At 42.1% G+C, this 57,671-nt stretch carries 54 protein-coding genes and 1 pseudogene (2 of these 55 running past the window's edge); 37 read left to right on the top strand and 18 right to left on the bottom strand.

Annotation, left to right across the window (positions count from 1 at the left end; translation table 11 throughout):
- Both araG and I1A42_RS16035 read right to left on the bottom strand, forming a co-directional pair.
- A protein-coding gene (gene araG / locus I1A42_RS16040; RefSeq protein WP_196124043.1) for an L-arabinose ABC transporter ATP-binding protein AraG crosses the window boundary here: on the bottom strand, nt 1–888 show its 5' portion. 627 nt of this gene lie to the left of the window's left edge; 888 of the gene's 1,515 nt are visible here — the first part of the coding sequence; the start codon lies at nt 886–888; its stop codon lies off the left edge, out of view.
- Nucleotides 889–945: 57 nt separating this feature from the next.
- Entirely contained in the window at nt 946–1,953 is a 1,008-nt protein-coding gene (locus tag I1A42_RS16035; RefSeq protein ID WP_196124042.1) for an arabinose ABC transporter substrate-binding protein, read from the bottom strand.
- 366 nt (nt 1,954–2,319) lie between these two features.
- On the opposite strand from I1A42_RS16035, the gene I1A42_RS16030 reads away from it, so the two are divergent.
- From I1A42_RS16030 to araA, 3 genes are read left to right on the top strand one after another with little or no spacing between them, the layout of a single operon-like run.
- Nucleotides 2,320–4,023 carry a ribulokinase gene (locus I1A42_RS16030; protein ID WP_196124041.1) on the top strand — a complete coding sequence of 568 codons (1,704 nt, stop codon included), beginning with the start codon at nt 2,320–2,322 and terminating at the stop codon, nt 4,021–4,023.
- Nucleotides 4,016–4,768, top strand: coding sequence for an L-ribulose-5-phosphate 4-epimerase (araD, locus tag I1A42_RS16025; RefSeq protein WP_161153746.1), 753 nt, complete (start codon nt 4,016–4,018; stop codon nt 4,766–4,768). Before I1A42_RS16030 ends, araD begins: the two co-directional genes overlap by 8 nt.
- Before the next feature lie 13 nt (nt 4,769–4,781).
- Nucleotides 4,782–6,284 carry an L-arabinose isomerase gene (araA, locus tag I1A42_RS16020; RefSeq protein ID WP_196124040.1) on the top strand — a complete coding sequence of 501 codons (1,503 nt, stop codon included), beginning with the start codon at nt 4,782–4,784 and terminating at the stop codon, nt 6,282–6,284.
- 213 nt (nt 6,285–6,497) lie between these two features.
- On the opposite strand, the gene I1A42_RS16015 is transcribed toward araA, so the two are convergent.
- Nucleotides 6,498–6,821 (bottom strand): hypothetical protein, encoded by a 324-nt coding sequence (locus I1A42_RS16015; protein ID WP_196124039.1) that lies wholly within the window; start codon nt 6,819–6,821, stop codon nt 6,498–6,500.
- Nucleotides 6,822–6,907: 86 nt separating this feature from the next.
- Between I1A42_RS16015 and araC the strand changes: the two genes are divergently transcribed.
- Nucleotides 6,908–7,789, top strand: a complete 882-nt coding sequence (araC, locus tag I1A42_RS16010) for an arabinose operon transcriptional regulator AraC (protein WP_345789711.1) — start codon at nt 6,908–6,910, stop codon at nt 7,787–7,789.
- 156 nt (nt 7,790–7,945) lie between these two features.
- Here araC and I1A42_RS16005 read toward each other — a convergent pair whose 3' ends face one another.
- Nucleotides 7,946–8,854, bottom strand: a complete 909-nt coding sequence (locus I1A42_RS16005; RefSeq protein ID WP_196124038.1) for a DMT family transporter — start codon at nt 8,852–8,854, stop codon at nt 7,946–7,948.
- A 126-nt stretch (nt 8,855–8,980) separates the two neighbouring features.
- Here I1A42_RS16005 and rmuC point away from each other — a divergent pair, with 126 nt between their 5' ends.
- From rmuC to tatC, 7 genes are all read left to right on the top strand, one after another.
- Nucleotides 8,981–10,510, top strand: coding sequence for a DNA recombination protein RmuC (gene rmuC, locus I1A42_RS16000; RefSeq protein WP_196124037.1), 1,530 nt, complete (start codon nt 8,981–8,983; stop codon nt 10,508–10,510).
- A gap of 55 nt (nt 10,511–10,565) precedes the next feature.
- Complete coding sequence (gene ubiE / locus I1A42_RS15995; RefSeq protein WP_161153741.1) at nt 10,566–11,345, top strand: bifunctional demethylmenaquinone methyltransferase/2-methoxy-6-polyprenyl-1,4-benzoquinol methylase UbiE; 780 nt, start codon at nt 10,566–10,568, stop codon at nt 11,343–11,345.
- Nucleotides 11,346–11,354: 9 nt separating this feature from the next.
- Nucleotides 11,355–11,960 carry a ubiquinone biosynthesis accessory factor UbiJ gene (locus I1A42_RS15990; protein ID WP_161153740.1) on the top strand — a complete coding sequence of 202 codons (606 nt, stop codon included), beginning with the start codon at nt 11,355–11,357 and terminating at the stop codon, nt 11,958–11,960.
- Nucleotides 11,957–13,591 (top strand): ubiquinone biosynthesis regulatory protein kinase UbiB, encoded by a 1,635-nt coding sequence (ubiB, locus tag I1A42_RS15985; RefSeq protein WP_161153739.1) that lies wholly within the window; start codon nt 11,957–11,959, stop codon nt 13,589–13,591. The genes I1A42_RS15990 and ubiB overlap by 4 nt, the downstream gene beginning before the upstream one ends.
- Before the next feature lie 42 nt (nt 13,592–13,633).
- Nucleotides 13,634–13,882: a Sec-independent protein translocase subunit TatA gene (gene tatA / locus I1A42_RS15980; RefSeq protein WP_161153738.1), complete on the top strand. Its 249-nt coding sequence runs from the start codon at nt 13,634–13,636 to the stop codon at nt 13,880–13,882.
- Between the two features lie 3 nt (nt 13,883–13,885).
- Nucleotides 13,886–14,275 carry a Sec-independent protein translocase protein TatB gene (tatB, locus tag I1A42_RS15975; protein ID WP_161153737.1) on the top strand — a complete coding sequence of 130 codons (390 nt, stop codon included), beginning with the start codon at nt 13,886–13,888 and terminating at the stop codon, nt 14,273–14,275.
- A gap of 66 nt (nt 14,276–14,341) precedes the next feature.
- A complete protein-coding gene (gene tatC, locus I1A42_RS15970; RefSeq protein WP_196124036.1) occupies nt 14,342–15,106 on the top strand; it encodes a twin-arginine translocase subunit TatC in 765 nt (254 codons plus the stop codon).
- Between the two features lie 51 nt (nt 15,107–15,157).
- Here the strand turns inward: tatC and I1A42_RS15965 are convergent, their stop codons facing one another.
- Nucleotides 15,158–15,919 (bottom strand): TatD family hydrolase, encoded by a 762-nt coding sequence (locus tag I1A42_RS15965; RefSeq protein WP_196124035.1) that lies wholly within the window; start codon nt 15,917–15,919, stop codon nt 15,158–15,160.
- A gap of 193 nt (nt 15,920–16,112) precedes the next feature.
- Between I1A42_RS15965 and hemB the strand changes: the two genes are divergently transcribed.
- The 3 genes from hemB to I1A42_RS25435 all read left to right on the top strand — a co-directional run bounded on the left by hemB (nt 16,113) and on the right by I1A42_RS25435 (nt 21,030).
- The gene (gene hemB, locus I1A42_RS15960) at nt 16,113–17,156 is read left to right on the top strand and encodes a porphobilinogen synthase (protein WP_196124034.1); all 1,044 of its coding nucleotides are present in this window, start codon (nt 16,113–16,115) and stop codon (nt 17,154–17,156) included.
- Between the two features lie 821 nt (nt 17,157–17,977).
- The gene (gene polA / locus I1A42_RS15955) at nt 17,978–20,767 is read left to right on the top strand and encodes a DNA polymerase I (protein WP_196124033.1); all 2,790 of its coding nucleotides are present in this window, start codon (nt 17,978–17,980) and stop codon (nt 20,765–20,767) included.
- A gap of 215 nt (nt 20,768–20,982) precedes the next feature.
- Complete coding sequence (locus tag I1A42_RS25435) at nt 20,983–21,030, top strand: hypothetical protein (protein ID WP_438356636.1); 48 nt, start codon at nt 20,983–20,985, stop codon at nt 21,028–21,030.
- A gap of 680 nt (nt 21,031–21,710) precedes the next feature.
- Here I1A42_RS25435 and yihA read toward each other — a convergent pair.
- Entirely contained in the window at nt 21,711–22,382 is a 672-nt protein-coding gene (yihA, locus tag I1A42_RS15950; protein ID WP_161157000.1) for a ribosome biogenesis GTP-binding protein YihA/YsxC, read from the bottom strand.
- A gap of 626 nt (nt 22,383–23,008) precedes the next feature.
- Here yihA and I1A42_RS15945 point away from each other — a divergent pair.
- From I1A42_RS15945 to hemN, 5 genes are all read left to right on the top strand, one after another.
- Nucleotides 23,009–24,793, top strand: coding sequence for a family 43 glycosylhydrolase (locus tag I1A42_RS15945; RefSeq protein ID WP_196124032.1), 1,785 nt, complete (start codon nt 23,009–23,011; stop codon nt 24,791–24,793).
- Nucleotides 24,794–24,936: 143 nt separating this feature from the next.
- Nucleotides 24,937–25,575: a class I SAM-dependent methyltransferase gene (locus tag I1A42_RS15940; RefSeq protein ID WP_161156998.1), complete on the top strand. Its 639-nt coding sequence runs from the start codon at nt 24,937–24,939 to the stop codon at nt 25,573–25,575.
- A complete protein-coding gene (gene yihI / locus I1A42_RS15935; RefSeq protein WP_196124031.1) occupies nt 25,575–26,132 on the top strand; it encodes a Der GTPase-activating protein YihI in 558 nt (185 codons plus the stop codon). The genes I1A42_RS15940 and yihI overlap by 1 nt, the downstream gene beginning before the upstream one ends.
- 9 nt (nt 26,133–26,141) lie before the next feature.
- Nucleotides 26,142–26,633 carry a DUF2489 domain-containing protein gene (locus I1A42_RS15930; RefSeq protein ID WP_196124030.1) on the top strand — a complete coding sequence of 164 codons (492 nt, stop codon included), beginning with the start codon at nt 26,142–26,144 and terminating at the stop codon, nt 26,631–26,633.
- A 194-nt stretch (nt 26,634–26,827) separates the two neighbouring features.
- A complete protein-coding gene (gene hemN, locus I1A42_RS15925) occupies nt 26,828–28,216 on the top strand; it encodes an oxygen-independent coproporphyrinogen III oxidase (RefSeq protein ID WP_196124029.1) in 1,389 nt (462 codons plus the stop codon).
- A gap of 61 nt (nt 28,217–28,277) precedes the next feature.
- Here hemN and I1A42_RS15920 read toward each other — a convergent pair whose 3' ends face one another.
- Genes I1A42_RS15920 through hemC form a run of 4 tightly spaced genes read right to left on the bottom strand, consistent with a single transcriptional unit; the run spans nt 28,278 to nt 32,301 of the window.
- Nucleotides 28,278–29,456, bottom strand: a complete 1,179-nt coding sequence (locus I1A42_RS15920; protein ID WP_196124028.1) for a heme biosynthesis protein HemY — start codon at nt 29,454–29,456, stop codon at nt 28,278–28,280.
- On the bottom strand, nt 29,453–30,613 hold the full coding sequence (locus I1A42_RS15915; RefSeq protein ID WP_196124027.1) for a uroporphyrinogen-III C-methyltransferase: 1,161 nt from the start codon (nt 30,611–30,613) through the stop codon (nt 29,453–29,455). Before I1A42_RS15915 ends, I1A42_RS15920 begins: the two co-directional genes overlap by 4 nt.
- Nucleotides 30,614–30,630: 17 nt before the next feature.
- On the bottom strand, nt 30,631–31,362 hold the full coding sequence (locus I1A42_RS15910) for a uroporphyrinogen-III synthase (RefSeq protein ID WP_196124026.1): 732 nt from the start codon (nt 31,360–31,362) through the stop codon (nt 30,631–30,633).
- Complete coding sequence (hemC, locus tag I1A42_RS15905; RefSeq protein ID WP_196124025.1) at nt 31,363–32,301, bottom strand: hydroxymethylbilane synthase; 939 nt, start codon at nt 32,299–32,301, stop codon at nt 31,363–31,365.
- Between the two features lie 413 nt (nt 32,302–32,714).
- Between hemC and I1A42_RS15900 the strand changes: the two genes are divergently transcribed.
- Nucleotides 32,715–35,243, top strand: coding sequence for a class I adenylate cyclase (locus I1A42_RS15900; protein ID WP_196124024.1), 2,529 nt, complete (start codon nt 32,715–32,717; stop codon nt 35,241–35,243).
- A gap of 53 nt (nt 35,244–35,296) precedes the next feature.
- On the opposite strand, the gene cyaY is transcribed toward I1A42_RS15900, so the two are convergent.
- Complete coding sequence (cyaY, locus tag I1A42_RS15895) at nt 35,297–35,614, bottom strand: iron donor protein CyaY (protein ID WP_196124023.1); 318 nt, start codon at nt 35,612–35,614, stop codon at nt 35,297–35,299.
- A gap of 75 nt (nt 35,615–35,689) precedes the next feature.
- Here cyaY and lptM point away from each other — a divergent pair, with 75 nt between their 5' ends.
- Genes lptM through I1A42_RS15860 form a run of 7 tightly spaced genes read left to right on the top strand, consistent with a single transcriptional unit; the run spans nt 35,690 to nt 42,829 of the window.
- Complete coding sequence (lptM, locus tag I1A42_RS25345) at nt 35,690–35,806, top strand: LPS translocon maturation chaperone LptM (protein WP_408063536.1); 117 nt, start codon at nt 35,690–35,692, stop codon at nt 35,804–35,806.
- A gap of 29 nt (nt 35,807–35,835) precedes the next feature.
- On the top strand, nt 35,836–37,089 hold the full coding sequence (lysA, locus tag I1A42_RS15885; protein ID WP_196124021.1) for a diaminopimelate decarboxylase: 1,254 nt from the start codon (nt 35,836–35,838) through the stop codon (nt 37,087–37,089).
- Nucleotides 37,090–37,099: 10 nt separating this feature from the next.
- Nucleotides 37,100–37,930, top strand: a complete 831-nt coding sequence (dapF, locus tag I1A42_RS15880) for a diaminopimelate epimerase (RefSeq protein ID WP_196124020.1) — start codon at nt 37,100–37,102, stop codon at nt 37,928–37,930.
- Between the two features lie 12 nt (nt 37,931–37,942).
- Nucleotides 37,943–38,647, top strand: a complete 705-nt coding sequence (locus I1A42_RS15875; RefSeq protein WP_161156982.1) for a DUF484 family protein — start codon at nt 37,943–37,945, stop codon at nt 38,645–38,647.
- The gene (gene xerC / locus I1A42_RS15870; protein ID WP_196124019.1) at nt 38,616–39,554 is read left to right on the top strand and encodes a tyrosine recombinase XerC; all 939 of its coding nucleotides are present in this window, start codon (nt 38,616–38,618) and stop codon (nt 39,552–39,554) included. The genes I1A42_RS15875 and xerC overlap by 32 nt, the downstream gene beginning before the upstream one ends.
- Before the next feature lie 2 nt (nt 39,555–39,556).
- The gene (yigB, locus tag I1A42_RS15865; protein WP_196124018.1) at nt 39,557–40,276 is read left to right on the top strand and encodes a 5-amino-6-(5-phospho-D-ribitylamino)uracil phosphatase YigB; all 720 of its coding nucleotides are present in this window, start codon (nt 39,557–39,559) and stop codon (nt 40,274–40,276) included.
- A gap of 57 nt (nt 40,277–40,333) precedes the next feature.
- Entirely contained in the window at nt 40,334–42,829 is a 2,496-nt protein-coding gene (locus tag I1A42_RS15860) for a bifunctional diguanylate cyclase/phosphodiesterase (protein ID WP_196124017.1), read from the top strand.
- A gap of 5 nt (nt 42,830–42,834) precedes the next feature.
- On the opposite strand, the pseudogene I1A42_RS15855 reads toward I1A42_RS15860, so the two are convergent.
- Both I1A42_RS15855 and I1A42_RS15850 read right to left on the bottom strand, forming a co-directional pair.
- Nucleotides 42,835–43,438: pseudogene (locus tag I1A42_RS15855) on the bottom strand (tRNA-uridine aminocarboxypropyltransferase).
- Nucleotides 43,435–44,928, bottom strand: coding sequence for a hypothetical protein (locus tag I1A42_RS15850; RefSeq protein WP_196124016.1), 1,494 nt, complete (start codon nt 44,926–44,928; stop codon nt 43,435–43,437). The pseudogene I1A42_RS15855 and the gene I1A42_RS15850 overlap by 4 nt, the downstream one beginning before the upstream one ends.
- A 41-nt stretch (nt 44,929–44,969) precedes the next feature.
- Between I1A42_RS15850 and I1A42_RS15845 the strand changes: the two genes are divergently transcribed.
- Nucleotides 44,970–45,422 carry an EVE domain-containing protein gene (locus tag I1A42_RS15845; protein ID WP_196124015.1) on the top strand — a complete coding sequence of 151 codons (453 nt, stop codon included), beginning with the start codon at nt 44,970–44,972 and terminating at the stop codon, nt 45,420–45,422.
- Between the two features lie 48 nt (nt 45,423–45,470).
- On the opposite strand, the gene I1A42_RS15840 is transcribed toward I1A42_RS15845, so the two are convergent.
- Nucleotides 45,471–46,298, bottom strand: a complete 828-nt coding sequence (locus I1A42_RS15840; RefSeq protein WP_196124014.1) for a Cof-type HAD-IIB family hydrolase — start codon at nt 46,296–46,298, stop codon at nt 45,471–45,473.
- Nucleotides 46,299–46,418: 120 nt separating this feature from the next.
- The gene (locus I1A42_RS15835; RefSeq protein WP_196124013.1) at nt 46,419–47,414 is read right to left on the bottom strand and encodes an alpha/beta fold hydrolase; all 996 of its coding nucleotides are present in this window, start codon (nt 47,412–47,414) and stop codon (nt 46,419–46,421) included.
- A 273-nt stretch (nt 47,415–47,687) separates the two neighbouring features.
- Here I1A42_RS15835 and I1A42_RS15830 point away from each other — a divergent pair, with 273 nt between their 5' ends.
- The 4 genes from I1A42_RS15830 (at nt 47,688) to arsJ (ending at nt 51,709) form a co-directional block, all read left to right on the top strand.
- Nucleotides 47,688–48,914, top strand: a complete 1,227-nt coding sequence (locus I1A42_RS15830; protein ID WP_196124012.1) for an EAL and HDOD domain-containing protein — start codon at nt 47,688–47,690, stop codon at nt 48,912–48,914.
- A gap of 157 nt (nt 48,915–49,071) precedes the next feature.
- A complete protein-coding gene (locus tag I1A42_RS15825; RefSeq protein WP_196124011.1) occupies nt 49,072–49,407 on the top strand; it encodes a metalloregulator ArsR/SmtB family transcription factor in 336 nt (111 codons plus the stop codon).
- Between the two features lie 9 nt (nt 49,408–49,416).
- Complete coding sequence (locus I1A42_RS15820; RefSeq protein ID WP_196124010.1) at nt 49,417–50,421, top strand: ArsJ-associated glyceraldehyde-3-phosphate dehydrogenase; 1,005 nt, start codon at nt 49,417–49,419, stop codon at nt 50,419–50,421.
- Between the two features lie 58 nt (nt 50,422–50,479).
- Nucleotides 50,480–51,709 (top strand): organoarsenical effux MFS transporter ArsJ, encoded by a 1,230-nt coding sequence (arsJ, locus tag I1A42_RS15815; protein WP_196124009.1) that lies wholly within the window; start codon nt 50,480–50,482, stop codon nt 51,707–51,709.
- A 69-nt stretch (nt 51,710–51,778) separates the two neighbouring features.
- Here the strand turns inward: arsJ and I1A42_RS15810 are convergent, their stop codons facing one another.
- Nucleotides 51,779–52,249 carry a Dps family protein gene (locus I1A42_RS15810; protein WP_196124008.1) on the bottom strand — a complete coding sequence of 157 codons (471 nt, stop codon included), beginning with the start codon at nt 52,247–52,249 and terminating at the stop codon, nt 51,779–51,781.
- Between the two features lie 388 nt (nt 52,250–52,637).
- Here I1A42_RS15810 and I1A42_RS15805 point away from each other — a divergent pair, with 388 nt between their 5' ends.
- The 5 genes from I1A42_RS15805 to I1A42_RS15785 all read left to right on the top strand — a co-directional run bounded on the left by I1A42_RS15805 (nt 52,638) and on the right by I1A42_RS15785 (nt 56,770).
- Nucleotides 52,638–53,657 (top strand): acyltransferase, encoded by a 1,020-nt coding sequence (locus I1A42_RS15805; RefSeq protein WP_196124007.1) that lies wholly within the window; start codon nt 52,638–52,640, stop codon nt 53,655–53,657.
- 184 nt (nt 53,658–53,841) lie between these two features.
- Nucleotides 53,842–54,210 carry a DUF4145 domain-containing protein gene (locus I1A42_RS15800; RefSeq protein ID WP_196124006.1) on the top strand — a complete coding sequence of 123 codons (369 nt, stop codon included), beginning with the start codon at nt 53,842–53,844 and terminating at the stop codon, nt 54,208–54,210.
- Between the two features lie 900 nt (nt 54,211–55,110).
- A complete protein-coding gene (locus tag I1A42_RS15795) occupies nt 55,111–55,746 on the top strand; it encodes a lysoplasmalogenase (protein WP_196124005.1) in 636 nt (211 codons plus the stop codon).
- Between the two features lie 72 nt (nt 55,747–55,818).
- Nucleotides 55,819–56,055 (top strand): YecH family metal-binding protein, encoded by a 237-nt coding sequence (locus I1A42_RS15790; protein WP_161156950.1) that lies wholly within the window; start codon nt 55,819–55,821, stop codon nt 56,053–56,055.
- Between the two features lie 124 nt (nt 56,056–56,179).
- Nucleotides 56,180–56,770 (top strand): YhgN family NAAT transporter, encoded by a 591-nt coding sequence (locus I1A42_RS15785; protein WP_161156948.1) that lies wholly within the window; start codon nt 56,180–56,182, stop codon nt 56,768–56,770.
- A 62-nt stretch (nt 56,771–56,832) separates the two neighbouring features.
- Here the strand turns inward: I1A42_RS15785 and I1A42_RS15780 are convergent, their stop codons facing one another.
- Together I1A42_RS15780 and rsmD are read right to left on the bottom strand one after the other, a co-directional pair.
- Nucleotides 56,833–57,099, bottom strand: coding sequence for a DUF1145 domain-containing protein (locus I1A42_RS15780; protein WP_161156946.1), 267 nt, complete (start codon nt 57,097–57,099; stop codon nt 56,833–56,835).
- A protein-coding gene (gene rsmD, locus I1A42_RS15775) for a 16S rRNA (guanine(966)-N(2))-methyltransferase RsmD (protein ID WP_161156943.1) crosses the window boundary here: on the bottom strand, nt 57,096–57,671 show its 3' portion. The gene runs 24 nt beyond the window's last position; the window shows 576 of its 600 coding nt (coding positions 25–600); its start codon lies off the right edge, out of view; the stop codon is at nt 57,096–57,098. The genes I1A42_RS15780 and rsmD overlap by 4 nt, the downstream gene beginning before the upstream one ends.

The raw sequence follows: 57,671 nt of genomic DNA, 5'->3' as shown, positions 1-57,671 counted from the left end.
TGTGCGACCTGCTCCGACTAAACCAAATAAGCCTAAAATCTCACCTTGACGAATATCGAGTGAAACGGGAGAAGTAATTCCAGGTCCTTGAAATTCTTCGATTCGTAATCCGCTTTCACCTAAAGGTCGCGCACGATAGTTATAAATATCGTTAATTTCACGCCCTACCATGAGCTCGACTAAACGCTCATGTGTGAGGTGGGACATATCGTCGAATGTTTGCACAAGCGTGCCATCTTTAAAAATGGTGATCGCATCGCATAGAGTAAATATTTCTTCCATTCGATGCGACACATACAAAATGATCTTGCCTGCATCACGCAATTCTCTAATCACAGTGAAAAGGTTTTCAATTTCACGTTGTGACAAACTACTGGTGGGTTCATCAAAGGCAATAATCTGAGCATTACGACTCAGAGCTTTGGCTATTTCGACCATTTGCCACTGACCAATAGAAAACTCCTTCAACGGACGAGATGGATCAAAATGTTCACCAAGACGTTTTAGTTGTTCTTTAGCCATGGCATTTAACGTATCAAAATCAACACGTCCGCCTTTGGTTGGTAGTTGGCCTAAGTAGATATTTTCCGCCACGCTAAGCTCAGGAACTAGGTTGAGCTCCTGATAAATAATCGCGACACCATGGTCGAGAGCATCGTTGGCACTATGAAATACCAATTGTTGGCCATCGATATTCAAGTGGCCTTCTGTCGGTTGGTGCAAGCCACTTAATGTTTTTAGCAATGTGGATTTACCCGCACCATTTTCACCCATCAAAGCATGAATGCTGCCGCGATTGGCCCGAAAGTTAATATCAGTGAGTGCCTTCACGCCAGGGAAGTGTTTGGAAATATGACAAAATTCTAAAAATGAGGGGGAGTTGTTCATACCATCTCTCCTATGTGTGCAAACTTAGCATCAGCACGTTTGCTGATGCTAAGAGAGTTACAAGCCTTTTTTCGCAAGTTCTTGTTTGTAGTTATCACGAGTGATGAGCACCACGTCTGTGACCTCAACAAACTTCTTCGGCGCGATGCCGTCGTGAACCCATTTATAGAGAGATTCGATACTTTTATAACCGTGCACATCTGGACTTGGTAGCAGAGAACCATAAAAACCAGTTGGTTTAGATTTGGCTAATTCATTGACTGCATCGACACCATTAATACCAATTCCTATGACGTTATTGGCATTAAATCCTTGACCTTCAGTCGCACGAATACCGCCTAAAACGGTATTGTCATTCATGCCGACGACTAACCACTGTTTGACACTCGGATACTGGACAAGCAAAGAGTTGGCGGCGTCTAAAGCGCCTGGAATATCATTGGTTTTGGTTGGGACTCGGTGAATTTGATTCGCAGGAAAACCGGACTCTTGAATCGCTTTTATTGAACCATCGACACGGCGACGGGCTGTATCCAATTCATCAGCGGTAATCGCCATGACACCTGTTGAAGATTGATCCCAGCCGCGGTGTTTCATTTCTTTAATTAATTCTTCACCTTGACGATAACCAATTTGGCTAGCGGCCATCATCACTAAAGGCACGTTAGTCATCGGCTGGCCTTTTGCGTTTAAGAATTGGTCATCGACAGTGATCACTTTGAGATCGTAACTTTTGGCTTTGGCCATGATCGCAGGGCCGAGTTTTGGGTCTGGGGTGCAAATAACAAATCCTTTTGCACCACTGGCCGCTAAGGTATCTATCGCGTTTAGCGTTTTTTCACCATCAGGAATTGCCATTTTAACGACATCGAAGCCCATGTCTTTTCCGGCCTGTTCTGCAAATGACCATTCAGTTTGAAACCAAGGTTCTTCTGGTTGTTTGACCAAATAACCAAGTTTCATTGTGTCATCGTCAGAGCCAAATAGGGAAAAGGCACTGGCAGAAGCGCTGAGTAGGGTTAACCCTGACAACGCTGCAGTAGTAAGTAGGGTTTTTAGTTTCATTATTATTTATCCATTTTTAGGAATGTAGGGTGTTCCGTTGGTGATTATTTACACTGCTGTGGCACGTGGGTAGTGATAGAAATCACAGCAAAAAAATGTAGCGAATTTGTCCATTCATTTAGCTAGGACAGATATGAAGTGGATCTCGTTATAGTCATGTTCGTTCACGAACATGACATTTTGTCGCATATTAGCGTCATTTTTGTGTGATCTTGGTCAAATGGATATTTTTGGTGGTTTTTTTAAGCTAACGCACGGAATTTGTCTTGTGGCGTTTTTATCCATACTTGTAGCAGCTTGATTCATGGCTGAACGGGAGGGGCGCGGTTATAACAAATAGCAATTCCAACCATTGATGGAGCTGTCATGGACACTTTCACTACACATCAAGCTCATGTTATCGGTCTTGATTTTGGTTCAGATTCTGTACGTGCATTATTGGTTAATGCGACAAATGGCGAAGAAGTCGCCTCTGGAGTTACCTACTATCCGCGCTGGATGAAAGGTATGTACAGTAACCCTGAACAGTCTCAATTTCGTCATCACCCTCAAGACTACATTGAAGCGATGACCAGTGCAGTCAAGGATACGTTGGCACAAGTACCAGCCCAGATTGCACAATCTGTTGTCGGTATTGGTGTTGATACTACAGGTTCTACCCCTGCACCTATCGACAAGGATGGTAATGTTCTCGCGCTTCTTCCTGAATTTGAAAACAATCCTAATGCGATGTTTGTGTTGTGGAAAGATCATACTTCTGTTGAAAAAGCAGAACTCATCAATGAGTTAGCTCATGGCAACGATTTCCCTGATTACACCAAATATATCGGTGGTATTTATTCGTCTGAGTGGTTCTGGGCAAAAGCAGCTTGGATCAGTGAACAAGATGACTCAATCGCAAAAAATGCCTACAGCTGGGTAGAACTTGCTGACTGGATTCCTGCGCTGATCAGTGGTAACCAGCATCCTGATCGCTTCCGTCGTGGCATTTGTGCCGCAGGCCATAAAGCGATGTGGCATGAAAGCTGGGGTGGCCTACCTGATGAAAAATTCCTGACTGCAATATCTCCAACTTTAAGTGGGATGCGCGATCGTATGTTCGAACGCGTATATACCTCCGATGAAGAAGCTGGCCGTCTATCTGCTGAGTGGGCTGAGCGTTTTGGCTTGCCAGAAGGGATCGCTGTTGCAATTGGTGAGTTTGATTGTCACATGGGTGCTGTCGGTGCTGGTGCTGGTGCACACGATTTAGTCAAAGTTATTGGCACGTCTACTTGTGACATTTTGATGGTCGATCATGACCAAGTTGGTGACAAAACTATCCATGGTATTTGCGGCCAAGTGAAGGGGAGTGCGCTTCCTAAATTGACCGCGCTTGAAGCAGGTCAGTCTGCATTTGGTGATATTTACGCTTGGTATAAAAATCTTTTGATGTGGCCGTTGCAGCAGTGGGCCGTGCAAAATCCAGACCAAGCAGAAGCAGTGAAAGGCATCGAAGACCAATTAATTCCTCTGTTGGCAGATGCTGCACAAAATTACGAAGTCCAAGCCACCTCCCCATTAGCTATGGACTGGCACAATGGTCGTCGTACTCCGTACGCGAACCAGCGCCTTAAAGGTGCATTAACCGAGTTAAATCTTGGCTCTAGTGCACCCGCTCTTTTCTCGGCATTAGTTGAATCGACTGCTCACGGTGCAAAAGCAATTGTAGATTGCTTTGTGGACCAAGGCATGGACGTCAATCGTGTGATTGCCATTGGCGGTATTTCTCAAAAATCACCGTTTGTGATGCAGATGTGTGCTGATGTTATTGGGCGTGAAATAGCGATTGTTCGCTCTGAACAATGTTGTGCTTTGGGGGCGGCTATATTTGCGGCGGTCGTTGCGGGTGTGCACCCAGATAGCGAAACCGCACAAAAAGTGATGGCAAGTCCTATTTGTCAAACTTATCAACCTAACTCAGCAACTCAAGAGCGCCGCGAGCAACGTTATGGTGCCTATCGTGAGTTAGGCCGTCATATCGAACAAATCGAAGAATTCCACTTATCTCAGGAGCGTAGCAATGGCTGAACATGCAGTGCTAAATAACCCCCGTAGCGCTCATTTTGAGCGTATACGTCAACTTCGCCATCAGGTTTGGCAAGCCAATATGGATCTTGAACGCCACCATTTAGTGACGTTTACGTGGGGCAATGTCTCTGCGATTGATCGAGAGTCAGGTTTGGTTGTCATTAAACCGAGTGGTGTTGCGTATAGCGAGCTCTCAGCAGAAAACATGGTGGTGGTTGATCTTGAAGGTAACGTGGTAGAAGGCTCCTTGAAACCCTCTTCAGATACCGCAACCCACCTTGTGCTATATCGCGCTTACCCTGAGATAGGTGGTGTTGTTCATACTCACTCATCACACGCGACATCATGGGCTCAAGCTGGCAAACCTATTCCTGCTCTTGGTACCACACATGCGGATTATTTCTATGGTGATATTCCGTGTACTCGTGCGTTGAGTAATGAAGAAATTAAAGATGATTACGAATACAACACCGGTAAAGTCATTGTTGAAACTATTGGTGATAATGAGGCTACCGCTATTCCTGGAATCATCGTTAAAGAGCACGGTCCATTCAGTTGGGGTAAAGACGCAGCACAAGCGGTTCACAATGCTGTTGTGATGGAAGTTGTCGCAGACATGGCTCTGCAAACCCTACAGATAAATTCCAACGTTGATCATATCAATCAAGCCCTACTGGATAAGCATTACTTACGTAAACACGGCGCTAATGCTTATTACGGACAGTCCTCATCCAATAAAAAATAATTAAGGGAAAGTTATGAAAGTATTTAATGATAAACAAGTCTGGTTTGTGACCGGTTCTCAACATCTTTATGGTCCTGAAGTATTACAACAAGTAGCTAAAGATAGCGGTGCTATTGTCAATGGTTTGAATTCTGCTGAATCTATTTCAGTGCCTATTGTAGAAAAAGGCATTGTAAAAACACCGGATGAAATTTTAGGTGTGTGTCGTGCGGCGAACAATGACCCAGACTGTCTTGGTTTAGTACTTTGGATGCACACTTTCTCTCCAGCAAAAATGTGGATTGCCGGTCTATCTGAACTGAACAAACCTTTCTTACACTTGCACACTCAATTCAATGCAGCTCTCCCTTGGGATACCATTGATATGGATTTCATGAACCTGAACCAAAGTGCTCACGGTGACCGTGAATTTGGCTTCATTGGTACTCGTTTAGGTTTAGATCGCAAAGTGGTTGTTGGCCACTGGGAAGATCCTGAAGTTCACCATCAAATTGATAACTGGTGTCGTGCCGCCGTAGGTAAACAAGCAGGTCGCGACCTAAAAGTGGCTCGTTTTGGTGACAACATGCGTCAAGTAGCGGTTACTGAGGGTAATAAAGTTTCAGCACAAATTGCATTCGGTTATGAAGTGAATGCTTACGGTTTAGGTGAGCTTTCTGAAGCGGTGAATTCTATCTCTGACGCTGATGTTTCTCGTCTTTTAGATGAATACGCATCAACTTATGTTATGGATCCAAAATTACTGCACGACAGTGATTTGCTGAAAATCATGCAAAAAGAAGCACGCTTAGAAGCAGGTATGGAAGCTTTTCTGACTTCTGTTGGTGCGAAAGCCTTTACCAATACATTTGAAAACTTAACCGGTATTGATAGCTTACCTGGCCTTGCAACCCAACGCTTGATGTCAAAAGGTTATGGTTACGGCGGTGAGGGTGACTGGAAAACGTCTGCGATGACTCACATCATGAAGACGATGGCTCAAGGTTTGTCTGGCGGTACTTCATTTATGGAAGATTACACCTATAACTTTGGTGGTCGCGGCCAAATTTTAGGCGCGCACATGTTGGAAGTTTGTCCATCGATTGCTGCAGCTAAGCCTCGTCTTGAAATTCATACACACACTATCGGTGTTCGTTGTGAAGTTCCTCGTTTACTCTTCTCTGGACAAGCGGGGCCTGCCGTGGCAGTGTCTGTTATTGATTTAGGAAACCGTTTCCGCATGTTGGTTAGCAAGGTCAATACCGTTGAGCCACCTGCAGACCTACCAAAACTTCCAGTTGCACATGCTCTATGGGAACCAGAACCTAATATCCAAACTGCAGCTGCTGCGTGGATTCATGCTGGCGGTGCTCACCATACTGTTTACACTCAAGCAGTGACCTTAGATACATTGGGCGACTATGCCGATATTCTGGGTATGGAAATGGTGGTCATCGATGAAAACACTAACATTCGTCAGTTCAAAACTGAATTGAAAGCTAATAGCATGTACTACCGTTTAGCATCTGGTATCTAAATACTGATTTAATATTGGTATAAGTAAACTTAGCCCTTTCTCATTTGAGAAGGGGCTATCGGCTTGAGGTAGTAAAATTGGTTAGTGAGGAATCAGCTCCCAATCGTTGCTACACCATTGCACAAGATCATTGGCAGCTGAGAGTCGCACGGCTTACTCCGACGACTTTTCAGGTTGTGCATGGTGATACGCTTGTTTTTGAAGGTCGGTTAATCATTGAAAATAATGGACAACCGATAAATTTAGAGTCTGTTCAATGGAAGTTTCGACACCGCGCTGATCGTGTAGAGCAGTGGGGGCAAATAAGTCATGTCGATCAGCTTTCCATAAACATGAATTACTACTTCCATCAAGGGGCTCTAGTAATAGAGTACCTGGCGCGCAATAGTATTCCCACGCGACTTGAAATTCGTCATGAGGTTCACGCCAAAGATTTATCGCCAGTGGGCCAACTAAGCACTCCTTTACCAGAAGTAAATCATCATTGGCATCGACGACGACACGGCTTGCCGAGCGACTTTTTAGTTCAGTCTGCAAGCACAGACCTGTTCAGGGAAGCATTTTCAGCAACTCAATGGATTGTGTTAGATAAAATGTGAACTAGAAAATCGTAATTGGTCGATGTGCAACATACACTAGCGATAAACATCAACGAAGCCTTTGGTATGCAGAACACCGATCCATTAAAACCGGGTTATAACTTTGACGCTCATCTCGTCGCCGGACTGACTCCTATTATTGAGGGGGATGAACTCGATTTTCGTATCGAACGACCTAATGGGATGAAAGGCTACATCATTAACTTTACCAGTAAAGGTGAAGGGTCTATTTTCTCTGGCGAAAACGAGTTCAAAGTACGTGCCGGAGATATTTTACTTTTCCCACCAAGTGCGGCTCACTTGTATCAGCGTAGTGCTGATAGTGCTTCATGGTTCCATCGTTGGGTCTACTTTAGACCTCGTGCGTTTTGGAATGATTGGCTGACTTGGCCAACAGAAGTGAACGGCGTCTATGTGACTCAAGGATTACCATTGTCGGTGACCCAGCCATTAGAAGAGTTGTTTATTGATATTGAATATACCGCAAAGTCCGATTTGCCATATCGCAATGACTTATCAATCAATTTATTAGAGCAGCTTTTAATCCGATGTAAAACCGTTCAACCAGACGTGGTAACTAAGCCCATTGATCCACGTGTGATTGAAGCAATGAATTACATGACACAGAACTTAAATCAAGATTTCACCTTAGAAGATGTTGCTGCCCATGCTTGTTTGTCACCTTCACGCTTAGGGCATCTATTTCGTGATGAGATGAAGATGACCATTACCCAATGGCGCGATGATCAGCGTATTAGCCGTGCCAAGCAGTTGTTAGTGACCACTCACTATTCAGTTAACCATATTGGTCGTATTGTTGGGTATTCCGATCCACTCTATTTTTCTCGTGTATTCAAACGTAAAGCCGGGGTTAGTCCTAAGCTCTATCGTGAGCAAATTACCTAATATACCCAAATGACCTCAAGATGCAGGATTCAGAGCTTCATCAACGAGCCTAGATCAAGCTCAATCACGGTTGGAATGGTCATTCCCTTTCAACGTGTATAATATCGACATCGAAGAATGAAATAAGCAGCATTGGTCACCCATGCTGCTTTTTCTTTACCCTTGAGACGGTGCTTCTTGAGAGGCTTTTTTACTTTTGAATTGCTGAATAACCAAACCACAAATGATCATCACTAACCCCACTAATGTTGACGGGTGGATGGTTTCGCCAATGATGGTGGCCAATAGAATCAGAGAAATAAAAGGGGATATAAAAATCAGGTTGCTGACTCGGGCCGTGTTATTGGTATTTTTTAAAGCACTTAACCATAAAACGAAGGTAATACCCATTTCAAATAGCCCCACGTAGGTAACAGCTAACCAGCCTTCACCATTGATATGGTGCCAATCTGAACCTTCGTAAAGGCTTAACATGATCGCAAATGGAATTGCGACTAAAAAGCCTAATAACACGCTGATGATGGGGTCAGCTTTATTTTTGGCATTCAGAATCCAATAACCAGACCATAGTAAAGTGGAGAACAGCGCTAAGGCCACACCTGAGGTGCTGTCAAATTGAAGACTCAACACATCGCCTTTGGTGGCAATGACAATCACACCGATATAACTCAGTAGGCATGCAATCCAATCTTGTTTACGAATCGTTTGCCCTAAGAAAAAAGCGGCCATGAGTGTCAAAGTAATCGCCCAACTGTAGTTGATGGATTGAGCCTGAGAGGCTGGCAATAAATCATAGGCTTTGAATAAAGTGACGTAATAGGCCAAAGGGTTCACTAATCCGAGCAATAAGTAATACCATGGATTAGAGAGAAAGGTTGCAGGAAGCTGTTTTAAACGGCCGGTACATTGACAAATAATGATTAAAGCAAGAGCAGAGACAATGCTTGCTGCTGTGAGCATTTGAACAGGCGTAAATTGAGCCAAAGTTAGCTTAAACGCAGTTGCAACTGTTGACCATAATAGCACCGCAGATAACCCCAGCCCGATGGCTCGGCGTTCATTCATGAGAAGAGTTCCAATAAAAGTAAGTAAATCTAGTCTATAGGGTGATTTATCGTGCGACAAACTGGACATTTATCCAGTATGGAAATACCATTTTCAACAGAGAATACAACTGGGTAAGCAGTCATTATGCAATGGATCATTGAACATCAACTCACGCTTTTGTCTTCGCTAGTTAGTGCCGCTGTTGCAGGGGGTGTTGCGAGCTGGTGGATCAAGCAAAAGTTGCAGTTAAAGTCGCAACTGCTTGAACAGCAACTTGAAAGCCAAACGCATTGGCACCAGCAGCAAGTTGAACAGCTTAAACGATCTCTTCAGGAGGCTCAGCAAGAGCTTGAGGACTTGGATAGTCAGCGTGATCGTGCTGAATATGAATTGAAACAATCACACGGTAAGGTAATGGCAGCATTGGAAAAGCTGCGTTATTTTGAAGCAGTTAAACAAGAACGACAGCAATATGCCGATGATTTAAATAAAGCTCGTGAACAGAAGGCCCAACTGGAAGTTCAATTACACGAACAACAAGCTCGTCATCAACAGCAGCTGGAATCTAACCAAGAAAAATTGGCGTTGCTAGAACGAGCGGAAGAACGTTTAAAGCAGCAGTTTGAACACCTTGCTAATCAGCTGTTTGAAGCAAAAACGGCCAAAGTTGATCAACAAAACCAACAAAGCTTGGCTGGGATTTTGAATCCGCTACGCGAGCAATTGGAAGGGTTTAAAAAGCAAGTCAATGATAGCTTTAATCATGAAGCAAAAGAGCGTCATACCCTAGTTCATGAATTAAAGAACTTGCAGCGTTTAAATGAACAAATGGCGAAAGAAGCGGTCAATCTGACCGAAGCGTTAAAAGGTGACAATAAACAGCAAGGGAATTGGGGTGAGGTCGTCTTAGCGCGAGTGCTTTCGGAATCAGGATTACGTGAAGGCCATGAATATCAAACACAGGTAAGTTTGCAAAACGAAGCCGGTAAGCGTTATCAACCGGATGTGATCGTTTATTTACCTAACGATAAACAAGTCGTCATCGATTCTAAAATGACGCTGATCGCTTATGAACGCTATTTTAATGCGGAAACCGATGAGCAGCGTGAACGCGCTTTGCGTGATCATTTGCTCTCAATTCGTAGTCATATAAAAGGGTTAGGACAGAAGGATTATCATCAACTCAAAGGCATCAAAACACTGGATTATGTGTTGATGTTTATTCCGGTAGAACCCGCGTTCCAAGTCGCTATTCAGGCCGATCCTAGTTTGGTGAATGATGCGATGGAGCAAAATATTATTTTAGTAAGTCCGACAACGCTATTGGTTGCATTGCGTACTATTGATAACCTATGGCGTAATGAACGGCAAAATCAAAACGCACAAATTATCGCTGAAAGAGCGAGTAAGTTGTACGATAAGCTGCGTTTATTCGTAGAAGACATGGAAGGCTTGGGAACATCGCTTGACCGAGCTAACCAAAATTATCAGGGCGCCATGAATAAGCTAGTATCGGGTCGTGGGAATGCGATTCGTCAGGCCGAAAGTTTTAAGCAGTTGGGAGTAGAGATCAAACGCTCTATTCGCAGCGGCATTGCTGAGCGTTCTCAATTTGATGCGAATGAGGAAAATACGTTGTCGGAAAGACATCAGGCAACGGATAAAGTAAACTAGCTCATCCCCCAGTCGCAGTTTGATAGTTAGGCTCTTGTGCCTAAGAGGAAAAGAAATGACGGACATCCGCGTAAATTCGAACTCAGAAGAGACTCAAGAAACAACGCATTTCGGTTTCGAAACCGTTAATAAATCAGAAAAAGCAAGCAAAGTAGCCCAAGTATTCACTTCAGTTGCGACCAAATACGACATCATGAACGATTTGATGTCTGGTGGCATTCACCGGTTATGGAAACGTTTTACGATTGATTGTGCCGGTGCTCGACCTGGCCAGCGTATTCTCGATTTGGGCGGGGGTACTGGGGACCTAACCGCTAAATTTTCTCGTATTGTTGGTGAGAAAGGTCATGTAGTTCTTGCTGATATTAACAACTCAATGCTGAATGTAGGGCGCGATAAGCTGCGTGATCATGGCATTGTTGGCAATGTCCACTATGTACAAGCGAATGCAGAAGAACTGCCATTCCCAGATGACTACTTTGACTGCATTACCATTAGCTTTTGCCTACGTAATGTGACAGACAAAGATAAAGCAATTCGTTCCATGTTTCGAGTTCTGAAGCCAGGCGGTCGCTTATTGATTTTAGAGTTTTCTAAACCTGTTTTTGAACCTTTATCAAAAGTGTACGATGCATACTCATTCCATATTTTACCAAGAATGGGGCAAATGATTGCTAACGATCCTGAAAGCTACCGTTACCTTGCCGAATCGATTCGAATGCACCCAGATCAAGAAACGTTGAAAGGGATGATGGACGACGCAGGCTTTGAACAAACGCAGTATTTCAATTTAACTGGTGGGATCGTTGCATTGCACCGTGGTTATAAATTTTAAGGTTGCCTTATGCCATTTGTACCTTTGGTTACAGCTGTCATCGAAACATCGCTTAACACTCTGATAAACGATAACCCAGATTTGGTTCGTCGTTTAGCACGACTAAAAGGTCAAGTGATTCAGCTGCACCTTAAAGAGATAAATAAAACCCTGACGTTTATATTTAGTCAGCAGATTGATGTGTTATCTGACTATGAAGGTCAGCCTGATTGCTATCTATCACTACATTTGTCGGTATTACCACAATTGCGAGAGCAGGCGAATATCACACAGTTGATTAAGCAAGATAAAGTGGTGTTAGACGGCGATATTCAGTTGGCGCAAAAATTCGCGCAGTTGATGACTGATTGTAAGCCGAATCCTGAAGAGTGGTTATCTCGCGTGACCGGCGATGTTGTTGCTCATTCTGTCGTGCAAGGCTCCAAAGATATTTTCCAATTTGTGCAAGATCGTGTGAATAAGCACAACGCACATTTTGGGCAAGTGTTGACGGAAGAGTGGCGCATTGCACCAGCACCTCTAGAAATCGCCGATTTTTGCGATCAAGTGGATGAAGTGAAAAGCCAGGCTGCTCGTGTTGAGGCAAAAATTCAACAACTGTTGGAAACTCTATGACCCTGTCAGAAATGAAACGACTTTATCACATCATTAAGGTGCAACTTGAATATGGTGTGGATGAGCTTTTACCTAATCATGAGTTAACCAAGGCGCCGTTACTGGCCCGTAAAGGTCTATTCTGGATTAGAAATAAGCACTCCGATCGTCCATTAGGTGAGCGTTTACGCCTCGCTTTACAAGAGTTAGGGCCTGTTTGGATTAAGTTGGGACAGATGATGTCAACTAGACGTGATCTGTTTCCCCCCCATATCGCAGATGAACTTGCTCAGCTACAAGATAGAGTTTCTCCTTTTGATGGCGAATTGGCTAAACAGCGTATAGAGTCTGAACTTGGTGGTCCTATCGACACATGGTTTGACGATTTTGATATCAATCCGCTAGCGTCAGCTTCGATCGCTCAAGTCCATACAGCGAAACTGAAAGCAACAGGTCAAGATGTTGTATTAAAAGTCATTCGCCCTGATATTCAACCCGTTATCGATGCCGATATTAAGCTGATGTATCGCTTGGCTCGTATTGTAGCAAAAGCGGTCCCAGATGCGCGTCGTTTGAAACCCGTTGAAGTTATTCGTGAATACGAGAAAACTCTGTTAGATGAATTGGATTTGCGCCGTGAAGCGGCCAATGCCATTCAATTAAGACGTAACTTTGAAGGCAGTGAAGAGCTCTATGTTCCTGAAGTACATACTGACTACAGCACTCAATTTGTCATGGTTTCGGAACGTATTTACGGTATACAGGTCTCAGATCTTGCTACGTTAGAAGCCAATGGCACGAATATGAAGTTACTCGCTGAGCGTGGTGTCAGTGTTTTCTTCACACAAGTATTTCGTGACAGCTTTTTCCATGCTGACATGCATGCTGGCAATGTGTTTGTTTGCCCAGAGCATCCGGACAATCCACAATGGATTGGTCTCGATTGTGGGATTGTCGGTACCTTAAATAACGAAGATAAACGGTATTTGGCCGAGAACTTCTTAGCTTTCTTCAATCGTGATTATCGTAAAGTGGCTCAACTACATGTTGATTCGGGTTGGGTGCCTTTTGACACCAACATTGATGAATTTGAAGTCGCGATTCGGATTGTTTGTGAACCTATATTTGCAAAACCTCTATGTGAAATTTCCTTTGGTCATGTGTTATTGAATTTGTTTAATACCGCACGTCGTTTTAATATGGAAGTTCAACCACAGTTAGTTCTTTTGCAAAAAACCTTACTGTATGTGGAAGGCTTAGGTCGCCAGTTGTACCCGCAATTAGATTTGTGGGAGACGGCAAAACCTTTCTTAGAACAGTGGATGAGGCAGCAAATTGGACCTCAGGCAGTAATAAATGCTGTCAAACAACGTGCACCGTACTGGGTGGAAAAATTACCCGAGCTACCAGAGCTACTTTATGATAGCCTCAAACAAGGTAAAGTGATGAATCAGCGCATCGACCAGCTTTACCAAGGATATCGAGACAGTAAGCGACAACACGCAACCGGTAAATTTCTTTTTGGTGTGGGTGCAACACTTATCGTTTGTTCTACCATTTTGTTTACGAGTAATTTGGAACAAATTGCTTTAGGTAGTGGGACAGTCGGTATTCTATTTTGGCTGTTAAGCTGGCGCTCTTATCGCCGCTAAACGAGACATTAATCAGTTAAGTAATAACCCGAGGTATAGAAAATGGGTGGAATCAGTATTTGGCAACTGCTTATTATTGCTGTCATCGTGATCCTGCTGTTTGGCACTAAAAAACTACGCGGCATCGGTGGTGATCTAGGCGGCGCTGTTAAAGGTTTCAAAAAAGCAATGGAAGACGAAGACTCTAACGCTGCGAAGAAAGATGCAGATTTTGAAGCAAAAAACATTGAACAGCAAAACAGTGCATCTGCAACCACAGCAGAAACTAAAAAAGATAAAGAGCAGGCATAGATAGTGTTTGATATCGGTTTTTGGGAACTGGTATTAATCTCCGTTGTTGCTCTGGTTGTTCTCGGTCCAGAACGTTTACCTCATGCGATTCGTTCCGTTGCTAAATTTGTTAGTGCGGCGAAAAGTATGGCGAATAGCGTTAAGGATGAGCTTTCTCAAGAATTGAAGATTCAAGAGTTACAAGAGAATTTACGTAAAGCTGAAAAAATGGGGATGAAAGACCTTTCTCCCGACTTGCAAAAAACGGTGGATGAGCTGAAGAAATCAGCCCAAGACGTTCAGCGTTCTTATGCAAATGAAAATCAGCCGGAAGCGTCATCTGAAACCGATGAAAAAGAAGCTACCGTTCAAAAAACAGCTTCTTCATCTACTGTTACCGACAAAGCCGACTAATCCTTTATTAGAGAGTTACCTGTAGTTTGAGGGTAACTCTTTTTGATCCGTTTCTATGGGGTTCTAATGTCTTCAGTTGAAAATGAGCAGACTCAGCCTCTGATCACTCATCTGCTTGAGTTGCGTAATCGCTTATTACGCAGTGTTGCAGCAGTATTAGTGGTCTTTCTGGCACTGGTCTATTTTTCTAATAATATCTATGAGTTTATCTCAAGGCCATTAGTGGATCGTCTTCCTCATGGCGCGAGTATGATTGCGACCGATGTGGCTTCTCCACTGTTTACACCACTTAAACTGACATTAATTGTGGCTGTATTTATTTCTGTACCTTATATCCTTTATCAGGTTTGGGCGTTTATCGCTCCTGGTTTATATCGTCATGAACGGCGCCTCATCTTTCCTCTTCTGATGTCGAGTTCATTACTGTTTTATTGCGGCGTTTCCTTTGCGTATTTTGTCGTATTTCCACTTGTGTTCGGTTTCTTTACTGCTATTTCGCTTGGCGGGGTAGAGTATATGACAGATATCACCAGTTATCTCGATTTTGTTCTTGCTCTATTTTTGGCATTTGGGATCGCTTTTGAAGTGCCTGTTGCGATTATCTTATTGTGTTGGACTGGCGCAACAGATGTAAAAAGCCTCAAACAGAAGAGACCATACATCGTGGTCGGTGCTTTTGTTGTTGGTATGCTTTTAACTCCTCCAGATATGATTTCACAAACATTACTCGCTGTGCCTATGTGCTTGTTGTTTGAAATTGGTCTGTTCTTTGCTCGTTTCTATACAAGAAGAGATGAGATGGATGATGAAGCGGAAAGCGCAGAAGAATAGAATGGATATAGATTTAAAAAAGCGACCAATTGGTCGCTTTTTTATTGGGAGTTAAAGCTGAAATAAATGCTTGGCATTACGGGTCGTAATCGTATCGATTTCTTCGGCTGAATAAGGCGTTAACTCCACAATTCTATCGAGCACGAGGCGAGTGTAGGATGGCTCGTTACGTTTACCTCGATGCGGAACCGGAGCGAGGTAAGGGCAGTCTGTTTCTAAAATGACGTAATCCATATCCAGATGGGGAATCACTTTATCCATTCCACCATTTTTAAATGTAGAGACCCCACCTAACCCTAGGTGAAAGCCCAGATCGTTAATCGCTTTAGCTTCCTCAATGCTGCCTCCGAAACAGTGGAACACTCCTCGAAGATTGCCATCTTGTTCTTGTTTAACCAGTTGTAAGGTTTCTTCCATTGAGTCACGCGTGTGGATCACTACCGGAAGTTGTTTTTCTTTTGCCCAGCGCATTTGACTGATAAAGGCGATTTCCTGTTCTTTTTTAAACGTTTGATCCCAATATAAATCAATCCCAATTTCCCCCACAGCAATAAAAGGATGCTTATCGAACCATGCTAACATCGTGTTTAGTGTGGTTTGATAATCCTGTTTTACGTCACAAGGGTGTAACCCCATCATCGAACGACAGATAGTTGGGTAGGCGGCTTCTGTTGCTAGCATCGGTTCAATGGACGCTAAGTCGATATTCGGCAGCAGAATATGTTCAATACCTTGTTCGATAGCGCGCTCTACGACCTCATCTCGATCGTGATCGAATTCTTTAGCGTAAATGTGAGCATGAGTATCTATCATGATGGTCTCTCGTTGCTTGGGTGTTATTTATTCGCAGTATACGTTAGTCAGCGTTGTGAATCATTGAAGGATTTTTCGTTATTCCTCTGGTACAGAAAGTTAAGAGTGATATGATTTTGGTAACACTTCCAAAATAAAGCTCAACCACCACCGCATCTTTGGTGCTGTGCGTGTCATAAAGAAGGAGAGTCTAGTGTCCATATCTATCCAAGGCCAATTCCCTGGCCGTCGTCCTCGTCGTATTCGTAAACATGATTTTAGCCGCCGTCTTATTGCAGAAAATACACTGACTGTCAGTGATCTTATCTATCCTGTTTTCGTGCTTATGGGTAAAGGACGTCGTGAAGAAGTGGAATCAATGCCTGGCGTTGATCGCTTATCTATCGATTTACTTATTGAAGAAGCGCAATATCTAGCCAATCTTGGTGTGCCTGCTTTGGCGCTATTTCCTGTCGTGAACCAAGATGTGAAAACCTTGGATGCTGCAGAAGCATATAACCCAGAAGGTTTAGTGCAACGTGCTGTGCGGGAGCTTAAAGCTCATGTGCCAGAGATGGGGGTTATTACTGATGTGGCTCTAGACCCTTATACTACGCATGGTCAGGATGGCATTATTGATGAAACAGGGTATGTTCTGAACGAAGAAACAACCGAAGTGCTTGTTAAGCAAGCTCTGTCTCATGCTGCCGCAGGTGCAGATGTTGTTGCTCCATCAGATATGATGGATGGCCGAATTGGTAAAATCCGTGAAGCATTAGAAAAAGCGGGACACATATACACTCAAATTATGGCCTATTCAGCGAAGTATGCGTCGGTTTACTATGGTCCTTTCCGTGATGCAGTTGGCTCATCTAGAAATTTAAAAGGTGCGGATAAGAAGAACTACCAAATGGATCCTGCTAATAGCGATGAAGCATTACATGAAGTTGCAATGGATGTGAACGAAGGTGCCGATATGGTCATGGTTAAGCCTGGTATGCCGTATTTAGACGTTGTTCGTCGAGTTAAAACGGAACTTCAAGTGCCAACGTTCGCTTATCAAGTATCTGGTGAATATGCGATGCATAAAGCTGCGATTATGAATGGGTGGCTGAAAGAGAAAGAAACCATCATGGAATCTTTATTGTGCTTTAAGCGTGCTGGTGCTGATGGAATCCTAACGTATTTTGCTAAAGATGTTGCTGAATGGTTAGCTCAAGAAAATGCGGAAACAGCGCAGTACCTTAAACGAGACTAATTCTATTATTTAATCATTACCGTCGGGTAAAGATAGAACAAACGGGTTGACTAGTAGTCAGCCCGTTTTTTGTTTTAAAGATTCATATCACGAATAATTGAGAGCAAGATCTCTTTTATGGTATGGCTCTAAAAAATAATGAGACTTTTTCTCATTTAGGTGTTGACTATTAAATGAGAATAATTATTATTAACCATGTCTTAGGGAATGACGTAGCGGTTTAGACGAGAAAGTAACTTAAGCTCTTATTTCGGTAACGTTACAATTTTTGTTCTAAATCCACGGAAGTTCTTTTTGACACGACATTGCTCACATTGCTTCCAGTGTAATTTAGGCTTTATGGTGAAGCTGATTAAATTTGGCTTTAACCTGTATTGCTAGGCGACATCTTATGATGTCGCTTTTTTTATGCCTCGGATTTGGCGTTTGCCATCAAATTCTTCAACCAACCGTTTGCGTAAACTTTTTAATCGTTGAAACTTCAAACAATAGGATCTGATCTCGATCCCAGCTTAGTAATCGATAGCGTAAAAATCTTGTCCACAAAGTGTGATCGAAGATCGATCATAAAAAGAAAGATCGATCTAATTATTTTTATTTAAAAAACAACAAGATAGTTTTTATTTTTGATGTTTAAAAGACGGTTTGATAACCAGTGGATAAAAAATATAAACAGACTTATCCACAGGGTGGGGTTGTTTAGCAGAATATTTGAACAACGTGATCTTATTGAGTAAAACGAGCTAGGACATGGAAACCAAGCAGCAGTCGTGGCATCCTTACCCATTAACCAATAATCTCACTTGGACAGCAAAACAATTATGGCTCGCATACCTGATAACCCACTCATTCTTATTGATGGTTCTTCTTATCTCTATCGTGCATTTCACGCCTATCCAGGCACGATGAGTAACGGTGATATTCCAACCAATGCCATATATGGTGTGGTTAATATGGTCCGCAGCATGATGCGTCAATTCTCTTCAGATCGTATTGCGGTCGTATTTGATGCAAAAGGTAAAACATTCCGCGATGACATGTATCCGGAGTACAAAGCTAATCGCCCACCAATGCCTGACGATCTTCGGTGCCAAATTGAGCCGTTACATAACATTATTAAGGCATTAGGTTTACCTCTGATTTGTGAGTCAGGTGTTGAAGCTGATGATGTGATAGGTACGTTGGCAAGCCAAGCATCTAAAGCAGGTATGCCGGTACTTATCAGTACCGGAGATAAAGACATGGCTCAGCTTGTTGATGATAACGTGACTTTAATTAACACCATGACAAATGTTGTAATGGATCGTGAAGGCGTTATTGATAAATTTGGGATTCCACCTGAATTGATCATCGATTACCTTGCGCTTATGGGAGACAAAGTCGATAACATACCAGGAGTTCCTGGTGTTGGTGCAAAAACGGCTTTAGCCTTATTACAAGGTATTGGTGGTTTAGATGAACTGTACGCCAATTTAGATAAAATCGAACCTTTGGGTTTCCGTGGTTCAAAAACGATGGCGAAGAAACTTGAAGACAATCGTGAGAATGCTTACTTATCTTACGAGTTGGCCACCATTAAACTCGATGTCGAGATGGAATTTTCTCCAGAATCGCTACTTAAGCAAACGCCAGAAAAAGATCGGTTGGTTGAGCTCTATGGTCAAATGGCATTTAAATCTTGGTTAACTGAGTTACTTGATGGTGGTGATGGTACTGTTGTTGCTGATGAAAAATCCGGAGCGGGTCGCTACAGTGATCCAGAAAAAAAATCGGTTGAATCTGTTGCAGTAAAAATAGATCGTAGCCAATATCAAACTGTACTGACCAAAGATGAATTTAATCAGTGGGTTGAAAAACTAAAAGTTGCGAAAGAGTTTGCTTTTGATACGGAAACTGACAGCCTTGACTACATGGTGGCGAATTTAGTAGGAATTTCTTTTGCAATTGAAGAAGGAAAAGCTGCTTATGTTCCTGTTGCTCATGATTATTTAGATGCGCCAGAGCAATTAGATCGTGATTGGGTATTAGCCCAGCTTAAGCCGTTGCTAGAAGATGCAAATTTGGCGAAAGTCGGCCAGAACTTGAAGTATGATGCGAGTGTTTTAGCGCGTTATGATATTCATATGCAAGGCATTAAACATGACACCATGTTGGCGTCTTATGTCTACAATAGCGTCGGCGGCAAACATGACATGGATAGCTTAGCATTACGCTTTCTTCAGCATAGTTGTATTTCATTTGAACAGGTAGCAGGCAAAGGTAAAGCGCAACTTACTTTCAATCAGATTGATTTAAATGAAGCCGCCCCTTATGCCGCAGAAGATGCCGATGTTACTTTGCGTTTACATCATCAGTTGCAATCGCTTATTGAAGAAGATGAAGCTTTACAAAAAGTATACCAAGACATTGAAATGCCATTAGTGCCTGTGCTTTCTCGTATGGAAAGAGCAGGGGTCTTGATTGATGACATGTTGCTTGGTGCTCAATCGCAAGAAATCGCTCAACGATTGGATGAACTAGAACAAAAGGCGTTTGACATTGCAGGTCAGGAATTCAATTTAGGTTCACCTAAGCAGTTACAAGCGATTCTATTTGAAAAAATGGAATTACCTGTTGTGAAGAAGACACCGTCAGGTGCTCCTTCCACTAACGAAGAAGTTCTGCAAGAACTTGCGTTAGATTACCCATTACCTAAAGTGATTCTCGAATATCGAGGTTTAGCGAAACTCAAGTCCACGTACACTGATAAATTGCCGAAGATGATTAATGCGGCAACTGGACGAGTTCATACTTCGTATCACCAAGCGGTCACAGCCACAGGACGTTTGTCTTCTACCGATCCAAACTTGCAAAATATACCAGTGCGTAATGAAGAAGGTCGTCGTATTCGCCAAGCTTTTGTTGCGCCACATGGCCGCAAGATCATGGCAGTCGACTACTCGCAAATCGAGTTGCGGATTATGGCGCATCTTTCTGGCGATAAAGCACTCGTGGATGCGTTTAAGCATGGAAAAGATATTCACGCTGCTACAGCGGCTGAAATACTAGGCACTACGATTGATAATGTGACGAGTGAACAACGTCGACGAGCTAAGGCCGTTAACTTTGGCTTGATTTATGGCATGAGTGCTTTTGGTTTGGCAAAACAGCTTGGTATTCCACGCGGTGAAGCCCAACATTATATGGATACTTATTTCGAACGCTATCCTGGTGTCATGCAGTATATGGAAGATACACGTAGTCGAGCTGCTGAGCGGGGTTATGTCGAAACCATTTATGGACGTCGTTTGCACCTACCTGAAATTAAATCACGTAATGGTATGCGTCGCAAAGCTGCGGAGCGTGCTGCGATTAATGCTCCTATGCAAGGCACTGCAGCCGATATCATCAAGAAAGCGATGTTATTGGTCGACGAATGGATAGAACAAGAAGGCAATGGTCGAGTGACTTTGTTAATGCAAGTACACGATGAATTGGTTTTTGAAGTTGATGAGTCATGTTTGTCCGAAATTGAAAGTAAAGTACAAGAATTGATGGAATCAGCTGCAGATCTGCATGTTCCTCTTGTGGCAGAAGCTGGGCATGGTGATAACTGGGAACAAGCACATTAGGTTAAATTTTGACTAATTTGCCTCAATAGTATGAGCCAGCGCACAGTCGCTGGCTTTTTTATATAAAGAAAAAAACTTTTTTGTCGCTTTAAAAAACAAGGTATTAAAATTCAATCACTGTTACTTAACAAAACTTTCATGAAAAAAAGTTACAAAAAGTATTTTCATTTCTGAGCAAATGTTGTACATTATCTCTCGTAGGGTACAGAGGTAAGATGTTCTATCTTTCAGACCTTTTGTTTCACGTTATTGGATTAGGCTGATTCAGCCGCCCCAGTCAGTTTTTGACTGGGGCGTTTTTTATTGTGCGCTATACCTTGCAATATATAGCTTTCTTGCTACCTTCATTTTTGATTTTATCCCACACCGTTCTCTTATTTTCTTTTGTCTATTGATTAACCAAGCCACTATTGTGGTTGAAATCCTTTCCAATTGATTCAAATAATAAACTGAATGAATTTGACAGTTTTGTAATAAAGCTTCATTCACAGTTTTATTATTTATAGGCGCAAAGCAAGATGCTTAAAAATAGTGCGTTAAGAGTTTAATTTGTTTAAATTCAGCATCTTAATGTGCTTTCTTTTGGTGAGTATGGATCAAATTGGAACAAGAGAGTTATTGAAATTTATGATGATAGGGTCAATGCTATTAAGGCAATAGTATTAATATCTCAACATTCTCTCCCTTTTCCCCGCTTCGGCGGGGACTTTTATATGGATCAGATGCATATACGCACGTCACTTCAAAGTGCTGTTTCAGCGAGACTGTATTCTCTTTTAGACAAGACGCTGATTTGAAGACTTAGTTATTCTACGTTGAACATCAGTCACACAGTCTAGGAACGAATAAAGCTCTGAATCTTGAACCTTGAGGTCCAGTTGGGTATACAGATATAAAAAAACCTACCAGAGCTGGTAGGTTTTTAGAAAATCGTGTTATCAGTTTACGCTTGAGAGTCTTCATTCCCTTCACTGATGTTTTCGTCTGTTTCAGATTCTGTTACTTCCAGCATTGGAGCGTACCATTCATCTAAGCGCTTACGCAGTACATCAACACCCAAACCATTTAACGAAGAGAAAGCATCAATTTGTACGTCTCCAGCAAATAGTGCGGCCGCATCTTTACGAACTTTGAGTACTTGAGCTTTACGAGCGCCACTTTTAAGCTTATCTGCTTTAGTTAATAGGACTTGTACCGGAATAGCACATTCAATGGCCCATTGAACTAATTGTTGATCGAGATCTTTCATAGGGTGGCGAATGTCCATTAGTACAACCAAACCTTTTAGTGATTGGCGTTGCTGTAAGTATTCACCTAAAGATTTTTGCCATTTCTTTTTCATCTCAAGTGGTACTTGAGCAAATCCGTATCCAGGTAAGTCAACGATGTGGCAACCATCGGTAACGTGAAATAAGTTGATAAGCTGAGTTCGTCCTGGTGTTTTACTTGTTTTCGCTAAGTTTTTTTGATTGGTCAATCGGTTTAAAGAACTCGATTTTCCGGCATTAGATCGACCAGCAAAGGCAACTTCAATGCCTTCGTCTGCAGGTAGGTGACGGATGTCTGGGGCACTTGTGACAAAATGCGTGTTTTGGTAATGAATTTTAGCGCTCACTCTGATTACTCCATCTTGACGTTTAACGTCAGTCTTTCTTTATGGTCGACTTTTACCGCAAACCAATAAATATAATTGGTTGAATTAACATAAAAAATATTTAGCTATTTTTGTGTGTTAGAGCAATAAATATCGATTGCTCCAACGCACAATCGAGCATTATATCATGACTATTATAAGAAATTATATGTATCGACTAATTCGCGGTTTGTGTTTGATGGGGTGAAGGGGACTAAGAAATGGAATGATGCTCTCGACCTGATTTAATTCGGAGGCTGAATATCAAACTTTCAATATATGCACGTTGATTCTTAATTTGCTCATCATACAGTGAATAAACTTACAGACCCAATTATGGAAATGATTCGAATTATTGGCATATCATTCTGATAAATCGAGATTAATGGGGTAGTTGGTCTTGTTGTACAGGATAGGGCGAATTTAGAGTGTGCCAGTAGCGCTTCACCGGTTTCTCGGACTGAACAGGGAGTATTAGAAATCGGGTTATTAGCTTTATCTTGATACCGCTTCACAGGAAGTGAGAACCCTAAAAAAGAGTCTGAAGCATCGACATTGAATCGTTGGATTTAATGTTAATCAGATATTCTATTTAGGGAGAACATAGGATGAATTTCATTACCTGTTCTAGCAAGATTGCAACACTGACTTATATTTTGAGTTCCACTTTAGCCTTCGCAAGTAATCCGATTGTTAAGCATATATATACAGCAGATCCGGCGGCAGCCGTGTTCGATGATACGGTGTACATCTACACTGGGCATGATGAAGCTGATATTGATGAAAGCGCTTACGTAATGGACGATTGGCACGTCTTTTCTTCGCAAGATCTCGTGAATTGGACGGATCATGGTGAAGCTTTGTCTCTGGATGAATTTAGCTGGGCATCTTCTGATGCTTGGGCGGGACAAGTGATTAAGCGAGGAGATAAATATTATTGGTATGTTCCGGTAAATAATGACGATGATGGGTGGTTTGGTATCGGGGTAGCTGTGAGTGATTCACCAACCGGCCCGTTCCATGATGCTATTGGCCAAGCGTTAGTCACGGATAGCATGACCCCCAACGAAACCCTTGATATCGACCCTACTGTTTTTATTGATAAAGATGGTCAAGCTTACCTGTATTGGGGGAATGCAACAGATGACGGCATCATTAAGATGGCGAAATTGAAAAGCAATATGATTGAGCTTGATGGGGATATCGAGAGTATCGACACTGATCAGGTGCCTTCTTTTACCGAAGCGCCTTATTTACATGAGAGAAACGGAATTTACTATTTATCTTATGCTGCTAGTTGGCCAGAACGTATTGATTATGCGACTGCCGATAACCCGATGGGGCCGTTTACTTATCAGGGGACGATACTTGATGCCGATGATGTCAGCTCGCCTACAAGTCACCAGTCTATTATTCAATATCATGATCAATGGTATTTGGTGTATCACAATGCTGATTTACCAGATGGAGGAGAGTACCGACGCAGTGTAGCGATGGATAAGTTGTATTATGACGATGAAGGTAATATAGAAAAGGTCACACCAACAACAGAAGGTGTGGGAACTGCAGGATTGTCAGGAGAGTATGTGGTTAAAAACGAGCAGACAAACTTATGCTTACAACCATTGCATTCCAATGGCTACGACGGTTCAGCATTAGTGCAAAAGCCATGCGATGACTCCTTAACTCAACGTTTTATTTTCCACCACACCTTAGATGATAAATATCAGATTGAACATGAGACAACCCACAAGGTATTAGATATGGGGGATGGACCATCCAATAATGGTGTGGGCGCTGTATTGTGGTCAAATCATGATAGCTTGAACCAATATTGGAATTTGAAAAGTCTGTCAGAGGATGAGTCTGTATATGCCATTAATAATGCGCAAACAGGGCAAACTTTAGTCTCTTTACCCGTTAAGAGCCAAAAGCATCAGACGCAAGGACATTCGCAGCAGCAATGGCAAATAGTCCGTGCTGATACGGTGCAAATTGAACCGCTGAATTATCCTGATACGGTTTTATCCTATCGAGCAAATGGTGTGTGGTTAGAGTCTAGTCCTGAACCTGTGACATCAAGTGAGTTTCATGCTGTCCCAGGGTTGGCTGACGGCAGTGGCGTGTCATTTGCTTCAGTGAAGTTCCCTGGTTATTACCTACGCCACCGTAATTTTGCACTCTACCTTGAGTATGATAATGGTAGCGATACGTTTACTGAAGATGCGACTTTCTATCGTCGAAAGGGGTTAGCTGATGACAGTGATGTATCTTATGAATCCTATAATTATCCTGGCTATTATATTCGCCATCAGTACTACCAATTGAAGTTAGATTCTGAAAGTGACATCTCAGATAATTCGGATGCGACATTTATCGAAGTAAAAGAGTAGATCGGATGTAAATACTTGCATAGCGGCAGTCTTTCTGCCGCTTTTTATCTATTTTTATATCAATTTTTGGGAATTTGTACGTAAACTCTCCACTCTAATTGCGATTTCTGGTATGTTTCGCATCCCATTAGAGGAGCTCAGCTATGCACACTTGTCCTTTATGCCATCATGAAGAAAGTCAGGCATATTTTGAAGATAAATCTCGGTCTTATCTTCAATGTCCTCGTTGTCAGCTGGTCTTCGTGGATCCCGAACAGCGATTAACGTCTGAGAGGGAAAAAGCGTTTTACGATTTACACGAAAATAACCCTGCTGATGCGGGGTATCGTCGTTTTCTATCTAGGGTAGGTGACCCGATGATAAAACGATTAGAGCCACAATCGAGAGGACTTGATTTTGGCTGTGGCCCAGGGCCAACCCTATCAATAATGTTGGAAGAAGCCGGACATCAAGTTGCGTTGTACGACATCTTTTTCCATCCTGATAGAAGCGTGTTAAGCGAAACGTATGATTTTATGACTGCGACAGAAGTGATAGAGCATCTGCATGATCCTCACACTGTGTGGCAGCAATGGTTGAATTTAGTTAAGCCTGGAGGCTGGATTGGTTTAATGACCAAGATGGTCAAAAACGTAGAGGCGTTTGCTGGATGGCACTATAAGAGCGATTTGACTCATGTGGTGTTTTTTAGTCGAGAGACTTTCCAGTTCCTGGCCGAGCGGGACAAGCTCGAACTTGAATTTATTGGCAATGATGTAATTTTACTGAGGAAGCCCCAGTAATGAGTCGCTCAAAGAAATCCAGAAAACCTGGAATGAATAGTAGTGCAGAGATTATCGTAACCCGTAACCGCAGTGAAGCGGATGTAGAAGGTCGTCTGCGCAAGAAACAGAAGAAGCAAAAAGGTCTTAAAGCTGGTAGTCGCCACTCTGACGCTGTTGCACATAAAGATCAACACGGTAAAACGGTGCGAGATCCTCGTCTTGGTAGCAAGAAGAAGATTCCATTGGTGGTTGAAGCGAAGAAAAAACCGACCAAACAGCAACGTCGTATTTCAGCAGAACAAGAACTGGAAATGTTGGAAAATGATGCGCAGCTCAATGTGTTGCTCGATCGTGTTGAAAACGGTGAGAAGCTTGGTGCTGGCCTACAAAAATACGTGGATGAGAAACTTGATCGTATTGAAGTTCTGATGAAGCAATTAGGTCTCTTCGATGAAGAAGATGATACTGAGGTCGAAGAACCAGAACAGCCAAAAGCAACGACTCATCGTGCTCACACTGATGAAGAGTTGTTGGCTCAGTTTGAAGACGTCGATTTGAATCAATATAAAGACTAAGGTGAAGTAATGAATGTAACCCTATTAGCCATTATTGGTGCCATCATCATTATCGGTTTAGCGTCTTACGCGGGTTACCTTCTGCTGAAGTTGAAGAGACAGAAAGCATTACAGACACACCATCAAATGTTAGCGATTGAAAAACGCAACGCGAACATCTTCGATAGTGTGAATGTTCTTTGTATGGCGGGTATCAATGGTCAATGTGATCTCTCTGAAGCTTCAATTCGAATCTATTGCATTATGGATTATGTTCAAGGTGAGCAGAGAGTTGAGGACTTCGACCAAGCTTATCCCGCTCTTTCTGAGCTTTACCATACTGTAAAAGATATGGCGCGTGGTGAAGAGCGCCAAGCTTTGCCTAAGCGTGAAAGAATGCAGCAGAATCTGGCCCGAATGAAAGCGGAGTCGCGTCTCAATGATGCCATTGTTGAAGAGCTTAAAGGTCTTCAACAGCGCATCGCTCCGTTGAATAATCAGATTAATATCCAATTGGTGTAATTCATAATAGGGCTCAATGCTCTAGATTTTGTCTGATTCAAATTAAGGTATCGGTGACTTACCGATACCTTCTAGTTAGTGATCAAGCTAGCAAATTCGAACATTAAGTCCTCATTTCTCTAATTTGCCACCTGATGTATGCACGTCATGTGGCAAAATATTTTTGTCATAGTTTTTTAGCGGAAAGAATTATCATGTCGTTGTCAGTCGTGCCAAGTCAGCAGATCGTTTGGGATCAAGCCATTTTAGACAAGTACAACTACTCAGGTCCTCGTTATACGTCGTATCCAACGGCGTTAGAGTTTCATGAGGCGTTTACGATTGCTGAATATGATATGGCGTGTACCGAATACCCAGAACGACCTCTTTCGCTTTATGTACACATCCCATTTTGTCACAAGCTTTGCTATTACTGTGGCTGCAATAAAATAGTAACTCGTCACCCTGAAAAGGCTGATGAATATCTTGATATCCTTGAGCTAGAAATTCGTCAGCGCGCATCGTTACTGCAAGGTCGGGAAGTGACGCAGCTACATTTTGGTGGTGGTACACCAACATTCCTCAGCAAAGCACAGATCAGTCGGGTTATGGGGATCTTGCATGAGGAGTTTAATTTCTCTGGTGATGCCGAAATCAGTATTGAAATTGATCCACGTGAAATTGAGCTCAATATTCTCGACCACTTATACTATGAAGGATTTAATCGCATCAGTATTGGTGTGCAGGACTTTAATAAAGAAGTGCAAAAACTGATTAATCGAGAACAAGATGAACAGTTTATTGTTGATTTAGTTGAGCACGCTAAGGAACTGGGGTTCCGTTCAACTAACTTAGACCTCGTCTATGGCTTGCCAAAGCAAACGGCAGAAAGTTTTGCTAAAACGCTACAGCGCATATTAGAAATTCGTCCTGGACGTTTGTCTGTGTTTAACTACGCTCATATGCCAAATATTTTTGCTGCTCAGCGCAAAATCAAAGATGCTGACTTGCCTCGTGCTGAAGAGAAGATGGCCATTTTGCAGCAAACGATTGAGACTCTTACCGATGCAGGGTATCAATTTATTGGTATGGACCACTTTGCACTACCAGATGATGAATTGGCGATTGCACAGCGTGAAGGTCGTTTACACCGTAATTTCCAAGGTTACACCACTCAGGGTGATTGTGACTTAGTGGGTTTTGGTGTTTCTGCTATCTCCATGATTGGCGATGCTTATGCTCAAAACCAAAAAGATCTGAAAAAATATTACCAGCAAGTCGATGAAATGCGTCACGCACTGTGGAAAGGATTATCTCTTGATGGTGATGACTTACTACGCCGTGAAGTCATTAAGCAGCTTATGTGTAACTTTAAGCTGGATAAGCAGATGATAGAGCGTCGCTTTAGTATTCGTTTTCATGACTACTTCAAGCAAGATCTAGCGCTATTGCAAACCTTTATTGATGATCAGCTCGTGACCGTAGATGAACAGTATATTGAAGTGACATTGCGAGGGCGCTTGCTGATTCGTAATATCTGTATGTGTTTTGATAAATACTTACGCGCTAAGGCTCGTCAGCAGCAATTTTCGCGTGTTATTTAATGTTTAATATTTATAAAAAACCAGCACAAGAGTGCTGGTTTTTTTGTTGTTGCAGAACACGTTAAGGTAATAAAGATAATGCCTTATTTGCGACCTCTTTAGCCGCTTGTCCCTTGTTTTGTTTTTCTAGCACCTGAGCAAGTAATGCGTAATCGGACACGCTAGAGCGTAAAGATAACGCCCGTTCTAGATGGTGTTGAGCTTCTGACCATTTTTGTTGCTTACTATATAAACGAGCAGCAGCACTATGAGCTTCCGCATTATTATCGTCACGACCTAATTGCTTTAACAACAGAGTTAATGCTGGTTTGATATGGGCCTCATCGAGGTCCACTAGCAAAATATAAAGCTCAGAGTTTGGTGCCTTCTTGAGCTGTTTGGTCATGAAATCAAAAGCAGGTTGGCCATTGTTAATTGCCAATATATGTTTCGCCATGCAAACCGCAATGGCAGGCTCTTTTTGAGCTTTTCGAGGTATTTGACCCCAATGATCCAAAAGGTCTTCAACCATATTATGGCGAGTCGCTACTTGTGCTATCAAGCCTTGGTGAGCCTGAACAGTCAACTGCTGTTCTTCTTGCTCTGGTAGGTTGGTATAGCGGTGTAGTTTAGGGAGTAATTCGACTAAAGACTGCCACTTGCCAAGTTGAGCGTAAATACGTTTGAGAAGATTTAACAGGATGACATTGTTTGGATGATCTGCTTGTAAGGACTGCAAAACATTCATTGATTGTTCCAATTCACCTTCGTTAAACAGTTGGCGAGCACGAGTCAATGCTACGGCGAGAGTCGAGGCATTTTGCTCACTGGCGAGCGCAAGATAACGGTCGCGCTTTTTACGATCGCCAATGTTTTCAGCCGCTTCTGCAGCGATAAGATAGCAAAGTAATGGGTTGTCATGGTGTTTTGCCCAACGTATGACTTTTTTCTCTGCTTGCTTATAGTCACCTTCTAATAATTTAATAATCCCTTCATTGGTGAGGCGACGAGAGCGGCGCATTTTTCGCACACTAAACCAGTTCCAAGTATTAAATGTTGTGCTTAACAGCTTTTTAACGACATACTCCAGTACGAAAATAATCGCTAACAGTGCTATAAATACAATCACTAATGTTGTGACACTCATTTCAATCGTTTTGTGAGCTATTGAAATCAGGACATAACCTTGCTGGCCAGAATATTCAGTCCCGACGAACAATCCAGCGCCCAAAATAATGAACAGAAGAATGGCTTTAATCATTGCTTATCTTCTCCTGTCATTGAGGTGACTTCTCTACGTAGGCGCTCACGAATAATGTCGGAAAGTTGCGCTTGAGACGAAAGAGTCGTTGGGTATTTGACAGTGACTTTTTGTTTAGCAAGCTCAGCTACTGTTGCCCTGAAGTTTTGGACTTGTTTATTATCTGAGTTAAAAAAGGATTGCGTCCATGTATTGGCCGTTTCGAGTGAGTTAGTGAATACTTCTTGTTGACGGTCATAAACGGCACGAATCGCAGTTTCTAGTTTCGCTTTCAGATTTTCTCTTAAGTAGAAGTCTTGTTTCGGTGATAGCAGAGGTACCACATTTCCATCTCGGCTTCGGAATGTAATGAAATTACCCGCAAAGTCTTTAAGTGATGTCAGCAAATTATGTTGCCAATCGTTAATATTTTCAGATACCACATCGTGTTTCTCTTCTTGCGCATCTGGAAGAATGGCGTTCGCTAGCGGTAGCTGATCGATTTTCTGTTCTAAGCTATTTAAACGTAACACTAAGCCATCTTTATCGATTAACGGAATACCATGTAAGGTCGTAATATCATCTGCCATTGCTTGGCGTAAATTAACCAAACTTGGATCATTTAGTGATGCGATACGCTGGTCTGCACTTTCCATTAACTGGGTTGCAGTTTCTGGGTCGTGCTCAAGGTAGAGTTTGCGGCCAGCCATTTTTACTAAATAATCAGCTTCGGCTAATAACCAATCATTAGGGCGACGACCTTTTACATCCGCGACTGCCATTTGTAGGCTTTCAATACTTTTTTGTTGCTGCTTTAACGCGGTGTCGGTTTTGATTTTGAGTAGATTCTCCGTGTCATCTAATGACTGTTGGCCTTTGTCTAACTGAGCTTTTAAGGTTTGCTGGGTTTCAAACAACTTTGCCTGTAAGTGGTCGATACGATTTTGATATTGGTGTTGCTGATATTGTGTGTAAGCAAATAGGCTGCCACCGATGACAATCGAAATGGCAATCGCTATGATTCCTAAACGACGACCACTGGTGTTGTTCGTTGGTTCTTTCTTGGCTGCAGAAGTAGTCGCAGCAGAATATGACGGTGAAGATGACTCAGTCGAAGAAGGGGTCACCTCCTGCTGATTTTCAGGTTCTTTTTGCGGATTATTGTTGTTACTTGTCATTGCTAGAGTCCTGTTGGTTAGGGCTGTAGAGCCGCCACTAAATCTGAATTATGAGCACTTCCGGTTGAGATGACGTCTATAAACCCCATACTTCGGGCTTGTGTTGCAATACGTTCACTAGGTACTAATAAACGTTGCTGCCATAACCAATTTTGGTCATCTCGATTAAATTGTGAAACGAAAAACTGCAGTTGTTGACCACTGGTTATCACCAAAGTATTTACTTTAGCATCACGCCAAGCAGCCACGGCCTTACGACTATCAAAAGGGCGCTCTTTTCGCCTATATACCTCTTTATAACTGACAATGGCACCGTGTTGCGTCAAGGTATCGTAAATCACTTCGCGTCCGCCGTTACCGCGCAAAATCAAAACTTGGCATTTTTCAGCATGTTGCAATTGAGATAATTGGAGCAAGTGTTCACTATCGCTAATCTCTGGGTAGTGTACTTTGTGTCCACTTGCTTTGCTTAAGCTGCTCGCTGTTTTTTGACCGACGGCAAGGTATTGACAGTGGCTAGGCCAACTTAGCTTATTCTGAATGAGGTATTGGTGACTGTATTCAACCGCGAATTGGCTCACTGCAATAACAATATGGCTTCGTTCTAGAGCTTGAGGCAGTGAGGAAAGGTCGGGCCCTGCTTCTATATCTATTAATGGATGATAGAGAGCTTGTATGCCTTGTTGTTGGAGCTGCTTACACAGCTCCTTGCCCGCTGGTTCTGGGCGAGTCACCAATACGGTGTTCATTTACTCGTGCTCAGTATAAAGCTTGGTGAGGATATCTTTAGCGCCTTGCTCTAATAATTGGTTAGCTAAAGTAATTCCCATTTTTTCAGCATCTTGGCGTTGACCACGAATTTCTCCTCGAACAATCTTAGAGCCATCTGGTTCACCAACTAAAGCTCGTAACCAAAGTTCATCTCCTTGGATTTCTGAGTAGCTACCAATAGGTACTTGGCAACCACCTTCAAGGGTAATATTCATTGCGCGTTCACAAGTCACTCGGTCTGCCGTTTCAGCATGATTTAACGGGGCAAGTAGTGCTCGCAACTCCATATCATCTAAACGACATTCAATACCTACAGCGCCTTGACCAACGGCAGGTAATGATTGTTCTGGTTCGATAAAACTACGAATTCGTTCATCTAACTCCAGACGTTGTAGCCCGGCTGCTGCAAGAATGATGGCATCGTATTCGCCAGCATCTAATTTGCCTAAACGAGTGCCCACGTTACCGCGAAGTTCTTTGATAATAAGATCTGGGCGCGCTTCTTTTAATTGGCATTGGCGACGTAAACTACATGTACCCACTGTTGCGCCTTGTGGTAGTTCATCTACGTTATTGTAGGTATTAGAAACGAATGCATCACGTGGATCTGCACGCTCACAAATGGTGACCAATCCTAATCCTTCAGGGAACTCAACAGGGACATCTTTCATGGAGTGAACCGCAAGATCAGCGGTGCCTTCTAGCATTGCAAGTTCTAACTCTTTTACGAATAACCCTTTGCCACCAACTTTTGCTAGTGGAGTATCGAGAATAACATCACCACGAGTCACCATTGTGACCAACTCAACTTCTAATCCTTCGTGAGCGGCTTCTAATGCGTCTTTGACAAAATTAGCTTGCCATAAAGCGAGTGGACTTTTTCGGGTTGCAATTCGAATTGGGGTCGTGCGTGTCATGAGTTATCCATAAAGCTAGAGAAAATTACTCTAATCCTACCATTTCATCGACCAAAAACTCACTACTAGATTTTAGCTGTCCATTTTCAAGAGGTGGTTTGTTTGCAACAAACAAAATAATGTGATTTGTATCTCGTTTGAAATATGCACTATATTATATCCAAGTGTCTTTTAGATGTTGGCTCACAAGGCTGGGTTAGGTATCTTAAGGCAGCTTGACGGGATAACCGATCAGCGTCGTGACTAACGGACTTAAACGACTACTAAATTAGTGATAGCCCTTTGGTATAACTTCGCTCAACATAGCTTTACCGTGATTGATTAAAGTGTTAAATTGATCACGTTTTATTGGCGCGTTTGTTCGTTTTATGAACGATGTATGCTTTGTTTGATGTACCAATCAGGATATTACCTTGCGGTCTTACACAACGACTTTAATTCAACGAGTAGATAAGCTGAACCAGCAACGAACAGAACGTGCGCTGGCGCTTATGAATTTGCAGAGTCAGCGTGTTTTTCATCTTATTCCGCTTTTGCTGCATTACAATCATCCGCAGATTCCCGGGTATTTTGATGCGCAGGTTCCTTGTGGCATTTATCAATTTGATTTTAATGAGACACAGCAACAGTTCGTTCAAGACCTACATCTGACCGCCGACACTCCTCTAGACCCCGTTCTCAATTGCGATATTCTTGCCCTATACACTATGGGTAGCACTTCATCTATTGGCCAAAGCATTTCCAGTGATTTGGATATCTGGGTGTGTGTGTCGGCTGATATGTCGTGTGAGTTACGTGAAAATTTAAGTAATAAATGTTTATTGATTACTGAATGGGCGAAAGGTCAGGGCGTAGAAGCGAATTTCTTCATTATGGATGAAGAGCGTTTTCGTCATGATCAATCGGATGCAATGACAGGGGAAAACTGTGGGTCTTCACAGCACCTTCTGTTACTTGATGAGTTTTATCGTTCAGCTATGCGTCTTGCGGGTAAACGTCTGCTTTGGCATATGGTTCCTCCAGAAATGGAAGAGTGCTACGACGATTACGTTAATGAGTTGGTCCGTCACGGATACCTTGATCGAGATGAATGGATTGATTTCGGTAAATTGACAGGAATTCCTGCCCAAGAATATTTTGGGGCGAATTTGTGGCAATTGTATAAAAGTATCGACTCACCTTATAAATCGGTATTGAAAGCGATTTTGTTGGAAGCGTATTCGTGGGAGTACCCACACACTCAATTACTGAGTGTGGATACCAAACGGCGTTTTTTTACTCACGAACCCGATTTGTACAGCATGGATGCGTATTATTTAATGCTCGAAAAAGTAACCCGTTACTTGGAGCGTATAGGTGATACGTCACGATTAGAGTTAGTAAGACGCTGCTTCTATCTGAAAACCCATGAAAAGCTGTCTCGTGAGCCTGGCGTCGGGTCATTACCATGGCGTAGAGCCGTATTACAAGAATTGACGGCACAATGGCAATGGCCTTTGGATGTGATTCAGCATCTTGATAATCGCCGTCACTGGAAAGTAGAAGAAGTTAAAGTGATGCACCATGCATTGCTGGATGCTTTGATGCAAAGCTATCGTAATTTGATTCAATTTGCTCGACGCAATGACATTACTTCTGCAATCAGCCCGCAAGATATTTCAATTTTAGCGCGTAAGCTTTATGCGGCATTTGAAGTGTTACCAGGCAAGGTTACGCTGTTAAATCCTCAGATTTCCCCAGATTTACATGAGCCCGACCTCTCTTTTATTGAGGTTTTACCTGGATGCGCCAATAAACCGGGGTGGTATCTTTATAAGCAGCCCTTAGTGGCTAAGCGCATGATTGGTCAGCGCTGCTTAGAGCAAAACGAATATTTAAGTAAGCTGGTGGCTTGGGCTTTTTTTAATGGTTTGATTACTGAATCGACTCGCTTACATTCTGTGATTAAAGATGCTCATCTAGATATTGATAAGTTCTATCAGATGGTTAGCGACTTACGTAACACCTTTTCTCTTAATAAACGTCGCCCGACAATGCAAGCTCTGGCGAGTCCATGTGAAATTAGCCAATTGGCGATGTTTATTAACTTTGAAAAAGACCCAACGGCGGATTTACAAAATAAAGCCTTAAAAGTCGATCTTAAACATGTCGATATTTTGAGCTTCGGTGAGGAGCCTCAAAGTTTAATTGGCAGTGTCGATTTGGTTTATCGCAACTCATGGCAAGAAGTGCGTACACTGCATTTTCGTGGTGAGACTGCGATGATTGATGCGCTAAAAACAACGTTAGGAAAGATGCATCAGGATGCGTTGCCACCCGAGTCAGTCGATGTATTTTGCTACAGTAAGAATTTTCGCGGTGTAATGCGTAATTTAGTGTATCAATTACTCGCAGAGTGTATTGATCTGCGTTTGAAGCCAATGGAACAAGAGCAACGTCGCCGTTTCAAAGCATTGCGTATCGGCAAACAGATGTATGGTCTGTTCTTTGAGCGTCGCGGTGTTTCCGTACAAAAACTGGAAAACTCTGTCGATTTTTATAGCAGTATTTCTAGTAGTAAGCTCAGTGGTTCACCTTTATTGATGTTAGATAAAGAAGATGATTTTCATTTACCTGATGTTGTGGATGGGTTCGCAAGTGAAGGGTTAGTGCAATTCTTTTTTGAAGATACCGATAAGGGATTCAATATCTATGTGTTAGATGAAGTTAATCGTGTTGAAGTTTATCATCAGTTCAGTGGTGAAAAAGACGAAATGATTGCTGCTGTGAACGGGTTCTACACGTCGGTAAAAGATGATGACAATATTGCCGCTAAGTTTATTAACTTTAACTTGCCACAGTATTACCAGATAGTTCACCCAGAGGAGGGTGATTCTTATGTGGTGCCATATCGGAATGACTCAGCGGTTTATTCCAAGCCAATTAAAGCGGTAAGTGCATAGAAATTCAAAATGTATAAATAAAAAAAGAGCAATTTAATGCTCTTTTTTTTTGGTTAATCTTCCCACTCAATATGTTCACCAGCATGCTTTTCGCATTCGGTTTTTACCATGGTGATAAACTCAATGCCCGTTTTTGTGCATAGCCAATTATTTCCATCGTAGCGGAAATGAAAGCCGCCAGCCCTTGATGCAAGCCAGATCTCTTTCATTGGTTCTTGGCGGTTGATGATGACTTGACTGCGATCTTCAAACTCCAATGTAAGCACATTTCCTACGTTTTCGTAATCGATATCAGCCCCTGAGTTATCTATCATTTCTTCTAGGGTTTCTAGTTGAGCATCTACCAGTTGATGAAATTCAGTTTCATTCATCTTGTCTATCCTATTGCTTTTCCTGACTGTGGTGCGATTATAGGGGGCATTGATGAAATAATCACGAATTGCAAAATGAAAAAGACCATCACCGCGCTGTTTTTGTTATCCACACTGGTATTGGCTGGCTGTGGCCAAACGGGCCCACTTTATATGCCGGATGACTCTCAGCAGAACTCACAAACACAGTAAATTCAATACTATAGAGAAAGGAAAAAAATTTGGATTACTTCAATTATCAGGATGATGGCCAACTTTGGGCTGAAAACGTTTCGTTGACTCAATTGGCTGAGCAATATGGTACGCCGTTGTATGTTTACTCGCGCGCTACTTTAGAACGTCATTGGCATGCGTTTGATAAATCGGTAGGTGAACACCCACATTTGGTGTGTTATGCAGTGAAATCCAATTCTAATATTGGTGTACTTAACGCATTAGCTCGACTTGGTTCAGGTTTTGATATCGTATCTGGTGGTGAACTGGAACGTGTTATCGCTGCCGGCGGTGATCCTGCTAAAGTTGTTTTTTCTGGTGTCGGTAAAACTGAAGCGGAAATGAAGCGAGCACTGTCGCTCAAGATTAAATGTTTTAATGTTGAATCAGAGCCTGAGCTTGAACGTTTGAACAAGGTTGCGGCAGAAATGGGTGTGATTGCACCGATTTCACTACGTATCAACCCAGATGTCGATGCTAAAACTCACCCTTATATTTCGACAGGGTTGCGTGATAATAAATTTGGTATCGCATTTGAACGTGCTCCTGAGGTGTATCAATTAGCTCAAAGTCTTGAAAACCTTGAAGTGAAAGGAATTGATTGTCATATCGGGTCACAATTAACGGCGATTGAACCATTTATTGATGCGACTGACCGTTTGTTAGCTCTGATTGATAACTTGGTTGCTCAAGGCATTCAGATTAAACATTTGGATGTCGGTGGTGGCTTGGGTGTGGTTTATCGTGATGAATTACCGCCTCAACCATCTGAATACGCGAAAGCGCTGTTATCTCGTTTGGAGAATCATCAACATCTTGAATTAATCTTCGAACCAGGGCGTGCGATTTCTGCAAATGCTGGCGTATTGCTGACTAAAGTTGAATTCCTTAAACACACAGAGCATAAAAACTTTGCCATTATTGATGCGGCAATGAACGATTTAATTCGTCCCGTACTTTACCAAGCATGGCAAGATATCGTACCTGTATCTCCACGTGAAGGAGAGGCAAAAGAGTATGATTTGGTTGGGCCAATTTGTGAAACGGGTGACTTCCTAGGTAAAGATCGCTCTTTGGTTTTAGAGTCTGGTGATTTACTTGCAGTTCGTTCGGCTGGTGCTTATGGTTTTGTCATGGCTTCAAACTATAACACCCGTGTTCGTGCGGCCGAAGTAATGGTGGATGGCGATAAGTCACACTTAGTTCGTCAGCGTGAAGAATTATCTAGTTTGTGGGAACTAGAGAGCATTTTGCCGGAGTAAATGACACGATATGCATTTTCATTTTTCTAAAATGCACGGATTGGGTAATGATTTCATGGTTGTGGACTGCATTACCCAAAACGTCTTTTTTTCTCCTGAATTGATCCGTCGTTTGGCGGATCGACATACTGGAGTGGGGTTTGACCAACTATTGGTGGTTGAAGCTCCCTATGATCCAGAAACCGATTTTCACTACCGCATCTTTAATGCTGATGGTAGTGAAGTCGAGCAGTGTGGTAATGGTGCTCGTTGTTTTGCGCGCTTTGTTCGTATGAAAGGGTTGACCAATAAGTTCAGCATTAATGTGAGTACGAAAAAAGGCAAAATGGTTCTACACGTAGAAAATGATGATCAAATTACGGTTAACATGGGTGTGCCAGAATTTGAGCCAAGCAAAATACCGTTTAGAGCGAAACAGTCGGAAAAAACATACATTATGCGGGTTGCGGAACAAACGTTATTCTGTGGCGCTGTCAGTATGGGCAACCCACACGTCGTGACCGTTGTGGATGATGTCGTGACTGCGGCTGTTGAGACGCTAGGGCCGTTGCTTGAATCTCATGAACGTTTCCCTGAACGTGTTAATGCCGGTTTTATGGATATTGTTGACCGCTCTGAAATCAATTTGCGTGTTTATGAACGCGGTGCTGGTGAAACACAAGCTTGTGGTAGCGGTGCCTGTGCAGCGGTTGCTGTTGGTATTGTGCAAGGAATCCTTGATGAGCAAGTTACAGTTCATCTGCCTGGCGGTTCCCTCGTCATTAAATGGAAAGGTCCGGGTAAACCCCTGTTTATGACAGGTCCTGCCGTGCATGTTTTTGATGGCCAACTTTCTTGTTAATGAGGAGCAATTTTGTCTCAACCTCAAGCGGATGCGCTGACGGCGCAAGTAGTCGAAGAATATTTACGCGATAACCCGGATTTCTTTAAAGATAAACCGGAGCTAATAGACCATTTAGCACTTCCTCATCAGCAAATGGGAGCGGTATCGCTTGTCCATGTACAGATGTCTCGTCAGCGTCAGCGTATTGAAGAATTAGAAGAAGAAATTACGGCCTTAATGTCGTTAGCGGCAAACAACGATAAAACCTTTCATGAGTTTATGGAGTTACAAGAGCAACTTCTTAATTGTGAAGCTTTGTGTGAAGTGGTTGCCGCGATAAAAGAAAAAGCGCAAGAGTTAGGGCTAACTGCCTATCTACGTTTGCTCGATCATCGTTATGAACCTTTGCATATTAGTCGGGATAACTGGCAGCGCTTTGCGACTAACCACTTTAATGGTAAAGATGCTTATCTTGGGCGTTTACGAAAAAGCGATTGCCAGCGATTGCTTGGCGAGCATGTTATTGCACCAGAGCTAGGTTCATTTGTCGTGTTGCCATTAACTAAAGGCCAGCCTCAAGGTGTCTTGGCGTTTTCTAGTGCTGATGGAGGACATTTTCAGCCTCATATGGATACCTTATTCTTGCGCCATTTAGCTCTTGTGGTGTCACATTTAATAGATACATTACCTTGGCAATTGGCCGATGAAGAACGATTTAGTCAACCCTCTGCCTAACGCGTTGCAAGCTCCTCTTAATCGATTTTATGAGTATTTGAGGAGTGAGAAGGGCCTGAGTTTACATACACAACGTAATTACAAGCAACAACTTGAAACCATGGGGCATCATCTGTGTGACCTCGGAGTGAATCGCTGGTCTCAAGTTGATGCTGCATGGGTAAGGCAGCTAGCCAGTAAGGGAATGCGTGATGGTATGAAGGCGAGTAGCCTAGCGACTCGTTTGTCATCATTGCGCAGCTTCTTTGATTTTTTAATTCTGCGTGGTGAGTTAACGGCGAACCCGGCAAAAGGGGTCTCAGCGCCACGTAAAAAGCGCCCTCTACCTAAGAATCTTGATGTGGACGAGGTGAGTCAGCTTCTTGAAGTCAATGAAGACGACCCTTTATCTATTCGCGATCGGGCCATGATGGAGCTTATGTACGGTGCTGGGTTACGTTTAGCTGAAATGGTATCCATCAATGTTAAAGATCTTAATTTTGGCGCCGAAGAAATTCGAGTTGTGGGTAAAGGGGACAAGGAACGCATCGCTCCATTCTCGGGTGAGGCTAAAGAATGGGTTTCTAAGTGGTTGAAACTACGCAATGGTTTTGCGCACCCCGATGAGAAAGCCTTATTTGTCTCTAAGTTAGGTGTGCGTATTTCACACCGTAATGTACAAAAACGCATGGCGGAATGGGGACAAAAGCAGGCGGTGGCAAGCCACATTAGCCCACACAAATTGCGTCACTCATTTGCAACTCACATGCTTGAATCCAGTAATAATCTGCGAGCTGTGCAAGAGTTATTAGGGCACGAAAATATTTCTACAACGCAAATTTATACACACCTCGATTTTCAACATTTAGCGCAAGCATACGATCAAGCACACCCGCGAGCACATAAGCATAAGAAACCGAAGGAGTAGCCATGTTCATCTATCGTAATCTGTCACCAATAAAGGCAATGACCTTTGATTTAGATGACACGCTTTACGATAACCGTCCAGTAATACGTCGGTTAGACCAAGAAGTTCGGGCCTGGTTATACGAATATCACCCCGTGGCGGCAACGCAAGATGAACAATGGTGGGGGCAGCTAAAACTCCAGTTAGCGGCTGATAATCCGTGGTTAAAAAATGATGTTTCTTTGTGGCGCTTCACTCAAATTAAGCAAGGCCTGATTGTACTTGGCTATAGTGAATCTCAAGCAGTTGATGCGGCGGAACAGGTTATGGTGCAAGTTAATCATTGGCGAAATTTAATCGATGTTCCACATGAAACACATCGAGTGATGCAAGCATTAGCGCAAAAAATCCCCTTAGTTGCGATAACCAATGGTAATGTTAGCGCAGATAAGATTGGGGTCGGTCACTATTTTAAGTCTGTATTGCGAGCTGGGCCTGATGGTTTTGCCAAGCCCCATCAAGATTTATTCGATAAAGCTCAAGGCATACTGAATGTGCCCAGGTCATCTATTTTACATGTTGGTGATCATCCAGTAACGGATGTCGTTGGGGCAAAACAAAATGGATTGCAAGCATGTTGGTTTAATGACCAATCGCAATCTGCGTTTGATACCACGCGTTTACGTTTATTACCTGATTTAGAAATTCACCATTTGGAGTCGTTATTGCTGTTAGTTAATTAATGTTCAGCTAATTAGCATTAACGGATTTAAGCCATCGACGCTGAGACGGATAGAAAGATGCTGACAACTTCATTTGTTATTGAGTCCGATGCTACTCATCGTGAACTGCATAAAGCTTTGAAAGAGATATCTATCGCGGCCGATTGCGAGGTTCTTGTTCAGCTATTCTCAAGTCAAAGTCCCAACGTTGTGCAGTCGATGGCAAACATCATTCTTGCCGTTTTACCTCGTGCACACCTCATCGGTATGAGTACCACTCAGGTGATCCATCATGGCGATATCTTTAGTAATCAGACGTTAGTATCAATTAGTCAACTGCAGCAGACGACTTTAACCAGTGCGAAAGTATTGTATGGTCGAGACCCTGTTAGAGATGGTTATGATCTGATGAATCAGCTCGAACTAACGGATGATTCAAAATGTATTATCAGCTTTGCTGATCGAATGAATAATGAGAGCTCTGAACGGTTTAAGGTTTTTGATCAGCGGGAAAAAGTTGTCCCTATTACGGGGGGGACATCGGTGCCTACTGAATACGGCCAATGGGTGTTATTCGGCAATCAATGTTATCAAAATGCCATTGTCGCGATTGCTCTCACGGATAAAACGCTGTTTTTTGAAGTGGGTGGCTATAAGCAATGGAATCCTATTGGGCGTTCGTTTCGAGTAACGAAAGCAGACGGTAACTTTGTTTCAGGCATTGATAATAAACCAATTGAAGACTTATACCGTTATTACCTCAATTACGGTGAACAGTTAGATTGCCAACTGTTAAAAAGCTTTCCTCTAGTAAAAGAAGGAAAAGAAGACCAAGACGTATACATTCCGCAAGTTTTTCGTGATGGGGCAATCCAATTTAGTAATCGATTGATGATTGGCGATGAAGTTAGATTCTGTTTTGACCATCCGTCTTTGACATTGGAACAGGTGAAAATGGGTGCTCATCGGCTGAATGAACAAACTCCCGAAAAAATCTTTGTGTATAACTGCATTACCCGTCTGCGTTTTATTGAACACAATAAAGAGCTACAACCTCTGCAAGGTGTCACTAATATTTGTGGATGTTATTGTATGGGGGAGTTTTGGCATGATGGCTCTCATCAGCGAGTGATGCACCATAGTATGACGTACTTGGCTTTACGAGAAGGTGATGTGCAGCCTCACAGTGACAAACAATTCTTATCTGCCCCAAGTCGAGGAGTCACCGCTCCGCTGTTCAGTTTAATTCGGAATGCCTTTTCCGATATCGATATGCTCAATAAAGGTTTAGAGCAAAAAATACAGCGTCAGGCATCATTGCTGACAGCCAGTTATCGGATTGATACTCGAACCGCATTACCGAACCGCTCTGTATTGCAAGAGCATTTAAGTGGTATTCGTGATCATGAGCACTTACTCACTTTGAAAGTGACTAACTTCAGTCAAATCAACGAAAAATATGGTTATAAAGTTGGCGACAAGCTGTTATTAGATTTGAGTGTTCATTTTCAATTACACATCAATCAAAATATCAGTGTGGAATGTAAGTTGTATGCGATTGGCGTAGGCGAGTGGGCTGCGATCTTTTCTAGCCATAAAGACTCAGAGCTGATTCAAAAAGAATTTGATTGTTTTGTGGATGAACTCGAGCATGTCAATTTTGAACCCTATGGCTTACCTGAGATGGATTATTTGTCTATCTCGTTATGTGCAGGGTTAGTGAGTCGTCGTGATTTTCCCGGCCAAACGGCGGACGATCTATTGTTACGTTCTATTGAAGCTCGGCGTTATGCCTACAAAAATAATCTTCATTTTTGTAATGCACTTTCTTTAGTCGGACAAGATGAAGTGCGTCGTGAGCAACTAAAATGGCTATCTTATGTCAGCCGAGCTGTTCTTGATAATAATGTGCTGATATATAGTCAGCCAATATTTGCAGCGGGCACCCATAAGAAGGTTTCTCAAGAGTGTTTAGTTCGCTTGGAAGAGAAAGGCGAAATTATTTTACCGGGGCGTTTTTTACCTGTCATCGCGGGGACCCATTTATATACCCGACTTAGCCATCAATTGATCTCTCGCATTGGTGAATTTATGCGAGAAAGGGACGATTCTTTTTCGATCAATCTTTCACCGCAAGATTTAATGAGTGACCACACACTTGCCCATTTAGAAAATATGGTGAGAAGCTTGAATGCTCCTGGGCGATTTGGTTTGGAAGTGCTCGAGACTGAGCAAATTAAAGATTACGGGCGCATGATTGAAGTGTGTGATCATTTTCGTTCACTCGGGGCGAAAATTGTTGTGGATGATTTTGGCTCTGGTTATTCCAATATTGATGAAATTGTTAAACTTGAACCGCAAATCATTAAGCTTGATGGTAGCCTTATTCGAACCATAGACAGTGATCCTAAGCAGCGTAAAATTACCGAGCAGTTAGTGAAGCTTTGCCACGTGTTAGATGCTCAAACCGTGGCAGAATTTGTTCATAACGAGCAAGTGTGTCGAATATGTGAAGATATTGGTGTCGATTATTTGCAAGGATTCTATTTAGGAAAGCCTGCGCGGCTAGTTTGAGTATTTTAGTTTCCTTGCCAAGCGTGGCCACTTTTATCTGCTTTAAGCACCAGAGAGTAATGGTGTAAAAAAGACTCTAAAGCGTCGGCATTGTTATCTTCATCTTGTAAACGCATCAATAAAGCTGCGACCTCTAACGTGCATAAATTGCCGGGTTTTTTGATTACGTCGTAGCTGATAGTGTGAGGTCAGTGTTTGAGTAGGCAAAGAAACACAAGCGATATTTTGTAACCATGGGCTCTTACGCTTCATCTTTTTGGCTTCCTGCCATGTCCCATCTAACACAATAAAATGTGGGGTTTTGTTGTGCTGTTGACAGAATATTAATGCTTCCTCAACAGGAATACTTTCCTCATCAGGATACACGACCATTGAGTAGAGTTCGGCTTGATTAAGTTTCATCACTAATTCTTTATTTGGTTCAGTGCGTCGCCATACATATTGCTCACAAAATGGCAGTGACTTTAATAGCCATTGTCCTGTATTTGTCTCTCGCTCTAGCTCGTTTTCGTGCATCAGTAAGGATAAATGGAGTGTGCTGTTGCAGTGAGGAATAACATCACAAATGCACTGATGTTTCAGACCGCAGTTAGCACAGCCTTCACTCATAGTTTTGCTCCTGAATTAACGGTATCGTCGTCTGAAAATAAGGTGACATCCGGAGAGGGTACTGTTGCAAGAGGTGATTTATCAAGTTGATAATGCCCAGACTTCATCTGTAATTGTTGCCATTGTTTCGAGCCTTCCTCGATAACGAGTAAATTGCGCCAACCGTGGTTAGACATATGGCTGACTTGAATTGGTGACATGGCGGAAAATTTGCTATTGAATTTCCATTGGTGATTGACGTTACTAAACAGCAACATTGTGCAGCTGTTGTGTTCACAGATATCTGTTTTTACTACTAATTCAGGATTGTCGTCACCATTGAGGTCATAAGTGAGCCAACGATAGTGGTGGCCTTCTAATGAGAATCGATGTGTGGCTTGATATTCACGTAGAGTTTGGTCAACTCGCTCCTCATATTTACCTGAAGAAGAGTACAGTCGTTTACTCTGTGGTTTTTGTTCAAGCCCAAATGAGTCATGATAATCTTTATACAAAATGAGCCCACCGTTAGCAATCGGGTAAATGGTATTGCCCACTTTCTCTTTTTTGGCAATTAGAGTGCTTTCATCGTGGCCAAAAATTCGTTGCGTAACTAAATATTGTTGTTGATGACGAGTCATGATGACTTGGATTTGCTCAGTATTTAATACTTGCCAGAATCCCTTCTCAACCACATCGGGATCGCCATTACTGTAGCTATAGCGTGTTACTGCGGTGTGATCGTCTCCAAGTAGCATACTTACGGTAAACCCTTGGTTTTGAGTTGAGCTTGCGTAGTAGACTCCTGCCCACTCTAAACTGGCGTCGGAGTTACCTAAGACGGCACAACCTAAATAATTTTTATCTGCAACTTTTAGCTCTGCATGCCAACCGTATACAGCCCCCGCATTTTTATTTTCACAACGTTCAGCAGTCAAACGCAGATCACCTTTATCTAACGTGTAATGACGTTCGTTGGCTGAGTTTTTTAACTCTTTTATGGTAAAGGTCTGTTGCTGTCCTGAGGCTGAGTGAAGTACGAGGCCGGGCTGGGTAAATTGCAATGACCAAGTCTCTGGAGTTGAACCAAAAGATCGGGTAGATAATGGGTAAAATTTGCAGCGATTAGGTTCTTTGCCATTAAGGGTATTAATTTGAGTCACCACGAACCGAGCGGCATAGTCGCCGTTATAACCAGTCTGACTTGGTGGCAGTAAATATCCTACCAGTTCACCATAAACAGGTTCATAAGGTGCTTTTTCTACTGATTCAACGCTTTGCTGAAGTGACTTTGGAATCTGCAAACGAAATTGTTGTTGGCTACCACATGGCGTGATGGTTTGTACACCTGAACCAGCCACAACCGAACCTCTTAAAATAAACGGCTGTGGTTGTATTGAAGCTGGGTCTTCTAATGTAGCAAGCTTTGGCTGCGGTGTGGTGGTCATTGATGAACAAGCAGCCAGTCCTAAGCTGCCCAAGGTGATGACTAGGTTTCTTAACGCCTTCATGTTATACCTTCCCTCGTTACTCCATTAGCTACGGATTTATTATGGCATATTGGTTATTTAAAACAGAACCAGATACATTCTCTATTGACACACTCCGGACACAACAAGTGTCATGCTGGGAAGGAGTTCGCAATTATCAAGCGAGAAACTTTCTTCGTGATGAGGTGAAAGAAGGGGATAAAGTGTTTATTTATCACTCATCTTGCAAAGAGGTTGGGGTCGCAGGGATCGCTACAGTGATAAAAGAGTCTTATCCTGACCATTTTTCTTGGGATCTTAATAGCGATTATTTTGATGTTAAATCAACACCGGAAAATCCACGTTGGTTTATGGTTGATGTGCAGTTTGAGTGTAAATTAAAACGAGTGATTACTTTAGCAGAGCTAAAATCATTGGCAGGATTAGAACAGTTACCTTTAGTAAAAAAAGGAAGCCGTTTATCGGTGATGCCTGTGTCTGAACAAGAATGGCAATTGATTTTAAAACAAGAGTAATGTGATGATAGAAAACAGCAAGCGATAAGCTTGCTGTTTTGGATTTTATTACAGTAAGTTATCTTCTAAGTATTTAGCAACCGCATCATCTGCGCTGCTACCGATACGTTCAATTTGTGGTAATGCTTGATGTACTTTAGGGTGGGCTGTGCCCATGACTAAACCTTTACCAGCCATCGTCAGCATTTCTACATCATTCATACCATCGCCAAAAGCGATACAGTTCTCAAGGCCAAGATTTAACGATTCAGCAATGATTTTTAAAGCTTCACCTTTTGATACTCCTGCACCCATAACTTCTAGACACCATGGTGAAGAAAAGGCAACGCTTAACTTATCGCCAAATTTTTTGTTAATCTGTTCTTCATACTTAGCAAGGTGCTCATGGTTTTTATGAATACTCGTAAAGAAGACTTTTGCTACTCCATCGGTAGGTGCTTGGCTAGCGTCAAAAGGGATAAAGTTAAAACCAGATTCATTATGGTAAGCCGCAATTTCTTCGTCATCGTGGCTGAGATACCACTCATCATTACGATAGATATGAACATAGATCGTAGGATCGTCTTTAAGTATGTCGACTATCGATTGGACAAGCTCTTCAGGTACATTTTTGCTCAGCAGAAGCTGGTTGTTTTCATTGTGAACACGAGCACCATTTGATGTGATCATAAAAGCAGGAATGCCAGCTATCTCGCGGATCCCTGACACATCAACATGATGACGACCCGTTGCAAAAACAAAAGTAAAGCCTTGGTCGTGAAGCATTTTAAGTGTTTGTTTCGTTTTGGTGCTAAGTTGATGATTAGGGGTGAGTAGGGTGCCATCTAAGTCTGAAGCAACAATTCTATACTGTGGCGAGTGGTGTTCTGTGGTCATATAACCCTCATAGTGAAAGGTGTGGCCTAGACTGACCACAGCAATATAAATAAAAATTGAGTCATAGTGTACTGCATATAGGCAATAAAATGGGGTAAAGGTTTAACGAAGGTGTTTCCTCTATTTATCTGCCTGTCGATGCAAAAAATCTAAAATCGTGGTTAATACCTGATTGCGATATTCATCACTTTCGAACATCAGTTCATGGCGAGCACCATGAATAACTTCTAACTGAGTGTCTGGGTTGGTTTTAGCCAGTTTCGTCACGAAGCGAGTTTGTGCTTTATTATCCACGATTGAATCGAGCTCTGCTTGAACGACGAGTGTTGGTATTTTAACTTGGCGGGTTAATTGCAGGCATTGTTTGGCTGCCATTAAACCTTGCCAAACCCAGCGGGTACTTGGACCACCAAGCTTAAGCTCTGGTTTATCTTCATATAACTCTCTAAACCATTGATATCGTACTTTGCTGTGAGTCAGCGGGTTGGTTTCAAATGGTCTTGGATAGTAACCAGAAAAGCCAGGAGCATATTTGGGCTGTACTGAGGTCGCGGTCATAATTTGTGTAAGAGGAATGGCAATTGGGCGCAATTGCCATGGAATATGAACACCAAACATAGGCGCAGTTAATGCCATGGCTTGAAATGGGTTCTCGGGGTGTGTTTGTAGATAGCGCGTTGCAATGGCTCCCCCCATTGAATGCCCGAGCAGAAACCGTTGCTGGTAATGTTCTAAAGCAAACAACTTGATGAGGGATGCGAGATCATTGATGTAATCATTAAATTCTCCCACATGCCCCATTTCTGGATTTTCAATTAGGCGTTGTGAGCTACCTTGACCTCGATGGTCAAAAGAGTAAATATCGTATCCAAGCTGATATAAATCGAAGAATAACTCTTGGTATTTCCACACCGACTCAATGCGACCATTAACCATTACAATAGCTTTGTCATGATTTTTATTCGTCAGACTACACCAATAAATTTTCGTTTTATCGGCTGAGCGATAGAAACCGTCATTTCTGGTGCTCCATAGCTGAGTGACTTCAGATTGCATTTTTTGCAAAAACTCAGATTCTTGAGTGAGGGTGTAGGAGAGAGCATTACTCGATGTCATGTATTGATCCAGCATAACCGCAATTAACCTTAGGATAAGCAACTGGGGAAGAAAAGCAATTGTAAGAACCTGTTATTAATACAAAGATGGTAATGTCATTAAAATCGATGTATTTCATTTATCTAAGTAAATGAATTTTGTAAAACTTTGCTATTACCCCCTTGGAGGTAGGGATAACAATCGCTAGTATAGAGGCTCATCAATAAGAGATAAGTTCGCCCAGAGCTTTCATTATCATTTGCATTGTAAAGCTTAAAAGCTATTTGAGGTGACATGTATACCACTTATGTTGCGCGCCAGCCCATCCTTAACGCCAAAAAACATACGCTAGGCTATGAGCTGTTATTTCGTGATGGTGAAACCAACGCATTTCCAGAATATATGGATTCGGATCGAGCGACTTATCGTTTAATTATTGAAAATTTCCTCTCTATGGGACGCAACCCCGCGATTTCTCGCTCCCGATGTTTTATTAATTTTCCATATAACAGCTTGATTCAACGTCTACCGCTTATTTTGCCTAAGGAACAGATTGTTGTTGAAGTTTTAGAAACATGTGAGCCTACCGATGAATTATTGGAAGCGATTAGAGAACTGTATTTAAAAGGGTATTTGATCGCATTAGACGATTTTGTTTATGGGCCAGAGTGGGAACGTTTTTTACCTTTTATCCATATCGTTAAATTGGATGTTCGAGCGCTGGGAATGGATGCTGCGTGCGAATTTGTAAGAACCCGGGTCGGCAATGGGAGTAAGCGAAAGTTTTTAGCTGAAAAAGTTGAGACCAAAGAAGAGTTTGAACAAGCAAGAAGCGCTGGTTTTAAGTTTTTCCAAGGTTTCTTTTTTAGTAAACCGGAGATGATTAAGCGTAAATACATCAGCCCTGAGCATGTCATTACTATGCAGTTGTTTAAAGAGGTCTGTCGAGAAGACGTCAATTTTAAACGAGTAGAAGAGATCGTGGCACAGGATGTAGCGCTCTCCTATAAGCTATTGCGCTTTGTGAACTCGATGTCGGATCGGTTAGCTGTCCCTATTTCGTCTTTTCGTCAGGCATTAGTGTATTTAGGGCAAGACCGTTTACGTATTTTCGTTTCACTCGCGGTTGCGTCTTACATCTCTCTACAAAAACCCAAGGAACTCTATAGCTTAGCGTTACAACGCGCTCAGTTTTGTCACTTAATGTCTCGTTATCGCCAATTTCAACAACATCAGGATCATGCTTTTCTCATTGGTTTGTTCTCGGTACTTGATGCGTTATTAGATGCACCACTCAATGAGTTAATTGAAGAGCTACCTCTGACGGATGAAATTAAAAGTGCTTTGGTTGACCGAAAAGGAGCCATTGGTGCTTTATTAGACATTGAAGAATGTTATGAACAGGCCAATTGGCAACAAATCAGTCTGTTATGTCAAAAGCTCGGTATCAAAGTCGACACTGTGACGCATGAATTGACCGAAGCATTAAAGTGGAGCCAAGATATCCACCGTTTAGTTTAATGCCCGACACCTGTGTTGCAGGTGTCTTAAACGCCCTTTCTATTACCTCTCCCTTATTTTTACATCAATGAATTTTTTATGACAGTCGCGGTCTAGCTATCGACTTCAGACTATTATCAATTAGCATATATGGATATGTGAATATGAGGTCAGAACTATGTTGCCACACCAATTTTTTAAATTGCTGGCCGATGAAACTCGCCTGCGTTGTCTTTTGTTAATTGCTGCTCAGCAGAGTGTATGTGTATGTGAACTGACAGAAGCACTTAATGAAAACCAACCTAAGGTTTCTCGTCACTTAGCGTTAATGCGCCAAAGTGGCATTTTGGCAGATGAACGACAAGGGCAATGGGTGTACTACAGAATTGCATCCGATTTACCTGGTTGGTTAATGGCGATTATTGCTGGTTTGTCTGAATCTGATTGTTTGAAAAATCAATATATTAAAGACCGGAAACGTTTAGATGAAATCAAGCATCCGTGCTGCTCTTAGGGGAAGAAAATGGCGATAAAAGTTGGAATTAACGGATTTGGTCGAATCGGTCGTTTGGCGTTAAGAGCGGCATTTGATTGGCCAGAATTAGACTTTATCAGGGTGAACGATGCTGCGGGTGACTCAGAAACGTTGGCGCATCTCTTAGAATTTGACTCTATTCAAGGCCGTTGGCATCACGAGGTGACTGCAAATCTCGATTCACTTTGGATTGATGGTCATCAACTAGCCGTGACGCAAGAACGCGAGATCAGTGCTGTAGATTGGTCAGATTGTGATGTGGTGATTGAGTCTACAGGTGTTCACCGCAATATGGATTGTCTGAATCTGTATTTGAAGCAAGGTGTAAAACGGGTGGTTGTTTCGGCACCGGTTAAAGATGAACAAGTGGCGAATATCGTGGTAGGAGTGAATCACCATATTTTTGACCCTGCAATTCACCGCATCGTGACAGCCGCATCATGTACTACAAATTGCATTGCCCCAATTGTAAAAGTCATTCATGAAAAATTAGGTATTGAACAGGCGTCTTTTACGACGATTCATGACCTGACTAATACGCAAACCATACTTGATGCCCCTCATAAAGACCTGCGCCGGGCTAGAGCATGTGGCATGAGTCTGATTCCAACGACGACTGGCAGCGCGAAAGCCATTATTGAAATCTTTCCAGAATTGGAGGGAAAAATTAATGGCCATGCAGTTCGCGTTCCTTTGGCGAATGCGTCACTTACCGATATTGTCTTTGATGTACAGAAAGACACGAGTGCCAAAGAAGTAAACCAATTACTCCAACAAGCCTCTCAAGGAGAGCTAAAAGGTATTCTTGGGTTTGAAACTAAACCGCTCGTCTCAATTGATTATCGTGGCGATAAACGTTCAACAGTTGTTGATGCATTGTCGACCATGGTAGTGGGTTCCCGCATGGTAAAAATCTATGCTTGGTATGACAATGAAATGGGGTATGCGACACGAACTTCTGAGCTGGTTCGTTTGGTTGGTATGGCTAATTAAGAGCTTTTTGAGCTTTAGGAACATGATGATCCTTAAGCTCAATGAACTAGGAAAACTCATGCGTAAGTGGCAACAAATGGACAGCCTGACCCGGCAATATCTACTGGTTACTTTTAATTACTGGAATTTTACAGTGACCGATGGGGCTCTAAGAATGCTGGTGGTGCTGTATTTCCACCAGTTGGGTTACGACACGTTACAGATCGCTGCATTATTTCTTTTTTATGAGCTGTTTGGTGTCGTCACTAACTTAATCGGTGGTTGGTTAGGGGCCAGACTTGGTCTTAATCGGACGATGAACATTGGGTTAGCGCTACAAATTGTGTCGCTTATTATGCTTGCAGCGCCCACTTCATGGTTAACCATGGTGTGGGTAATGTCTGCCCAAGCTCTATCTGGTATAGCAAAAGATCTTAATAAAATGAGTGCAAAGAGTGCAGTAAAAAGCTTTGTCACTCAGGATCAGCAAGGAACACTGTATCGTTGGGTGGCACTTTTAACTGGATCAAAGAATGCACTCAAGGGCTTTGGTTTTTTTGCCGGCGGTCTATTACTTTCTCTGATTGGATTTCGCGGTGCTGTGTTATTGATGGCTGCGATTCTTGCTGGTGTATTACTTGGCAGTTTAATTGGGTTAAAAAAAGACCTTGGCAAAGCTAAAAAGAAACCGAAATTTAGTGAGATTTTTTCTAAATCTCGATCGGTAAATATCTTATCTGCTGCACGGCTATTTCTGTTTGGTGCTCGTGATGTTTGGTTTGTTGTCGCTTTACCTGTCTATTTAGGGTCTGTTTTTGCGTGGGACTACATGCAGGTGGGGGGATTTATTGCCGTATGGGTCATTGGGTACGGTGTGGTGCAGGGAATAGCCCCGCGATTGACAGGAAAACATGCCAGTCATGTTCCCGATGGTAAAGCAGCATTGGGTTGGGCATGTCTTCTATCTGTTGTTACGATAGCGGTAGCATTAGGGATTACATACCAATGGTACATTCATTGGGTAGTGACGTTAGGGTTGCTGATATTTGGGGCCGTATTTGCCATCAATTCATCGTTGCACTCTTATCTTATCGTTAGTTACGCGAGTGAGGATGGGGTTTCACTTGATATCGGCTTTTATTATATGGCGAATGCCTTGGGCCGCTTGATCGGAACCGTGCTTTCCGGCTCGTTATTCTTAATCGGTGGGTTAGCATTGTGCTTGTGGGCGTCGGTGGTATTTTTGCTCCTGACTAGTCTAATATCGCTGTGGCTTCCTCGTCACCAACAGCGAAAAGCCCTCGAATGAGGGCTTTGCTCTTCATAACTCATTGTGGAGAGAACAATGAGTAACGCGTTACACTAATAAATGTAATTATTATTGCAACCAAGCATTTAGCATCCAAACAAGTTTCTCTTGCTCGCGAATATAATCTCCCATTTGAGCTGCTGTGCCTTCATCTCCAGCCTCTGCCGCAATAGAGAGAACATTTCGTTGCTGGCTAATTAATTGACCGAACCCTTTAACTAGCCCTGTTACTGTGCTTTGGCCATCAGTTACGTTCGTGTGTTCTTTAATTTCTGAGTGTTCGATATAACTAGAAAAGCTATGTAATGGTTGCGCTTCTAGTGTGCGAATGCGTTCCGCTATTTCATCGATTTTGGTTTGTAAATCAGTATAAATTTCTTCAAATTTTTCATGTAAGACAAAGAATTCTTTGCCCTTGATGTTCCAATGGTAGCCACGAGTGTTCATGTAGAACACTTGGTAGTTAGCAAGTAAGCGATTAAGTGATAGAGCCAATTGTTGACTTTGTTCTTGGTCTAAACCGATTAAGTTAGTATTCATAGCTCACCTCTTATTATCTGTAAGTGACTTGTTGCGTTTTGTCGATAAAAAGAATAGCGAGGATGTTGAATGAATAACAATGGAGTTTATTTATTGTTCCAATAGGTTATATCTATGTGTCCCCTTAACCTTACAACGCAGGATTCAGGACTTCATTTACAATTCTAGAGCGAACCTAATAATGGATGCGATATTGGGCGCAGTCAGTTAGCTTGCCGCTAATTCATTTTCGCTGAACCGCATCTTGGAAGGAATTGTGTATAGTTAGTGATGATTCTCTGAAAATAAACGAATAGGGGATGATGTTTACTTGTCACTGACAACAGTTTTACACACTAGGAAAGTAGGACTTTATAGTAATGGCATGCTATAAAAAGCGAGAAAAGGAATGGAAAAAGAAAATCGAGTTATATTTTTTGATTTATTACGCTGTGTAGCGGCAGTCGCTGTTATTGCAATTCATGTATTAGCACCATACCGAGAACAATTTGGTGTGATTCCTGATGGGGAATGGTTAACTGCTGTTTCTGTTAACGGTTCTACTCGCTGGGCTGTGCCCGTGTTTATCTTAATTTCGGGCGCGCTATTGTTAAGTGATCATCGTCCTTTTGAGTTAAGCTATTATCTAAAAAGACGTTTAGGTAAGGTCGTTATTCCATTCGTAGTCTGGTCGGTTTTTTATGGTCTATTTTCTGGATTATCGGCGGGTGGGTTTGATAGCGATGTTGCTCAACAGACATTGGCGAATAGCCCTCACCATGCAACCTACTATCATTTAGGCTTTTTCTACTATTTTATTCCACTCTATTTTGTTATTCCTTTTCTGCAATGGCTTAATAAGCAAGTCGATGATGCCATTTGGGTCATTTTTGTTGGTATCTGGTTGGTGACTACCGTGCTATATCTCATGCATATAGATGGGCCATGGAGTACTGAAATATGGCTTTATACTGGCTATTTGCCATTAGGGTATCTGCTTTTTAAAAAGGTTCCTATTACGCCATTAACGGTGGTTATTGCCGTTGTTCTTGGGATTACGTCGCTCTATTTTACCGTACATTCGGTCGTAGAACTGAGTGTCATGCGGGACAAATATTCAGTGGGGCGTTGGCTTTCCTATAAAACAATTAATGTGGTTTTAGCGGCAAGTATGATCTTTATCTTGGGTAGAGCAATCGCTCCGACGTTACCGCATAAAGCTCAACAGTGTATAGCGTTTATTAGTAAGTACAGTCTTGGTATTTATTTATTGCACCCTATTTTTCTGTGGCCAATGAAAGAGTTCGGTTGGTACCAAGGGCATCCTGGTTGGGTTATTCCCTTGTGGGTGCTTATTGCTGGTGCAGGCTCCCTTGCTATGAGCTGGATGTTTTCTCGATCCACCAAAACTAACTGGCTTTTACCTTAATTTAGTTTAGGGTCGGTTTTGGATATGTATGAGGAAAGAAAATGAACGGGGTGACTGTCCGTATTCTTTCCTTTGGGCGCTTGGTCACATGGTATTTCGGTCATTTATATCTACACTTTCAATAGATAAGCCTTAGTTAGATAAGTAGGGATGCTCAATACTAACAAGGGACGGGAGGAAAGGTATGCCTGAAATGGATCAAGTCGTTTTGAGAACGCACCGGCTCGAAGCCCTTTTAAAGCAGCAATATCACGCCCAAGGGAATGAACTAGAACAACTGATCGTCAGTTGCCAAGAGCGATTACCAAGTCACATTACCGTTAAACTTCATTTTATAGTGGGGATGTCACAAAAAATTGAAAGTGGTCACCAGACTCTCGAGGAAAGTAGGGAGTTTTTTCTGGCATGTAAAGAGTGTGAAAAAGAATTAACACCCAGAAGTGGACGTTTTGTATGGAGAATTGCGCTATCTTTAATGACATTAATGACACTCGCTGCTGTTCTGTTTTATTACATGCACTGGGACGAGCTTAATCAACACTTTGGGTTTTAACTTATTGAAATAAAAATACATATAGAAGTGATTAAAAATAAAAAAGGACGCTGCAGCGTCCTTTTTTATTTTTAATCACGGGAAATTAGTAAATCATAGGCAGTGTCATTAGGCCAACGATCACTGCAATCATGACTAATCCCTGTTTTTGAGATGAAGAAATCATAACACCGCTCCTTATTCACTATTAATAATATGAATAAAGAATAGCATTACTTTATTGTTTTAATCAAGTATTAAACTACATAATAGTGTAAACCACTCATTAAGTGGTAGATATAAAGGATAAAACCCATGACTTTTCATATGTTTTTGAATTGTTTTTAAAGTGTACGTTGTGCTGGTAATTTCTTCTTTTTTTATTTTAAGTTTATGATTTATATTTAATTATTTAAGTTAATGGTATGTTCTAAATATGGTAGTTTGTGATTTTTGGCTACTAGGGAAGGAATGGTCTAATTTTTTTTATAAACATAGGATTTATGTAAAAAATACTATGTTTAGTGATAATAATTATCATATGTCAATTGTAAATGGGAAATGATTTTCTAATATAGGAATCTTGATGGTGATATTCCTTATTAGAACAAAAGCAAACGGTTGCCTATATTTTTGTTTTTTAATTTATTGTTTTTGTAGTATTTTTTATATGTTTTTTCATATTTAAAATAAGGTTTTTTAGGTCTATAATGTGGTTTTTTGGCTATTATTATTGTATTTATAACGGTTATGATGTCAATTCTCATTGAAATGGTATTTTTATCTATTTTTCTTTCTTTAGGTGAGCTTGGGTTAAATTGTAATCATTTCAGTTATATATCTAGATCGAAGTTTTTTTCTTCTTTACTGGACTTATCTTTTCTCATCTCTACACTGGCGACATTAGTATAAAGAGGCGTTATGAGCATGTGGAGCTGGATTTCGGTCGCACTATCTGGATATATCAGCATTTATTCATATAAAAACAAGGACTTGCAGCAGTCTCTTGTGTTCCGCTTAGTCAGTCTGGGTTTACTGTTTGTTTTATTACTCAGTGAAACTCCAGCAAGTTTTGCTCCTGGGAAATGGATTCTTGCGAGTTTACTTGTTTCTATGGTGGCGGATGTACTTCATTACTTTAAGCAGTATTCTCGAATCAGTTTTATCTCTTTTTTAGCGGCACAGATACTTGTTAGTGTCGCTTTTTGGATGCAGTTATCGGGATCTATTGTTTGGTGGATGCCCGCTTTATTAATCGCTACTGGTATTGTTGCGTTTTTTCTTCTTCTCCCTCAGCTTGATAAGCTCATTTTCCCGGTAATGATCATGGGAGGAGTTTTGATTCAGATGGCTTGGGCAGCTGGCCAGTCTTGGTTAAGACTAAGCACGCCATCGGCACTTTGTGGCTTTCTGGGGGCGTTACTTTTTATGGTGTCTTGGGTAATTTTAGCCATCCATGAAAACCGCCAACCAATAAAGTGTGGTGAATATTTGGTTTCTGGTACTTATTTGCTCGCGCAGTGCTTAATTGTCGAAGCTGTTTTGATTTATAACTGAGTTACATCAAGTTAATGTTGTCATATTCGGAGTACCTTGAAGAGTCCTATTATCTCTTAAGGAGCTTTAAACATGGCTAACGTCCATGCACATAAAGTGCTAAACCATCTTGAAGTAAACCCTTCTACGGAAAGTGAGCTTAGAACATGGATTGCGCAGCAATTTGGCGATAATGTCCACTTCAATACTTGTAAATGTGAGAACCTGAATACAGATACACTATTAAGTTTTCTACAGCAGCACGATAAAGTGATTGTTGAAGACGGGAAGTGGCATCTAAACCGCGCTCAGATCTGCCAGCATGACTGATTTATACTTTTAATTTTTGCCCAGTATTTATGCTGTTACTTGGGCATAACTTGCCCTCATTGTGATCGAAATATTTAGACTCTGTTGCTATACTGCGCCCAATTATTCGTTTTATTGAGGTGTTATGGAAATTCTATCAGCAGCGACCATGCTATTTTTGATCATGGATCCTCTCGGGAATTTACCCGTTGTCCTGTCTATTCTTAAGCATTTCGACAAAAAACGACGTCGTATTATCCTAATTCGTGAGCTAAGTGCAGCATTGGTGATTTTGTTGCTGTTCTTGTATGCGGGAAAATCAATTCTAGGCTTCTTGCATGTTCAACCTGAAACCCTAAGTATATCGGGTGGGGTCATCTTATTTATTATTGCGATTAAAATGATCTTTCCGAGCGCTGGGAGTATTACTGGGTTAGCCGCTGGCGAAGAGCCATTCATCGTACCTATGGCTATTCCTATGATCGCTGGGCCATCGGTTATCGCTTCTTTATTACTGCTTTCAACTCAGTACTCTAACCATATGTTTGAGCTGTCTATTTCTGTGTTGTTAGCGTGGCTTGGCACATCTGGTATCCTTATGTTTTATGGGTTCTTTCACAAGTTACTTGGTGAGCGAGGGTTGAAGGCTGTAGAAAGGCTTATGGGGTTGCTCTTAGTCATGATTTCAACTCAGATGCTACTCGATGGTGTGAAAAGTTATATGGACCTTCAGTAACGCTATATACCCAAAATAAATAAAGCCCGGTACCGGGCTTTATTTATTTTGGGATAGCGATATTAAGACATGTGCTTTCGCCGAATATCCAGTAGGGCAAAAATACCAAATATGAGTATTGACCACTTTTCCCAGCGACTCATGGAAATTTTGTCACCGAACGCCCCAATAAAAATCAATGCTTGAAGACCATGCATCATAAACAAAAACACAGTCATGATGTATAGCGCCCAAGCCGCTTTCCCGGGGAAAGGCATCACTATATTAAGAATGAGCACTAACCAAACAAGTGCAATGGCTGTTTTAGCGATCCAAATGAGAGCTTTCATCCTACATTCCTTTCGTATAAACGATAACTCACCTGACCTGCTGATTTTTCTCGGTAAAGTTCCCAGTGTTCAGGTAGCTCAGGTAAGGCTAACTCACGTTCACATTCAATATAAATCATAGCGTAATTGGCTAACCACCCATTGTTTTCTAACAACTGAATCGTTTCCTCAAGTAAGCCTTTGCGAAAAGGGGGGTCAATAAAGACTACATCATGGGGCGTGCCTTTTTTCGCCAAGTATTGCAAAGTATCTGTTTGATGAACTTCAATATTTGTTGTCTTTAAAGCGGTGATGTTTTGACTCAACTGCTGATACGCTTTAGGGTTTAATTCCAACATAGAGACGTGGTTAGCTTGACGAGATGCAGCTTCGAAGCTTAAACCGCCTGAACCTGCAAAAAGATCAAGACAGTTTGACCCTGCAATATCTTGCGCTAGCCAATTAAATAGAGTTTCCTTGACTCGATCGGTCGTTGGCCTTAATCCTTGAGCATCATGGACAGGGAGTTTTCTTCCTCTCCACAACCCACTGATTATGCGTACGTGACCTGTTGGTGATTGGGCAGCAGATGG

The sequence above is a fragment of the Vibrio nitrifigilis genome (genome assembly GCF_015686695.1).
Classification (GTDB): domain Bacteria; phylum Pseudomonadota; class Gammaproteobacteria; order Enterobacterales; family Vibrionaceae; genus Vibrio; species Vibrio nitrifigilis.
This window is presented reverse-complemented; position numbering and strand designations above follow the sequence as displayed.

Excerpts from the sequence above, each read along its gene's own strand:
- I1A42_RS16035 (WP_196124042.1), bottom strand. The coding sequence starts at position 1,953 with ATGAAACTAAAAACCCTACTTACTACTGCAGCGTTGTCAGGGTTAACC.
- I1A42_RS16030 (WP_196124041.1), top strand. The coding sequence starts at position 2,320 with ATGGACACTTTCACTACACATCAAGCTCATGTTATCGGTCTTGATTTT.
- araD (WP_161153746.1), top strand. The coding sequence starts at position 4,016 with ATGGCTGAACATGCAGTGCTAAATAACCCCCGTAGCGCTCATTTTGAG.
- araA (WP_196124040.1), top strand. The coding sequence starts at position 4,782 with ATGAAAGTATTTAATGATAAACAAGTCTGGTTTGTGACCGGTTCTCAA.
- I1A42_RS16005 (WP_196124038.1), bottom strand. The coding sequence starts at position 8,854 with ATGAATGAACGCCGAGCCATCGGGCTGGGGTTATCTGCGGTGCTATTA.
- rmuC (WP_196124037.1), top strand. The coding sequence starts at position 8,981 with ATGCAATGGATCATTGAACATCAACTCACGCTTTTGTCTTCGCTAGTT.
- ubiE (WP_161153741.1), top strand. The coding sequence starts at position 10,566 with ATGACGGACATCCGCGTAAATTCGAACTCAGAAGAGACTCAAGAAACA.
- I1A42_RS15990 (WP_161153740.1), top strand. The coding sequence starts at position 11,355 with ATGCCATTTGTACCTTTGGTTACAGCTGTCATCGAAACATCGCTTAAC.
- ubiB (WP_161153739.1), top strand. The coding sequence starts at position 11,957 with ATGACCCTGTCAGAAATGAAACGACTTTATCACATCATTAAGGTGCAA.
- tatA (WP_161153738.1), top strand. The coding sequence starts at position 13,634 with ATGGGTGGAATCAGTATTTGGCAACTGCTTATTATTGCTGTCATCGTG.
- tatC (WP_196124036.1), top strand. The coding sequence starts at position 14,342 with ATGTCTTCAGTTGAAAATGAGCAGACTCAGCCTCTGATCACTCATCTG.
- I1A42_RS15965 (WP_196124035.1), bottom strand. The coding sequence starts at position 15,919 with ATGATAGATACTCATGCTCACATTTACGCTAAAGAATTCGATCACGAT.
- polA (WP_196124033.1), top strand. The coding sequence starts at position 17,978 with ATGGCTCGCATACCTGATAACCCACTCATTCTTATTGATGGTTCTTCT.
- I1A42_RS15945 (WP_196124032.1), top strand. The coding sequence starts at position 23,009 with ATGAATTTCATTACCTGTTCTAGCAAGATTGCAACACTGACTTATATT.
- I1A42_RS15940 (WP_161156998.1), top strand. The coding sequence starts at position 24,937 with ATGCACACTTGTCCTTTATGCCATCATGAAGAAAGTCAGGCATATTTT.
- yihI (WP_196124031.1), top strand. The coding sequence starts at position 25,575 with ATGAGTCGCTCAAAGAAATCCAGAAAACCTGGAATGAATAGTAGTGCA.
- I1A42_RS15930 (WP_196124030.1), top strand. The coding sequence starts at position 26,142 with ATGAATGTAACCCTATTAGCCATTATTGGTGCCATCATCATTATCGGT.
- hemN (WP_196124029.1), top strand. The coding sequence starts at position 26,828 with ATGTCGTTGTCAGTCGTGCCAAGTCAGCAGATCGTTTGGGATCAAGCC.
- I1A42_RS15920 (WP_196124028.1), bottom strand. The coding sequence starts at position 29,456 with ATGATTAAAGCCATTCTTCTGTTCATTATTTTGGGCGCTGGATTGTTC.
- I1A42_RS15915 (WP_196124027.1), bottom strand. The coding sequence starts at position 30,613 with ATGACAAGTAACAACAATAATCCGCAAAAAGAACCTGAAAATCAGCAG.
- I1A42_RS15910 (WP_196124026.1), bottom strand. The coding sequence starts at position 31,362 with ATGAACACCGTATTGGTGACTCGCCCAGAACCAGCGGGCAAGGAGCTG.
- hemC (WP_196124025.1), bottom strand. The coding sequence starts at position 32,301 with ATGACACGCACGACCCCAATTCGAATTGCAACCCGAAAAAGTCCACTC.
- cyaY (WP_196124023.1), bottom strand. The coding sequence starts at position 35,614 with ATGAATGAAACTGAATTTCATCAACTGGTAGATGCTCAACTAGAAACC.
- lptM (WP_408063536.1), top strand. The coding sequence starts at position 35,690 with ATGAAAAAGACCATCACCGCGCTGTTTTTGTTATCCACACTGGTATTG.
- dapF (WP_196124020.1), top strand. The coding sequence starts at position 37,100 with ATGCATTTTCATTTTTCTAAAATGCACGGATTGGGTAATGATTTCATG.
- xerC (WP_196124019.1), top strand. The coding sequence starts at position 38,616 with ATGAAGAACGATTTAGTCAACCCTCTGCCTAACGCGTTGCAAGCTCCT.
- yigB (WP_196124018.1), top strand. The coding sequence starts at position 39,557 with ATGTTCATCTATCGTAATCTGTCACCAATAAAGGCAATGACCTTTGAT.
- I1A42_RS15860 (WP_196124017.1), top strand. The coding sequence starts at position 40,334 with ATGCTGACAACTTCATTTGTTATTGAGTCCGATGCTACTCATCGTGAA.
- I1A42_RS15850 (WP_196124016.1), bottom strand. The coding sequence starts at position 44,928 with ATGAAGGCGTTAAGAAACCTAGTCATCACCTTGGGCAGCTTAGGACTG.
- I1A42_RS15845 (WP_196124015.1), top strand. The coding sequence starts at position 44,970 with ATGGCATATTGGTTATTTAAAACAGAACCAGATACATTCTCTATTGAC.
- I1A42_RS15840 (WP_196124014.1), bottom strand. The coding sequence starts at position 46,298 with ATGACCACAGAACACCACTCGCCACAGTATAGAATTGTTGCTTCAGAC.
- I1A42_RS15835 (WP_196124013.1), bottom strand. The coding sequence starts at position 47,414 with ATGACATCGAGTAATGCTCTCTCCTACACCCTCACTCAAGAATCTGAG.
- I1A42_RS15830 (WP_196124012.1), top strand. The coding sequence starts at position 47,688 with ATGTATACCACTTATGTTGCGCGCCAGCCCATCCTTAACGCCAAAAAA.
- I1A42_RS15825 (WP_196124011.1), top strand. The coding sequence starts at position 49,072 with ATGTTGCCACACCAATTTTTTAAATTGCTGGCCGATGAAACTCGCCTG.
- I1A42_RS15820 (WP_196124010.1), top strand. The coding sequence starts at position 49,417 with ATGGCGATAAAAGTTGGAATTAACGGATTTGGTCGAATCGGTCGTTTG.
- arsJ (WP_196124009.1), top strand. The coding sequence starts at position 50,480 with ATGCGTAAGTGGCAACAAATGGACAGCCTGACCCGGCAATATCTACTG.
- I1A42_RS15810 (WP_196124008.1), bottom strand. The coding sequence starts at position 52,249 with ATGAATACTAACTTAATCGGTTTAGACCAAGAACAAAGTCAACAATTG.
- I1A42_RS15805 (WP_196124007.1), top strand. The coding sequence starts at position 52,638 with ATGGAAAAAGAAAATCGAGTTATATTTTTTGATTTATTACGCTGTGTA.
- I1A42_RS15800 (WP_196124006.1), top strand. The coding sequence starts at position 53,842 with ATGCCTGAAATGGATCAAGTCGTTTTGAGAACGCACCGGCTCGAAGCC.
- I1A42_RS15795 (WP_196124005.1), top strand. The coding sequence starts at position 55,111 with ATGAGCATGTGGAGCTGGATTTCGGTCGCACTATCTGGATATATCAGC.
- I1A42_RS15790 (WP_161156950.1), top strand. The coding sequence starts at position 55,819 with ATGGCTAACGTCCATGCACATAAAGTGCTAAACCATCTTGAAGTAAAC.
- I1A42_RS15785 (WP_161156948.1), top strand. The coding sequence starts at position 56,180 with ATGGAAATTCTATCAGCAGCGACCATGCTATTTTTGATCATGGATCCT.
- I1A42_RS15780 (WP_161156946.1), bottom strand. The coding sequence starts at position 57,099 with ATGAAAGCTCTCATTTGGATCGCTAAAACAGCCATTGCACTTGTTTGG.